The 56824-nt window shown below is 43.4% G+C and carries 58 protein-coding genes, 2 tRNA genes and 1 pseudogene (1 of these 61 cut by a window edge); 28 read left to right on the top strand and 33 right to left on the bottom strand.

Going from position 1 to position 56824, the window contains the following annotated elements:
• The 3 genes in view from purL to RLN88_RS07545 are tightly spaced (at most 53 nt apart) and all read right to left on the bottom strand, a layout consistent with a single transcriptional unit that may run on beyond the window.
• Positions 1-2556, bottom strand: the 5' portion of a protein-coding gene (purL, locus tag RLN88_RS07555; protein WP_350220783.1) for a phosphoribosylformylglycinamidine synthase. The gene continues 1116 nt to the left of window position 1, outside the view; only the first 2556 of its 3672 coding nucleotides appear in the window; the start codon lies at positions 2554-2556; its stop codon lies off the left edge, out of view.
• A gap of 53 nt (positions 2557-2609) precedes the next feature.
• Positions 2610-3146 (bottom strand): TlpA family protein disulfide reductase, encoded by a 537-nt coding sequence (locus tag RLN88_RS07550; RefSeq protein ID WP_350220782.1) that lies wholly within the window; start codon positions 3144-3146, stop codon positions 2610-2612.
• Positions 3143-3943 carry an alpha/beta fold hydrolase gene (locus tag RLN88_RS07545; protein WP_350220781.1) on the bottom strand — a complete coding sequence of 267 codons (801 nt, stop codon included), beginning with the start codon at positions 3941-3943 and terminating at the stop codon, positions 3143-3145. Before RLN88_RS07545 ends, RLN88_RS07550 begins: the two co-directional genes overlap by 4 nt.
• 144 nt (positions 3944-4087) lie before the next feature.
• Here RLN88_RS07545 and RLN88_RS07540 point away from each other — a divergent pair, with 144 nt between their 5' ends.
• From RLN88_RS07540 to RLN88_RS07515, 6 genes are all read left to right on the top strand, one after another.
• Positions 4088-4720 carry a TetR/AcrR family transcriptional regulator gene (locus tag RLN88_RS07540; protein WP_350220780.1) on the top strand — a complete coding sequence of 211 codons (633 nt, stop codon included), beginning with the start codon at positions 4088-4090 and terminating at the stop codon, positions 4718-4720.
• Positions 4721-4728: 8 nt separating this feature from the next.
• Positions 4729-6072 (top strand): TolC family protein, encoded by a 1344-nt coding sequence (locus RLN88_RS07535; RefSeq protein WP_350220779.1) that lies wholly within the window; start codon positions 4729-4731, stop codon positions 6070-6072.
• Positions 6073-6076: 4 nt separating this feature from the next.
• The gene (locus RLN88_RS07530) at positions 6077-7225 is read left to right on the top strand and encodes an efflux RND transporter periplasmic adaptor subunit (protein WP_350220778.1); all 1149 of its coding nucleotides are present in this window, start codon (positions 6077-6079) and stop codon (positions 7223-7225) included.
• 18 nt (positions 7226-7243) lie between these two features.
• Positions 7244-10651: an efflux RND transporter permease subunit gene (locus RLN88_RS07525; protein ID WP_350220777.1), complete on the top strand. Its 3408-nt coding sequence runs from the start codon at positions 7244-7246 to the stop codon at positions 10649-10651.
• A gap of 41 nt (positions 10652-10692) precedes the next feature.
• Positions 10693-11925, top strand: a complete 1233-nt coding sequence (locus tag RLN88_RS07520; RefSeq protein WP_350220776.1) for a metallophosphoesterase — start codon at positions 10693-10695, stop codon at positions 11923-11925.
• Between the two features lie 156 nt (positions 11926-12081).
• On the top strand, positions 12082-13401 hold the full coding sequence (locus RLN88_RS07515) for a YhjD/YihY/BrkB family envelope integrity protein (protein WP_350220775.1): 1320 nt from the start codon (positions 12082-12084) through the stop codon (positions 13399-13401).
• Here RLN88_RS07515 and RLN88_RS07510 read toward each other — a convergent pair.
• Genes RLN88_RS07510 through RLN88_RS07495 form a run of 4 tightly spaced genes read right to left on the bottom strand, consistent with a single transcriptional unit; the run spans position 13396 to position 15403 of the window.
• Positions 13396-13821 carry a thioesterase gene (locus RLN88_RS07510; RefSeq protein ID WP_350220774.1) on the bottom strand — a complete coding sequence of 142 codons (426 nt, stop codon included), beginning with the start codon at positions 13819-13821 and terminating at the stop codon, positions 13396-13398. The two genes, RLN88_RS07515 and RLN88_RS07510, sit on opposite strands and share 6 nt — an antisense overlap.
• Before the next feature lie 59 nt (positions 13822-13880).
• Complete coding sequence (locus RLN88_RS07505; protein ID WP_350220773.1) at positions 13881-14399, bottom strand: hypothetical protein; 519 nt, start codon at positions 14397-14399, stop codon at positions 13881-13883.
• Between the two features lie 14 nt (positions 14400-14413).
• A complete protein-coding gene (locus RLN88_RS07500; protein WP_350220772.1) occupies positions 14414-14803 on the bottom strand; it encodes a DUF1987 domain-containing protein in 390 nt (129 codons plus the stop codon).
• 36 nt (positions 14804-14839) lie between these two features.
• Positions 14840-15403: a SiaB family protein kinase gene (locus RLN88_RS07495; protein WP_350220771.1), complete on the bottom strand. Its 564-nt coding sequence runs from the start codon at positions 15401-15403 to the stop codon at positions 14840-14842.
• A 410-nt stretch (positions 15404-15813) separates the two neighbouring features.
• Between RLN88_RS07495 and RLN88_RS07490 the strand changes: the two genes are divergently transcribed.
• The 3 genes from RLN88_RS07490 to RLN88_RS07480 are packed head-to-tail and all read left to right on the top strand — an operon-like array spanning position 15814 to position 19243.
• Positions 15814-17715, top strand: a complete 1902-nt coding sequence (locus RLN88_RS07490; RefSeq protein ID WP_350220770.1) for a sensor histidine kinase — start codon at positions 15814-15816, stop codon at positions 17713-17715.
• A gap of 33 nt (positions 17716-17748) precedes the next feature.
• Positions 17749-18996 carry a response regulator gene (locus tag RLN88_RS07485; protein WP_350220769.1) on the top strand — a complete coding sequence of 416 codons (1248 nt, stop codon included), beginning with the start codon at positions 17749-17751 and terminating at the stop codon, positions 18994-18996.
• 7 nt (positions 18997-19003) lie between these two features.
• The gene (locus RLN88_RS07480) at positions 19004-19243 is read left to right on the top strand and encodes a hypothetical protein (RefSeq protein ID WP_350220768.1); all 240 of its coding nucleotides are present in this window, start codon (positions 19004-19006) and stop codon (positions 19241-19243) included.
• A 34-nt stretch (positions 19244-19277) separates the two neighbouring features.
• On the opposite strand, the gene RLN88_RS07475 is transcribed toward RLN88_RS07480, so the two are convergent.
• Positions 19278-21212 carry a SpoIIE family protein phosphatase gene (locus RLN88_RS07475; RefSeq protein WP_350220767.1) on the bottom strand — a complete coding sequence of 645 codons (1935 nt, stop codon included), beginning with the start codon at positions 21210-21212 and terminating at the stop codon, positions 19278-19280.
• Between the two features lie 143 nt (positions 21213-21355).
• Between RLN88_RS07475 and RLN88_RS07470 the strand changes: the two genes are divergently transcribed.
• A complete protein-coding gene (locus tag RLN88_RS07470) occupies positions 21356-21802 on the top strand; it encodes a DUF302 domain-containing protein (RefSeq protein WP_350220766.1) in 447 nt (148 codons plus the stop codon).
• On the opposite strand, the gene RLN88_RS07465 is transcribed toward RLN88_RS07470, so the two are convergent.
• A complete protein-coding gene (locus RLN88_RS07465) occupies positions 21786-22268 on the bottom strand; it encodes a DUF2911 domain-containing protein (RefSeq protein ID WP_350220765.1) in 483 nt (160 codons plus the stop codon). The two genes, RLN88_RS07470 and RLN88_RS07465, sit on opposite strands and share 17 nt — an antisense overlap.
• A 168-nt stretch (positions 22269-22436) precedes the next feature.
• Between RLN88_RS07465 and RLN88_RS07460 the strand changes: the two genes are divergently transcribed.
• Positions 22437-22694: a hypothetical protein gene (locus RLN88_RS07460; protein WP_350220764.1), complete on the top strand. Its 258-nt coding sequence runs from the start codon at positions 22437-22439 to the stop codon at positions 22692-22694.
• Here the strand turns inward: RLN88_RS07460 and RLN88_RS07455 are convergent.
• Positions 22691-23056, bottom strand: coding sequence for a DUF3127 domain-containing protein (locus RLN88_RS07455; protein ID WP_350220763.1), 366 nt, complete (start codon positions 23054-23056; stop codon positions 22691-22693). The genes RLN88_RS07460 and RLN88_RS07455 overlap by 4 nt on opposite strands.
• Positions 23057-23191: 135 nt before the next feature.
• On the opposite strand from RLN88_RS07455, the gene RLN88_RS07450 reads away from it, so the two are divergent.
• The 6 genes from RLN88_RS07450 (at position 23192) to RLN88_RS07425 (ending at position 26975) form a co-directional block, all read left to right on the top strand.
• The gene (locus RLN88_RS07450) at positions 23192-23326 is read left to right on the top strand and encodes a hypothetical protein (RefSeq protein ID WP_350220762.1); all 135 of its coding nucleotides are present in this window, start codon (positions 23192-23194) and stop codon (positions 23324-23326) included.
• Complete coding sequence (locus tag RLN88_RS07445; protein ID WP_350220761.1) at positions 23319-23792, top strand: DUF2452 domain-containing protein; 474 nt, start codon at positions 23319-23321, stop codon at positions 23790-23792. Before RLN88_RS07450 ends, RLN88_RS07445 begins: the two co-directional genes overlap by 8 nt.
• A gap of 217 nt (positions 23793-24009) precedes the next feature.
• On the top strand, positions 24010-24696 hold the full coding sequence (locus RLN88_RS07440) for a hypothetical protein (protein WP_350220760.1): 687 nt from the start codon (positions 24010-24012) through the stop codon (positions 24694-24696).
• Between the two features lie 66 nt (positions 24697-24762).
• Complete coding sequence (locus RLN88_RS07435) at positions 24763-25587, top strand: SprB repeat-containing protein (RefSeq protein WP_350220759.1); 825 nt, start codon at positions 24763-24765, stop codon at positions 25585-25587.
• 25 nt (positions 25588-25612) lie between these two features.
• Positions 25613-26134, top strand: a complete 522-nt coding sequence (locus tag RLN88_RS07430) for a YceI family protein (protein ID WP_350220758.1) — start codon at positions 25613-25615, stop codon at positions 26132-26134.
• Positions 26121-26975 (top strand): DUF5777 family beta-barrel protein, encoded by an 855-nt coding sequence (locus RLN88_RS07425; protein WP_350220757.1) that lies wholly within the window; start codon positions 26121-26123, stop codon positions 26973-26975. The genes RLN88_RS07430 and RLN88_RS07425 overlap by 14 nt, the downstream gene beginning before the upstream one ends.
• Here the strand turns inward: RLN88_RS07425 and RLN88_RS07420 are convergent.
• On the bottom strand, positions 26972-29362 hold the full coding sequence (locus RLN88_RS07420) for a TonB-dependent receptor (protein ID WP_350220756.1): 2391 nt from the start codon (positions 29360-29362) through the stop codon (positions 26972-26974). The two genes, RLN88_RS07425 and RLN88_RS07420, sit on opposite strands and share 4 nt — an antisense overlap.
• Before the next feature lie 59 nt (positions 29363-29421).
• On the opposite strand from RLN88_RS07420, the gene RLN88_RS07415 reads away from it, so the two are divergent.
• Positions 29422-30411: a YheT family hydrolase gene (locus RLN88_RS07415; RefSeq protein ID WP_350220755.1), complete on the top strand. Its 990-nt coding sequence runs from the start codon at positions 29422-29424 to the stop codon at positions 30409-30411.
• Here RLN88_RS07415 and msrB read toward each other — a convergent pair.
• A complete protein-coding gene (gene msrB, locus RLN88_RS07410; RefSeq protein ID WP_350220754.1) occupies positions 30374-30862 on the bottom strand; it encodes a peptide-methionine (R)-S-oxide reductase MsrB in 489 nt (162 codons plus the stop codon). The two genes, RLN88_RS07415 and msrB, sit on opposite strands and share 38 nt — an antisense overlap.
• 69 nt (positions 30863-30931) lie before the next feature.
• A complete protein-coding gene (locus tag RLN88_RS07405; RefSeq protein ID WP_350220753.1) occupies positions 30932-31450 on the bottom strand; it encodes a DinB family protein in 519 nt (172 codons plus the stop codon).
• Positions 31451-32134: 684 nt separating this feature from the next.
• Here RLN88_RS07405 and RLN88_RS07400 point away from each other — a divergent pair.
• Together RLN88_RS07400 and yidD are read left to right on the top strand one after the other, a co-directional pair.
• On the top strand, positions 32135-33112 hold the full coding sequence (locus RLN88_RS07400) for an IS110 family RNA-guided transposase (RefSeq protein WP_350220752.1): 978 nt from the start codon (positions 32135-32137) through the stop codon (positions 33110-33112).
• A 59-nt stretch (positions 33113-33171) separates the two neighbouring features.
• A pseudogene (yidD, locus tag RLN88_RS07395) lies at positions 33172-33252 on the top strand (membrane protein insertion efficiency factor YidD); the annotation flags it as partial.
• A gap of 43 nt (positions 33253-33295) precedes the next feature.
• Here yidD and RLN88_RS07390 read toward each other — a convergent pair.
• Positions 33296-34693, bottom strand: coding sequence for a fibrobacter succinogenes major paralogous domain-containing protein (locus RLN88_RS07390; protein ID WP_350220751.1), 1398 nt, complete (start codon positions 34691-34693; stop codon positions 33296-33298).
• 241 nt (positions 34694-34934) lie between these two features.
• Between RLN88_RS07390 and RLN88_RS07385 the strand changes: the two genes are divergently transcribed.
• Complete coding sequence (locus RLN88_RS07385; protein ID WP_350220750.1) at positions 34935-35540, top strand: DinB family protein; 606 nt, start codon at positions 34935-34937, stop codon at positions 35538-35540.
• Positions 35541-35854: 314 nt separating this feature from the next.
• Here the strand turns inward: RLN88_RS07385 and RLN88_RS07380 are convergent, their stop codons facing one another.
• A complete protein-coding gene (locus RLN88_RS07380) occupies positions 35855-36337 on the bottom strand; it encodes a deoxycytidylate deaminase (RefSeq protein ID WP_350220749.1) in 483 nt (160 codons plus the stop codon).
• A gap of 104 nt (positions 36338-36441) precedes the next feature.
• On the opposite strand from RLN88_RS07380, the gene RLN88_RS07375 reads away from it, so the two are divergent.
• The gene (locus tag RLN88_RS07375; RefSeq protein WP_350220748.1) at positions 36442-37560 is read left to right on the top strand and encodes an amidohydrolase family protein; all 1119 of its coding nucleotides are present in this window, start codon (positions 36442-36444) and stop codon (positions 37558-37560) included.
• Between the two features lie 95 nt (positions 37561-37655).
• On the opposite strand, the gene RLN88_RS07370 is transcribed toward RLN88_RS07375, so the two are convergent.
• The 4 genes from RLN88_RS07370 to abc-f all read right to left on the bottom strand — a co-directional run bounded on the left by RLN88_RS07370 (position 37656) and on the right by abc-f (position 41985).
• Positions 37656-38627, bottom strand: a complete 972-nt coding sequence (locus RLN88_RS07370; RefSeq protein WP_350220747.1) for a YitT family protein — start codon at positions 38625-38627, stop codon at positions 37656-37658.
• Between the two features lie 31 nt (positions 38628-38658).
• Positions 38659-39474: a M48 family metallopeptidase gene (locus RLN88_RS07365; RefSeq protein ID WP_350220746.1), complete on the bottom strand. Its 816-nt coding sequence runs from the start codon at positions 39472-39474 to the stop codon at positions 38659-38661.
• Positions 39475-39623: 149 nt separating this feature from the next.
• On the bottom strand, positions 39624-40082 hold the full coding sequence (locus tag RLN88_RS07360; RefSeq protein WP_350220745.1) for a hypothetical protein: 459 nt from the start codon (positions 40080-40082) through the stop codon (positions 39624-39626).
• 28 nt (positions 40083-40110) lie between these two features.
• Positions 40111-41985 (bottom strand): ribosomal protection-like ABC-F family protein, encoded by a 1875-nt coding sequence (gene abc-f / locus RLN88_RS07355; RefSeq protein ID WP_350220744.1) that lies wholly within the window; start codon positions 41983-41985, stop codon positions 40111-40113.
• 77 nt (positions 41986-42062) lie between these two features.
• On the opposite strand from abc-f, the gene RLN88_RS07350 reads away from it, so the two are divergent.
• Positions 42063-43250, top strand: a complete 1188-nt coding sequence (locus tag RLN88_RS07350; protein ID WP_350220743.1) for a PQQ-dependent sugar dehydrogenase — start codon at positions 42063-42065, stop codon at positions 43248-43250.
• Here RLN88_RS07350 and RLN88_RS07345 read toward each other — a convergent pair whose 3' ends face one another.
• From RLN88_RS07345 to RLN88_RS07300, 10 genes are all read right to left on the bottom strand, one after another.
• Positions 43251-43721, bottom strand: a complete 471-nt coding sequence (locus tag RLN88_RS07345) for a hypothetical protein (RefSeq protein WP_350220742.1) — start codon at positions 43719-43721, stop codon at positions 43251-43253. It lies immediately after the preceding gene.
• 10 nt (positions 43722-43731) lie between these two features.
• Positions 43732-44160 (bottom strand): hypothetical protein, encoded by a 429-nt coding sequence (locus tag RLN88_RS07340; RefSeq protein WP_350220741.1) that lies wholly within the window; start codon positions 44158-44160, stop codon positions 43732-43734.
• A gap of 36 nt (positions 44161-44196) precedes the next feature.
• A complete protein-coding gene (locus RLN88_RS07335) occupies positions 44197-44517 on the bottom strand; it encodes a potassium channel family protein (RefSeq protein WP_350220740.1) in 321 nt (106 codons plus the stop codon).
• Between the two features lie 14 nt (positions 44518-44531).
• Positions 44532-45836 (bottom strand): toxin-antitoxin system YwqK family antitoxin, encoded by a 1305-nt coding sequence (locus RLN88_RS07330; protein WP_350220739.1) that lies wholly within the window; start codon positions 45834-45836, stop codon positions 44532-44534.
• Positions 45821-46117: a type II toxin-antitoxin system RelE/ParE family toxin gene (locus RLN88_RS07325; RefSeq protein ID WP_350220738.1), complete on the bottom strand. Its 297-nt coding sequence runs from the start codon at positions 46115-46117 to the stop codon at positions 45821-45823. Before RLN88_RS07325 ends, RLN88_RS07330 begins: the two co-directional genes overlap by 16 nt.
• Complete coding sequence (locus RLN88_RS07320; RefSeq protein WP_350220737.1) at positions 46117-46317, bottom strand: hypothetical protein; 201 nt, start codon at positions 46315-46317, stop codon at positions 46117-46119. The genes RLN88_RS07325 and RLN88_RS07320 overlap by 1 nt, the downstream gene beginning before the upstream one ends.
• Before the next feature lie 76 nt (positions 46318-46393).
• Positions 46394-47572: an acetyl-CoA C-acyltransferase gene (locus RLN88_RS07315; protein WP_350220736.1), complete on the bottom strand. Its 1179-nt coding sequence runs from the start codon at positions 47570-47572 to the stop codon at positions 46394-46396.
• A gap of 196 nt (positions 47573-47768) precedes the next feature.
• Complete coding sequence (locus RLN88_RS07310; protein WP_350220735.1) at positions 47769-48578, bottom strand: hypothetical protein; 810 nt, start codon at positions 48576-48578, stop codon at positions 47769-47771.
• Positions 48575-49543, bottom strand: a complete 969-nt coding sequence (locus RLN88_RS07305) for a vWA domain-containing protein (RefSeq protein WP_350220734.1) — start codon at positions 49541-49543, stop codon at positions 48575-48577. Before RLN88_RS07305 ends, RLN88_RS07310 begins: the two co-directional genes overlap by 4 nt.
• Before the next feature lie 78 nt (positions 49544-49621).
• Positions 49622-50359, bottom strand: a complete 738-nt coding sequence (locus RLN88_RS07300) for a toxin-antitoxin system YwqK family antitoxin (RefSeq protein ID WP_350220733.1) — start codon at positions 50357-50359, stop codon at positions 49622-49624.
• A 168-nt stretch (positions 50360-50527) separates the two neighbouring features.
• On the opposite strand from RLN88_RS07300, the gene RLN88_RS07295 reads away from it, so the two are divergent.
• The 3 genes from RLN88_RS07295 (at position 50528) to RLN88_RS07285 (ending at position 51566) form a co-directional block, all read left to right on the top strand.
• A tRNA-Ser gene (locus tag RLN88_RS07295) sits at positions 50528-50614 on the top strand.
• Between the two features lie 6 nt (positions 50615-50620).
• Positions 50621-50694 (top strand) — tRNA-Arg (locus RLN88_RS07290).
• A gap of 308 nt (positions 50695-51002) precedes the next feature.
• Complete coding sequence (locus tag RLN88_RS07285) at positions 51003-51566, top strand: EF-hand domain-containing protein (RefSeq protein WP_350220732.1); 564 nt, start codon at positions 51003-51005, stop codon at positions 51564-51566.
• An 83-nt stretch (positions 51567-51649) separates the two neighbouring features.
• On the opposite strand, the gene RLN88_RS07280 is transcribed toward RLN88_RS07285, so the two are convergent.
• A complete protein-coding gene (locus RLN88_RS07280; RefSeq protein WP_350220731.1) occupies positions 51650-51805 on the bottom strand; it encodes a hypothetical protein in 156 nt (51 codons plus the stop codon).
• A 163-nt stretch (positions 51806-51968) separates the two neighbouring features.
• A complete protein-coding gene (locus RLN88_RS07275) occupies positions 51969-53258 on the bottom strand; it encodes an amidohydrolase (protein WP_350220730.1) in 1290 nt (429 codons plus the stop codon).
• A gap of 120 nt (positions 53259-53378) precedes the next feature.
• On the opposite strand from RLN88_RS07275, the gene RLN88_RS07270 reads away from it, so the two are divergent.
• Both RLN88_RS07270 and RLN88_RS07265 read left to right on the top strand, forming a co-directional pair.
• Positions 53379-55526, top strand: a complete 2148-nt coding sequence (locus RLN88_RS07270; RefSeq protein WP_350220729.1) for a TonB-dependent receptor — start codon at positions 53379-53381, stop codon at positions 55524-55526.
• Positions 55527-55545: 19 nt separating this feature from the next.
• Positions 55546-56187 carry a hypothetical protein gene (locus RLN88_RS07265; RefSeq protein ID WP_350220728.1) on the top strand — a complete coding sequence of 214 codons (642 nt, stop codon included), beginning with the start codon at positions 55546-55548 and terminating at the stop codon, positions 56185-56187.
• A gap of 101 nt (positions 56188-56288) precedes the next feature.
• Here the strand turns inward: RLN88_RS07265 and RLN88_RS07260 are convergent, their stop codons facing one another.
• Positions 56289-56474 carry a hypothetical protein gene (locus RLN88_RS07260; protein ID WP_350220727.1) on the bottom strand — a complete coding sequence of 62 codons (186 nt, stop codon included), beginning with the start codon at positions 56472-56474 and terminating at the stop codon, positions 56289-56291.
• Positions 56475-56528: 54 nt separating this feature from the next.
• On the bottom strand, positions 56529-56824 hold a 296-nt coding region (locus tag RLN88_RS07255), incomplete at its 5' end, for an alpha/beta hydrolase (RefSeq protein WP_502880101.1).

The following is a 56824-nucleotide window of genomic DNA, read 5'->3' as shown; positions in this document are numbered from 1 at the left end:
TTCTGAAAGATCCACATCCAGTCCTCCATGCACATTGCTGAAGTTCATTTCGAGCAGTGTGGTGATCAAACCTCCGGCAGAAACATCATGCCCTGCGATGACCTGTTGATCATTAATAAGTTCTTGAACCACCTGAAAAGCGTTCTTTACAACTTCCGCATTCGCTTCCGGTGTTTTCGTTCCGATTTTTGCCTGGGTTTGTGCAAATGATGATCCCCCCAGTTCAAAATCCCCACCGGAGAAGTCGAGGTAGATGATTTTGGAGTCGGTTCGGGTGGTATCGATCACAGGACTCACCGTTTTGTTGATGTCGGAAACTTCAGCCACGGAACTGATGATGACCGTGCCGGGTGCATATACCTTTTCTCCGTCAGGATACTTCTGAGTCATCGACATGGAGTCTTTTCCGGTCGGCACATTGATCCCTAGTTCGCATGCAAAATCACTGATTGCTTTTACACCTTCATAAAGGCGTGCATTCTCGCCTTCATTTTTAGCGGGCCACATCCAGTTGGCACTAAGAGATACACCTTCCAAACCATGAGTCAATGGAGCCCATACGAGATTGGCTAAAGCTTCGGCAATGGAAAGACGTGACCCTGCACCAGCATTGATAAGGCCGGGAATCGGTGAGTGTCCCAGAGAAGTGGCAATCCCTTTGTTCGATTTGAAATCAAGTGCCATCACCGCTACATTATTGAGTGGCAACTGTAGCTCACCGCATACTTGCTGAGTAGCTACCCTTCCGGTTACACATCTGTCCACTTTATTGGTGAGCCAGTCTTTGCAGGCGACCGCTTCCAGTTTCAGGACAGCCTCCAAATACTCTTCGATTTTGTCTTCCGAGTAGCCGACTTCCTCAAAGTTTGATTGCTGTGACTTATCCTCAAGTATTGTTTTTGGGGAGGATCCGAATAAGTGATGAAGTTTCAGGTCGAAAGGAGAAGGTTCTCCATTATTCTCAAATTTCAATTCGTTGTTGTCACCGGCTTCACCCACTTCATAATAAGGAGCCCGCTCTCTTTCAGAAACACGCTTCAGATATTCGGCATCCTTTTCCGAGATTACCAATCCCATTCGCTCCTGGGATTCGTTACCTAAAATCTCTTTGGCGGAAAGCGTCTCATCACCAATCGGTAACTTCTTTAGGTGAATGGTGCCACCAGTTTCTTCTACCAGTTCTGAGAGGCAATTCAAATGTCCGCCTGCGCCATGATCATGTATGGATGTAATGGTATTATCGTCCAGTTCCACCATTGCACGAACTGCATTGGCTACCCGCTTTTGCATCTCTGGGTTGGAGCGCTGCACTGCATTGAGTTCGAGTGATTGATCAAATGCTCCGGTATCTACGGAAGAAACCGCACCACCGCCCATTCCTATCCGGTAATTGTCTCCTCCCATGACCACAATCTTTTCACCGGCTTTTACATGCTTTTTCTGAGCTTCTTTTTTCTTGCCATAGCCGATTCCTCCTGCCTGCATGATCACTTTGTCATAGCCATATTTCTTACCGCCTTCCTCATGCTCGAATGTGAGCACACTGCCGCAAATAAGCGGCTGGCCAAACTTGTTGCCATAGTCGCTGGCGCCATTAGATGCTTTGGTCAGTATTTCCTGAGGGGTTTGATACAGCCACTTTCTGGCTGGCTTTTCCCAAGTACGCCCATCTTCCAGGCGGGAGTAGGAGGTCATGTACACCGCTGTTCCGGCAAGCGGGATGCTGCCCTGACCACCAGCCATCCGATCCCTGATCTCACCACCCGATCCGGTGGCTGCTCCGTTGAAAGGCTCAACTGTAGTGGGGAAGTTGTGTGTCTCAGCTTTTAGTGAAATCACCGATTCAAATTCTTTGGTATCGAACCAGTCGGGCTTATCCTGAGAGGCTGGAGCAAATTGCTCTACTTTAGGCCCTTGGATGAAAGCTACATTGTCTTTGTAAGCGGACACCAGGTAGTTTGGGTTTTCTTTGGAAGTTTTCTTGATCCATTGGAACAGCGAAAGTTCTTGCTCTTTTCCATCGATGACGAATGTTCCATTGAAAATCTTGTGTCTGCAATGTTCAGAGTTGATCTGAGAAAAGCCGAATACTTCAGAGTCAGTAAGTGGTCTTCCGATTTCTTTCGAAACTCCTTCCAGGTATTCGATTTCTTCCTGACTGAGTGCAAGTCCTTCTTGCTGATTATAAGCAGCAATATCTTGAATATGCTCGATTGGTTCGGGCTTTCGATCCAATGTAAAAATGGATTGATCCAGACCCTCGTAAATCTGCTGAAGCATTGGATCGAAGGCTCCTGCCGATGATTCAGAGATGTACGTTTCTATACGAAAAATAGTGCTAATTCCTGCATTATGGGCAATATCGGTGGCATTGGTGCTCCATGGAGAAATCATTTCCTTTCTAGGTCCAATGTATTTCCCCGAAATACTGTCCGAGTCCAAAGGCCTTGCTCCTGAAAAAAGCCACTCCAGCTTATTGATTTCTTCTTGGGAGAGGGGATTGGAGACGCCTACAGCAATGATTGCGTCTTGAGAATTTTGGAAGAATTGGATCATGGATGGAACCTCGTTTTGAAGTCTGCAAAATTAACCCTTTAGCCAGTTATCCTTTACTTGGAATCCAACAATTTCCGAACAGATTTTCGAAGTGTGCTTACGGTGGCAGAAGAGTAACCGATCACCACTTTCTCAATGATGCCGTCAGCGTTTATTACGAAGTGAGTGGGATACGATCGCACATTCAATTCCAAGCAGAAGTCTTTTTCATCAGGTACAATTTCATAGCTGAAATCTCTTTTGCTCAAGAACTTATCGACCATTTCTACGTCATCGAAAGTAGGGGCTATAAATAGGACTTCCTCATCCTTAAATTCCTCCACCATTTCATTCATTTCCGGCATCTCCATGATACATGGTCTGCATCTGGTAAACCAGAAGTTGACGAGGAGGATTTTTCCTTTGGTGTTCTCACTGGTCACCACATCTCCATTGATAGTTGTTAGGCTGAAATCAGGAAATGGTTCTCCTTTCATGCGTTTCACCTCCTTGCGTGCATCGGCAACTTCTCGTATTTGCTCCTTTGTAGGCTCTTGGGAAAAGGAAGGATTTAGCTGAAGAATGGCAAGGGCTAGGAAGAAGTGTTTCATCTGTTATCGGGATTATACATGATCAATTTAGCAACCTCTGGCTTAATGAGCTGGTGGTGTTTTAACGGGAGAATATCTATTTTGAAATCTCCAACTTTGTCAATAATGGGCAAAATCTTTGCCGGTTTGATAATGTGGTCGTTACTTCCAAGGATGATTCGTTTCTTGAAATCATGTTTTTTGAAAGCAGCAATGAGCTCCTTTTGTGTGTATCCCAGGGATTTGAAATGATTCCATGAAATGTAGACACGTTTTCGGTTGTGCTCTTCACCCAGCTCTTTCCTCACAAAATCGCCCAGGTATGGACTTGTGATTTTGTATTTGTCATTGAATGCCAGGAGTGTATCCAGCCTATCCGGTCGGAGCATGAAATACTTGAAGAGCCAACGGATGGCCGGGTGAGTAGCCAGCTTAAACCAGATGGTAAGAAATATGCCGTCTGGAGCGATGAGTATGAGTTGGTTGGTGTTTTCGGGCAAGAGGAGTGAGGAGGCAATGGCAAACCTGCCGCCAAGACTATATCCCAACAGGGAGAACTTTTCAATTTTTTCCTGATTGAGAAAGGCTTCCAAATATTCCTTCCATTCCAGCTTCGATAGTTTACCATAGGCCCGGTCACTATCACCGTGGTAAAAAATGTCAAAAGCGTAGATGGTATATTCGTCGGTAAGCTTACTAGCCCAATCCTGAAATATTTTTTTATCCTGCCCAAACCCATGAAAGGCAATTAAAATTTTATCTCCTCCTTCATATTTGGAATAAAACAGATGTCCTTTTTCTAGCACTACTTTCGTCATTTGGCAGGAAAAATAGATGGTAAAAGCCTCGCACTAAAATTTTTTACAGAAATCCGAACTTATTCTCATTTAGTTCGTTCATTTGCACGTTGGAAACTTTTGGAGCTTTCAAAGTTTCCTAAGTTTTAAGAATGTAAACGCAATGTGAAGAAATTGGAAGCGAAAGAAAAGATATTGAGTAGTGCGGAGGAATTGTTTATCCAGTATGGTATACGCAGTGTGACCATGGATGATGTGGCCAGAGAGGCATCCATGTCCAAGAAGACCTTATATCAGTATTTTGATAACAAGGATGGATTGGTGTCAGAGGTCGCCCTTAATCACTTCGAGAAGGAGACAAAGGAATTTGAGGATATTTTCAAAGAGGCAAAGGATGCGATCCATGAGATCATCATGGTATCCCAATGCCTCAGGAATCATGTCTTTCGGATGAACCCTTCCTTGCTGTATGACATGCAGAAGTATCACGGAAAGGCCTGGGATCAATACCTTGAATTTAAGCAATCCACGATCCGAGGGCATATAGAACGGAATATTGAACGTGGGAAGAAGGAAGGTTTTTTTAGGGAAGAGATAGATGCCAGGGTGCTTTCCATCTTGCGGGTTGAGGGTGTCCAGTTGTTATTCAACGGCAAAATATTCCCTAGGGAGGAATTTGATTTTCCTTCCGTACAGCTTCAAATACTCGATCACTTTATTCATGGCCTGCTCACCGATAAAGGCCGGAAAAAATATGAGGAATACATGAATTTAGAAACTACGAATCACACACTCTAATACTATTTATGAGAGGACTATTATTACTAATACTCACGATGAGCACTTTGATGAAAGTGCAGGCTCAGGAAAAGATCAGTCTTTCCCTGGATGATTGTATCAGCTATGCATTGGAAAACAATGAGCAGTTGAAGATTAAGCAAATGGACAAGGAGATCGCCGATGCAGAGGTTAGAAAAACCGTATCGATGGGTCTTCCTCAGGCCAATGTGAATGGAGGATTGAATTACAATTTTGAACCTCAAAAGAGTCTCATTGATATCAGCACATTTGATCCAACAGTACCAGCCGGTACAGAACAGGAGGTTTCCTTTGTTCAGAATTATGATGGAAACATCGGGCTTGGGGTAGACCAACTCATTTTTGATGGGTCCTACTTTGTGGGATTGCAGGCTGCTAAAACGTATCGAGAGCTTTCGACCAAGGAGCACATAAAGACGCAGATCGACATTGTGGAAGCTGTAAGTAAGGCATATTATAATGCGTTGATTGCAGAAGAGCAATTGGAGCTTTTGGAAAAGAACATTGGAAGACTGGATACACTACTCAATGAAACCCGAGAGATGTATGAAGCAGGTTTTGCGGAGAAGGTAGATGTAGACAGGATCCGAGTGAACTACAACAACCTGAAAGTAGAATTGAGTAGATCTAGACAGCTAAAGGATGTGAGTCGCAAGCTGTTGAAATTTCAAATGGGAATGGATCTCAGTCAGCCAGTTGAGCTACTTGAAAGTCTGGAGGAAGTAGATGTAACTATTCCTGCTGTCCCGGATCAAAACTTTGATTATGGTCAGCGTATTGAGTTTTCCCAACTTCAGACAAATAGAAGCCTCGCCTATCTGGATATGAAGAACAACAAGGTGCAGTACCTACCAAAGCTCTACGCAAGGTTTGGCTATGGATGGAATACCGCAGCTTCAAGTGGTGGTGACCTGTTTGTTTCCAGAAGATGGCTAGACAATGGAGTGCTCGGGGTGACAGCCTCCATTCCCATATTCGATGGCTTTTTGAAAAGCAATAAAATTCAGCAAAACAAACTTCAGGTAAAGCAGATTGAAAATCAGATGTCATATGTGAAGAAGAGCATTGATCTGGAAATAGAACAATCTCAGATTAGTCTCAATAGCCAACTTGAGACACTTGAAGTACAAAAGCAAAATGTGGATTTGGCCAAGGAGGTCTATGATATCACCAAGGTGAAGTATCAGGAGGGTGTCGGATCCAACCTTGAGGTAATTGATGCAGATGCTTCTTTGAAGGAGGCACAAACGAACTACCTCAATGCACTTTATGAAGCAATAACATCACAAATAGAACTTAAAAAAGCACTTGGAACTCTATACAAAAACTAAGCTCATGCAAAAGATCAACATAATCATACTTACTATTATTTCTACCCTGGTGGTTGCCTGTGGTGGAGCTGGTGATCAGGACCTGGCAGCAAAAAAAACAAAGCTACAGGAGCTACAAAGCCAATCGATTGAGCTAAACGCTCAGATATCTCAACTGGAATCGGAGATAAAGGCAGAAGATCCTGATTTTATGAACAATAAGAAGTCTGCAATTCTGGTAGGCACTAAAACACTTGAAAAGGAGAGTTTTGAACATGAAGTGGAGATCAGGGGATCGGTGGCTTCCAAAAAGAATGTACTACTATCTGCCGAGGCAATGGGTAAGATTGAGGGAATTCATGTGAAAGAAGGCCAGAGTGTTTCTCAGGGTCAGGTGCTTGTTTCGCTGGATGCGGATGTGGTAAGGAACAACATCAAGCAGGTGAAAGCTCAACTGGACCTTGCCAATGAAGTGTTTGAACGACAGGAAAGATTGTGGGAGAAGAACATTGGGACGGAAGTCCAGTACTTGCAGGCGAAGGCAAACAAGGAAACACTTGAAAGCCAGCTAGGCGTTTTGAATTCTCAACTTAACATGATGATTGTGAGAGCACCGTTCAGTGGGGTGGTGGACAATATTCCAGCCAGACTTGGGGAAGTGGCTTCTCCTGGTATGCCATTGGTTAGATTGGTCAGCCCGAATGATACATATATTTCCGCAGATGCTTCGGAATCGTTTCTGGGTAAGTTTTCCAGAAATCAGGAAGTGGAGGTTTACTTCCCATCTCAGAATAAGCGAGTCGCTTCCAAAATCAAATCCGTTGGCCAGACCATCAAGGCGGAGAATAGAACCTTCGAATTGGAGGTTGAGCTTCCAAAATTAAATTTCCCTGCACAGCCAAATCAGGTGGTGGTACTTAATCTGGTAGACTATCGAAATGATCAGTCACTAGTGGTGCCAACCAAAGTGATCCAAAGCGACAACAAAGGAAACTACGTGTATGTCCTCACCAACAAGGATGGAAAGCAGGTAGCTACCAAGGCGCATGTGGAGTTGGGTGCATCGTTTGACTTGAAAACTGAGATAGTATCTGGTCTAAGCGAGGGGCAAACATTGGTGACCCAAGGGTACAGGGATTTATCCGAAGGAGTTGAGGTATCAGTAGCTAAGTAATCTCCTAATTCAAGCAATATGTCAGAAGAATTGAAAGATATAAAAACGGAAAAGGAGTTTGGACTAACCACACTTTCGCTCCGAAACAGAACTACGGTATATGTGTTAACAGCCATTGTGATTTTCGCTGGGTTGTTTTCATACATCAGTTTGCCAAAGGAAAGTTTCCCTGAGATCAGACAGCCTGTTGTCTATGTAGGTACGCCATATCCTGGAAACTCTCCGGTGGACATGGAAAACCTGATCACTCGCCCGATAGAGAATGAACTCAATTCGATTTCGGAGGCAGACGTGATCAAGTCCACATCTGTACAGGATTATTCTACCATCATCGTAGAGTTCACCCCTGAGACAGATGTAGAGGATGCATTGTCAAAAGTGAAGGATGCAGTGGATCGGGCTAAGCCTGAGCTTCCATCAGACCTGGAGCAGGATCCGAATGTGTTTGATATGAATTTCTCGGAGTTCCCTATTCTGAACATCAACCTGTCAGGTGATTACAGCATGAGGGAGCTTAATGAATATGCAGAGTACCTGGAAGATGAGATCGAGAAGATATCTGAGATTTCTAAGATTGAGATTCGAGGTATTGATGAGCGGGAGGTAAGGGTAAGTGTAGATCCATATCAGATGGAAGCTCGGGAGGTAAACTTTGAGGATATTGAACAAGCCATCAGAAGTGAGAATATCACCCTATCAGGAGGTACTTACAAGGAAGGTGAAATTCGGCGTACCATCAGGGTAGAAGGGGAGTTTGAGGAGCCAAAAGAGATACTCGATGTGGTGGTTAAAGCCGAAAAGGGCAACATAGTTTACTTGCGTGATATTGCGGAGGTTTCCTTCGATTATGTGGAGAAGAAAAGCTATGCTCGATTGTACACCAATCCTGTAGTGATGGTGGACGTAATCAAACGGAGTGGTGAAAACTTGTTGATTGCGACCGAGAAGATCAACGCCATACTTGCAAAAGCGCAGGAGGAGGTATTTCCAGCCGATCTAATCGTTACAAAAACAAACGATCAGTCTCAGCAGACCAGAGACATGGTGGATAGTTTGGAAAACAACATCATCTCAGGGGTCATCCTTGTAGTAATGGTGCTTTTGTTTTTCCTGGGCCCAAGAAACGCACTATTCGTTGGGGTTGCCATCCCACTCTCCATGTTCATCTCATTTATGATTTTAGGGATGCTGGGAATCACCATCAATATGATGGTACTTTTCTCCCTGATCATGGCACTGGGTATGCTCGTGGACAATGGTATTGTGGTGGTGGAAAACGTCTATCGTTTGCAAGAGGAGGGAATGTCTTCTTTTGAAGCAACTAAGAATGGAGTAGGGGAAGTAGCCCTTCCGATCATCGCTTCTACAGCTACCACACTTGCGGCATTCCTACCACTGGCTTTCTGGCCGGGTATCATGGGTGAGTTCATGAAATATTTGCCGATCACTTTGATGATCACACTAGGTTCATCCTTATTTGTGGCCTTGGTGATCAACCCGGTTTTGATCAAGTCTTTCATGAAGGTGGATACTGGCGAGGTGAAGAAAAGGCGTATTCTGATTTTCGCATTGATTGCAATAGCATTAGGTATTCTGCTGGCACTTGCCAATGCGACAGTCTTAAGTAACCTGGCCATTATCACGGGTGGAATCACATTGCTAAACATCTATGTTTTAACGCCATTGTCAAAGAGATTCAGAAACTTCCTTCCAAAAATTGAAGGTGTTTATAAAAGCACTTTGAGGTTTGCTCTAGCTGGATGGAAGCCTTATATGTTCTTCTGGGGAACTGCGGTTTTGATGGTGCTCTCTCTGATGATTTTTGGGGCAGCACTCATGTCCCCATCCAAACCAAACCTGGAATACTTCCCTAAGACAGACCCACTTTATGTGAATGTCTTCATTGAATATCCGGTAGGAACTGACATAGAGACCACCAATGACTTCACTCAGATGATCGAGAAGAAAGTGATCGACTTGGTGAAACCATACGACGAGATTGTAGAGTCCGTGATTGCCAATGTGGGCCAGGGTACCTCCGACCCGAACGATCCTTCAGCATTTGGCGAGCAGGACACTCCCAACAAGGCTCGGATTACGGTAAACTTCAAAGAGTACAAAAATAGAAATGGTGTAGACACTAAGGAGATTCTCACGGAAATAAGGGAATCACTTGGAGGATACCCTGGAGTGGCTGTTACCGTGGATCAAAATGCAGATGGTCCACCAACAGGTAAGCCGATCAGTATCGAGGTGTCTGGTAAGGAATTTACTACACTTATCCAGATCACTGAGGACATGAAGAAGCTGATCAATGAATCCGGTATTCAGGGAATTGAGAAGCTCAAAACCGATCTGCAGACAGGCAAGCCAGAGCTTGTTGTTAATATCGACCGGGACAAAGCAAGGAGATTTGGTCTGTCTACTTCATCGATTGCAAGCGAAGTGAGAACCGCCTTATTTGGAAAGGAAGTATCTAAATATAAAGAGGGCGAGGATGATTATGAGATTCAGTTGAGGTTGAAAGATGAGTATCGCTATGACATAGATGCGTTGATGAACAAGAGCATCGTGTTTAGGGATCAGACTTCCGGTAAAATGCAAAGTGTTCCAATTTCGGCTGTAGCCACTGCCGAGCTTTCTTCCACCTATGGATCGATTAAGAGAATGGATTTAAGGAGACAAGTAATTATTAGCTCGAATGTGGAATCCGGCTACAACCCGACCCAGATCAACAATGAGATCAAGTCATTACTGGCAGATTATGATATGCCTGCAGGCTATGAATTTAAGTTTGGGGGTGAGCAGGAGAAGCAGGCAGAAGAATTTGCCTTCCTGAGTACAGCACTTATGATTGCTGTGTTCACCATCTTCCTGATCATTGTGTCACAGTTCAACAAAGTGACCACACCCTTCATCATTATGATGTCGGTGGTGTTCAGTACCATTGGGGTGTTCCTTGGGTTAGTGGTATTCCAGATGAATTTTGTGGTAATTATGACCATGATTGGAATCATTTCCCTCGCAGGAATTGTGGTGAACAATGCGATCGTATTGATTGACTTTATAGAGCTGAGCAGAAACAGAATGCGGGCAGAAATGCAGGTGGATAAACTACCTATGGACAAAGTAATCGAAGCGATCATCAATGCTGGGGTTACCAGGTTGCGGCCGGTGATCCTCACTGCTGTAACAACCATCCTTGGTCTCATTCCATTGGCTGTGGGCATCAACATTGATTTCATCAAATTCATGAGTACCTATGATGCGGACTTCTTCCTGGGTGGAGACAATGTGGCTTTCTGGGGGCCTATGTCCTGGACGATCATTTTCGGGCTAACCTTTGCGACGTTCCTTACGTTAGTGCTGGTGCCAGTTATGTATTTATTCTTTGCTAGAATTAATCGTCGGTTAGGTTTAAGTTAATAGTAATTCCCCCCGCTTGTTAGTGGGGGGATTTTTTTCGTATGAGTCGCATTTATTTCCTGATTTTTCTTGTTTCTATTTATCTGGTTTTAGACTTCTACGTCTTTGTAGCAGTCCGGTCACTTGTGGAAGGAATGGCACCCGTTTGGAGACGAACCATACTTATCGGTTATTGGGCGGTCAGTATTTTTTCTCTGGTGGGAGTGCTGCTGTATCGTCAGCTTGACCCCAAGCAGTTTCAAAACCTTCGATTGTATATCACCACCTTTTTCTTTGTCATGTTCATGGGGAAGGTCTTTGCAACGGTCTTTCTGCTACTGGAGGATGTGAGGAGAGGAGTTACCTGGCTGGTCAATCTTTTTCCATTTGTAGAGGATAAGTTTTCCACTTCCCGGTCAGATTTTATGAAGAAATCAGCGCTTGTGGCCGGAGCTATTCCGGTGGCAACCATGAGCTTTGGGGTGATTTCCGGGGCGTATGATTACAGAGTGAGAAATCGAACGGTTTATTCCCCCAACTTACCCAAAGCATTTGATGGCATTCGGGTGGCGCAAATTTCTGACATCCATACCGGTAGCTTTTTTAACAAAACCGCAGTGGAAGGGGGAGTGGATATGCTCAATGCCCAAAAGCCTGATATAGCTTTCTTTACTGGCGACCTGGTGAACAATAGAAGCAGTGAAGCAAAGGACTATCTGGACATTTTCAAGAAAGTAAGTGCCCCGCTGGGGGTTTTTTCTGTGATGGGAAATCATGATTATGGAGACTACACAGACTGGTCATCGAAGGAAGCCAAGCAAAAGGACATCAGGAATCTGCATGAGATGCATAAGTATATGGGATATGACCTCTTGCTCAATGAAAACAGAAAAATCAAAGTGGATGGGGAGGAAATCGCCATACTGGGATGTGAAAACTGGGGCGCTGGCAGGTTTTCCAAATATGGAGATATGAAGAAGACCATTGCTGGAGCAGAGGAAAACCCATATAAACTTTTATTGTCGCACGATCCCAGCCACTGGGATGCGCAGATCAGACAGGAATATTCAGATATTGACCTAGTGCTTTCAGGACATACGCATGGATTTCAGTTCGGAATCGAAATCGGTGATTTCCGATGGAGCCCCGTGCAGTATCGATACAAACAATGGGCAGACCTTTATCAGGAAGGAAATCAATCATTGTACGTCAATCGTGGCTATGGTTTTATTGGCTATCCCGGCCGTATTGGGATTCTGCCAGAAATTACCATTTTAGAACTTAAGCGATCCTAATAGGGGATATGTCACCAAAGGTGTTATAGGTGTATATTCTTCATGTCATTAGGATGATAGGTGATTTTTTACAGGTGATTAGGTGAAAAGGGGGCGCTAGCCCCTTTTTCTTTGGCTAAGGGTTTTATTTTTATCTTTCCCTCAAAATCACTGTTGATGTCAAAAAAGCTAAATCAAGTCCAGCAATTCATAGAAGTTGATCTCTGGAGATTAAAACTCAAGGCACTCCCCAAGCGAAGGAGATACCTGTACGCCTTTATCAGGGTGTCAGTCATTTCTATCAAGGAGTTTATCCATGATAAGTGTTCGGAAAAAGCCTCTGCACTTACGTACTTCTCCATGCTTTCGCTGGTACCCGTGATTGCGATGCTTTTTGCTATAGCCAAGGCATTTGGCATTCGTGCATTGATGGAGCAGGAGCTGGCCAAGTACTTTAGCGGGCAGGAGGCAGTGTTGGAGAATGTGCTCCCATTTGCGGAAAAGATGTTGAGCGGAACGAGCGGCGGAATTGTCACAGGGATTTCTATTGTGTTCCTCATTTTTACGGTCATTCGCTTGCTGATGAATATTGAAGCCGCCTTCAATGATATGTGGGATATCAAAAAAAACAGAAGGTGGGAACGCAAGATATCTGATTATGTGGCTGTGATTTTGCTGGGGCCAGTTCTTTTAATTGTAGCTAGTAGTGCTACGATTTTTGTAAAGGATACCATTCAGGGATTCATGGCTGATCTGGCATTGTTTGACGGCTTGAAATCCGGAATCCTGTTCCTGTTGAAGCTTTTGCCGTATTCAATCCTTTGGTTCTTGCTTTTTGGCATTTACCTGATTTTTCCGAATACCAGAGTAAAACCTATTCCAGCCTTAATTGCAGGCATTGTGGCAGGCACACTCTATCAGCTTAACCAGCAGGCGTTCATCTCGTTGCAATTTGCTTTTGCACGGTATGATGCGATTTATGGTAGTATTGCCTTCCTTCCTTTGTTCCTCATCTGGCTTCAGATCAGCTGGCTCATCGTGCTCTTTGGGGCGGAGGTATGCTATGGAGCCCAATTCGTGAATCAGTGGGAAATGAAAAGTGAAAAGCTCAAGCTAAGCCTGAGTCATCGCCGCAAGCTGATGCTTTTGCTTCTATACAGGGTGGTAAAAAAATTTGAAAATGATGAGGGCCCATTATCTCTTAATGAGCTCGCTGAGTCGGTAAATATTCCCCGTAAGTATGTGGTGGACATATGTTATGAATTGGAGAAATCCGGGTTGATGATTCGGGTAGAATCTGATGATATAGCGTATCAGCCAAGATTTGATATTCACAAAATGGACATTCATACCATCCTCACGAAATATGAAACAGAAGGGATGAGTGATTTTGACCCTAAAAAATCAAAACCTTTTCAGAATATCGAAAACACCTTGGAAGAAATCGAATCCAGGTGGAAGTCCAGTGATAGCAATGTTTTGCTGAAAGATTTATGATGATCGTTGCTTAAACGACCAGGTAAATTCGAATTCTGAAACAATGGTTCCATCTTTCATCTTACCGATGGTCTTGAAGGTAGCTGCTACAGACTCACCTGTCTGGATACACTTTTCTACTGCCTCAAAAGCTTTGGCACCATCTTCACAAGTGAAGTACACCCTGTCAGTCGCTTTCTTTGAGAAAGTTGCTTTAAGGTCCACGATGATGAAAGCGATGGAGGGTTTCTTTCCTGTCACAGCCAGCAGACAAGGTGTGGCTGTGGAAAGCTCGGCAGCCATGCTTTGCACTGCAAAGTAGGTCGACTTGAAAGGATTTTTGGTGAGATATTTAAATGGGACTGATGTAGTGCATTTCCCAGAGTCCAGTTCTCTCACCCTAAGTCCTGCAATCCAGCCCATTGGGAGGCTTTTCATCATGTAAAGGGGAAACTTAAAGCCGCTTGTAACTTGCTTTGCAAGGTGCTGCTGTTTAGGATTTAGCTCCATCCTGTCTCTTCTTTTTTCTCCTGGGTCAGGATCTTCTTTTTCTCCTGATTTAGGAAGAATTTTTCAAGCCCGCCCTCCAGAAATTTGATGATGAAGAAGAGCACCGCCAAAATTCCATATCCAACCCAGGGGGTGTCTACAACTTCCTCGATTTTTGGTTCGATAAATATCTGTTCCAGAATGAAAAGAACCAGAGCAACCGAAAGCATTATTGTGGATGCTTTTCTGCCTACCCTTGCTACTACAAGCTGATCAATGGTTTTTCCCAGCTCAATATTTTTGTCTTTGATTTCTTCGTTTTGCTCACGAATCTGGAGGTTGGCATTGTCAAGTTTTTTCTGAAGACGGTCAGATACCCGGGTAATTACTTTGGCCTGGGCTACCAGTTCTTCATATTCGTCGGAAAAGGCATCAAGATCTTCTTTATAGATTGCGTGTGTCTCGATCTTTGCTCGAAATTTCCTGAGACTGTCAATCTCATCATAGTAAAGCTCCTGATTTTTGTCCATCTAACTATCCGTGATCACAAATCATCTTCCTCAATTTCAAAGAAGTTAAAGTCCAAATCCAGGAGGTCGCTGTAGTCTTCCCCAGCTTCCATCATGTCGTCATCACCTTCTTCGTAGTACCAATTAATCGTGATCTTTTTGCCACTGTCTTCAATTCTACTCAATCGCTTGAAAACATCAAAGAGACACTTTGAGGAGCTTGTATTAAAATATTCAAATGCAATGTTGGCGGTAAGTTCCGGCCCGCCCGAAACGGTGTATTCATCCAGATTGTCAAGCACACGCTGGTAAAATTGAATGGAGTTCTCCGGGCTGGATCTCCCTTTCATTTCCAGTAAACCTTCATCTGGATCAAAATTGATCAGTGGAGTTGTTCGTGTTGGTTCGATGAATACTTTTTCCATAAATCTCTCTACGGTTAATCTTTTTAGTCTTAGGTACTAGTCTTCTAATCTTGGCAATCTTATCTGAAACGTAAAATAACTCACCTTATCGGTCACCGGCTGAAACTTGTATCTCAACTTCTGTCCTCCGGTTTTCCTTGCAATATCGATAAATCCCAAACCACCTGTCCCCTTGTCAGAAAACTCCTGCTCGGCCAATACCTTTTTATATAAGGCTCTTAGTTCATCTGCGTCTACCGCGTTGATGTCATCAAGCCTTTTTTGAATCTCTTTTGTCTTATCTGAAGGAATGTAATTGCCAGTCTGAAGGCTGTAAAACCTTTTTCGTGCGGCAATCATGATCAATGCGGAGTTGGAATCATAGCTACTGATCTTTAGGTCATCTGCATTGATTTCATCCAGGTGATAATACAGATTTTGGATACACTCGGTGGCTACATTATAAAACTTCTTTTTTACCTTCCTATTTTCTTCGAGCTCCTCCAGTCTTTCTTCCAATGTTCCAATCATGGCAGTCACCAGGTCGAAGGTCAGCTCTCCCTTGAACATCAGGATAATGTTTTGGTCATAAATATTTTTATAGCTCCTCAGATAATCCATAAATAGGGGTAATTTTCTTTGGGCTGGAAAAGTAAGAACTTATGACTAATTAAACCAAATGTTCAATCATCTAAAACTTCTTAGTGATTATCAATCGATTAAGGTAACCAATATTCCAGCACACATATTATTCCAATCGTAAAATTATGATCTTTGTAAGACTTAAGGGATTAAAACTGAATAAAAGGCAAATTATGCTTTTCTTTATTACTTTAGTAAAGGTGACGAATGCCGAATTGAGTATAGGTATTTTAGTTAGTCCTTCATTGAGGAAAATCGGTATAAAAATGTGATATTTCCAATAATTGGATTTTTGCTATAGTTTTGAGGGACTTGCCAATAGGATTTTTTTAATTCGTCCGGCTAATAGAGATTAACTAGTTAAGAGTTTAACCAACTATGTTTAAGGTATGTTAAAGAAGGATTTATACGCCAATGTCTATATCCTGACAGCATTGGTCTTGATAGGGGCTGTAGCTTACTACGTCTTTGTCCTCCAAAAAGAGATTACCAACTCCTTTAATCAAGACCCGAAGATTGTTCAGATTTCTGCTGAGCAATCGGCTTTGGGACAGCAAATTGTGAAGGCTGCTTTAGGTATGGGTTACTCAGACACCCAGAAGAACTTCGACTTCTTTAAGAATGAATTGAGGAGGGTATATCCTCAATGGCAGAAGAGACACATGGCCTTGAAAAATGGTGATGTTGAATTGGGAATAACCCAACCCTCCCAGTCAGATGAGTATGATGCTATGCAGAATGACCTCAATTTTCTCTATTTTGATATGAATACAAACGCATCCAATATTCTGGATGTGAATTTTACTGAAAACAAGACGGACGTTCAGTATTTATCACTTCGAAGATCAATTGAGGCGCTTGTCAATACGGTAAGGAGATATAATGACGCCACCACAGACATTACGGACTATTTTGTTGATAATGCCCAAAACAGAGGCGCTAGTATAGGTCTGGCAGAATATGTAGGCTTTTCTATATTCGTTGGTATATTCCTCGTTCAGGGTTTCTTCATTTTCAGACCGTTGGTTAAGCTTGCTAGTGACAACTACTTATCGGCGAACAAAGCCTTTATTAAGGTGAAGAAATCTGAGCAGCAACTCAAGATCAACTTTCAGAAGCAGAAGCTTATTAACAAGAAGCTTTATCAATCCAGAAAAGAGCTTGAAGAGAAAAACCTCAAATTGGAGGAATCAGAAGCTAAGTTGCTCAAGTCTTCTGAGGAGCAGATTAAAATTAACGAGCGATTGATATCCGCACAGGATGAGTTGAACCTGGCCTATAAGAAGCTTCAGAATTCTGAAGTTGAGATTCGTGAACTGGCAGATAAGCAGCTTCAGGATAATGAAAAGCTGTTCCTTGCAGAGAAGAAACTGCAAGCCACCCTTGAGAAAGAGCAGAAGTCCAAGGAAGAGCTGGCCAATGCGCTCAATTCATTGAAGAGTGCACAGTCTCAGCTGGTACACTCAGAAAAGATGGCATCACTTGGGCAGCTTACTGCGGGTATTGCACATGAGATCAACAACCCTATCAACTTCATCTCCAGTGGTATGGTATCCCTAAAAATGTCCATCGAGGCGATGAGAGAGATATCTGAAGAGTACACCAGACTGGATGATGGGGACGATCCGAAGGAGGTATTGGAGTCTGTGAAAGAGCTCAAGGAGGAGCACGAGTACGATGAGATTGTGGATGAGCTAGACGACCTGATCAACGACATAAACTATGGGGTGCAACGAACCATCGAGATTGTGAAAGGTCTGAGGGTATTCTCCAGACTGGATGAAGAAGAAGCGAAGAACGCCAATATCAATGAAAACATTGATGCCACCCTTACACTCCTTAGAAACAAAACCAAAGGTAAGATTGAAATTACCAAGCACTATGACGAGAGTATGCACGATATCGAGTGCTACCCTGGTCAGCTTAACCAGGTATTCATGAATATCCTGAACAATGCAGTTCAGGCAATGCCGGAAGAGAAGAAGGATGCGGAAATAACCATCTATACGGAGGAAGCAAGCGACGGTGTGATGATCAGGATCAAGGATAATGGAGTAGGTATACCGGACGAAATCAAAGACAGAATATGGGAGCCATTCTTCACTACCAAGGAAGTGGGCGTGGGTACCGGTCTTGGAATGTCAATTACTTATGGTATCATTGAAAAGCATGGTGGTAAGATTGAATTATCAAGTGAGGTAGGGAAAGGAACCGAATTTGTGATCACATTGCCAAAGAAGATTACCCCAATCAAGAAGAAAGAAGGCAAAGAAGTAGCGGAGAGCAATTAATCATTAACAACATTTATTTAAGCAAAGGGTAGGATGGAAGAGATACATGACCAGCAGCAACTAGATAGACCGACAAATAAGAAGAAATTTTCACTTCTTTATGTAGATGATGAAGCAACAAACTTGCGGGTTTTCAAAGCAAACTTCAGGAAGTTTTTCAATGTGTATACATCTACAAATCCAATTGAAGCAATAGATATCCTGAATCAGGAAGATATCCAGGTGATTGTGACAGACCAGCGGATGCCTGAAATGACAGGCACCCAATTTCTGGAAAAAATCTTGCCTGATCACCCGGATGTCATCAAGATCATCCTTACAGGATTTACAGATATTGAAGCCATCAAAGACGGCATCAATCGTTGCGGTATTTTCAAGTACATCACCAAGCCTTGGAATTTTGATGAGATGAAAGGGGTGCTTGAGCGAGCAGTGGATACTTACCAGCAGGCTGCAGAGAGTGAGGAGCACATGAAGGAGCTTGAGGATAGTAATGTAGAGCTTGAGAATAGAGTGAGGGAAAGGACTCAGGAGCTTAATAAAATCAACAAGAGACTTATTGATAGTATCAGATATGCAGGGCTGCTGCAGCAGTCTATGCTTCCTAATGATCGCTATCTAAGCCGACAGTTTAAAGATCACTTTGTGATTTTTGAAACCAAGTATCTGTTTAGCGAAGAGTTTGTATGGACTACCCGATTGAATTTTCGGTCGGAGGATTACACTGTAGTTGCGCTGATCGAGTTTGATGGGAAAGGGATAGTAGGTTCTTTGAAAACACTTATTGCAGATTCTGTACTTAATTATCTGACACACGATCGCAAGATTTTCCACTCAGGGGAGATTATCAATGAGCTTAAGTATGAATTGGATGCTGCCGGCTCGGATGAGCTTCAGTGTGACCTGAAGGTTTCAGTGGCAGTCTTTGATCACAACGCCGGCACACTTCAGTTCAGCGGTATCAATCAGGATATGGTCGTATTTAATGGTCAGAAGTCCACGCTTCTGAAAGGAGACGAAGGAGATCATTTTGAGGATGCCATTGCTGATAAAATTGATATCGAGGCGGACGCATCTTATTACATGTATTCAAATGGATACTATAATCAGGAAAATGAGGATGGGGTGAAGTTTTCTTATGAGAAGTTTGAGGAAATGCTCAAGTCAGTTCAGGGCAAACCAATGGGTGAGCAGCGGGATTTTTTAATGAGTAATCTGCAAACATGGAAAGCAGGATCAAGTCTAAATGATGATATTTCAATCATAGGTTTTAAACTCTAAGTTTGGGATGGCGATAAAGGCGAGTAGTTTCAAAAATTGGTGTACGGAAAATATAAGTCCACAATCCTGGACGAGGATTTGCCTGAAGCGGGTAGATGATATTCGCAGCAAAGGCTATACCCTCAAGGAAATGGAGGATCTCAATCCGGATATCGAAATGGATGACGAGCTGATGGAGTCTTTAAATTCTGCCCTGTCCGAACTTTACGAAATGACCGTGAATGAGAGTTTATTGGCCGCTACCTGATGACCCATCGATAGAAATCTCCTAAGAATTTTTCCTACTTTATCTCGAATCCAAGCACACAAACGTCATCCGTCTGGCTGGTATTTTTAGACCACTCGCTGAACGTTTTTTCCAGTATTTTTTGCTGCTCGGCAATGGGCTTGCTCGAAGTTTCTTCGATTAATTTGTTGAAGTTCTTGGACATAAACTTCTTATCATATTCACCACCAAACTGATCCTGGTAGCCATCAGTGGATAGGAAGATTCGATCCTTCACATCCAGCTGGATTACTTCCTTGGTCAACTGTGCATGCACCTCCTGCTCATCCCCCTCAATGCCCCCAACCATCTGCCTTGGACTCTTGAGTATAGTGAGTTCTTCACTTCCATGCTTCATCAACCGGAGGGGTATACCAGCTCCCGCAAATTCCATTTTCAGCGTATCCAGATCTATGACGCATATCCCGATTTCCATCCCATCCCGATTTACTTCATCAGTTTCCCGCTGAAGCTCAAACTTGATTACTTTATCGAGCCTGGAAATGATTTTTTTGGGATCCAGATAGTTTTGATAGTAGACAATGTTTGTTAATTGATTACTACCCATAATGGACATGATAGCCCCTGGAACACCGTGACCAGTGCAGTCTCCACAAGCAATGATCATAAACTCATTATTCCCTCTTCTCACCTTCTCAAACCAATAGAAGTCACCCCCAATAATATCCTTTGGCTTGTAGGTTACGAACGATTCAGGAAATACACCTCTCAATGTGCTAATTGGTGGCAGGGTGGAGCGCTGAATACGCTCAGCATAGCTGATACTGTCCCGTATCTGAGAAGACACAGATACAAGCTGGTTCTTTTGCATTTCGATCTGAGTCTTCTGATCAATCAGCTGCTTATTCGTTTGTCTTTGCTCTTCTATCTGGCCAATTAAGCTCTGTGACGTACTGGCCATTTGTTTGGCAAGTTTTCCTATCTCATCTCTTGATCCTGTAGGAAGCTCCACATCCAGATTACCTTTACTCAGCTCTTCTGCTGCATGACTTAGCTTTATAATCGGTTTGACGAATATATTCGCTGCAATAAGTGCAAGTATTATAGTTAGAATTAATACCGGAAGCACGGCCCAAAGGATTTGTGACCTAATCTGCTTTAGAGGAACATAAGCCCTTGCTTTTGGTATGCTCAGAATGAGCGTCCAATCATTTCCCGAGAAGGACTGGTAGCCAGTTTCCTGTGTTACAAAAAATAATTCATCCTGCGTCTCAAGAAAATTTACTCCTGGCTCATTCAATGAGGAGATGAGGTCATACTTCTCATATTGAGTGGTCAGAATATTAGTCGGGTCGGTATTGGAGTAAAGGACTGTACCATTGCTATCGATTAGGTTAATGTCCAGGTTTCTTAGGGTATCCGTGCTCAGAGAGTATTCACCCACAATTTTAAAAAGCTCATCAACCAATATCCTGCCTACAAGTACACCTATCGGTGAATCATCCTGAAAATCGGTTACTTTAGAAGCAAAGTGCATTACTACCCTACCTACGGATTCAGATTTAGAAACATCTACCGCTGCATCAGATTCTGAATCCAGGCTTGTCCAGTACAATGAATTGGAGTGCTGTTTGCCAAGGGATATTCGCTTGCTATCGGCGATCCTTACCCGATTGGTATCAAAGTATGAAAATGAATAATACAGTTCATTTAGGTTTTCAAGCTCCTGCAGTCTTTGAATCAAAACTTCAGGGTCAGAATTTTCAATTCGGAAATACGGGTTCTTTGCCGCTAGTTTCACGTCATTGAGCCTGGAAAACATAAAGCGGCCAATATCAGCACTTATCCCTTTAGACTGCTGGGTCATGCTGGCTACAATTTCTTCCTTGAGCGTTTGCTCTACTTTTTGGTCAGCAAAGAAAGAAAGTACACCGGCAGTGAATAAAACAAGAAAGAGACAGAGAATGGTGAGTTTGGCGTATATGTTCATAGATTGGATTATCCGTTAACTCAGTAAAATTAAATCTTTTAGTACTGCTAAACTATCAGATATGTTTGATAAGTCAATAATGGATATTGTCCATTTCTTAATGGAAGGATATTATCTTCGCATCCATAAAACTAATACCGCCGATGAAGTTTTTTATATCAGCCATCCTCATGGCAGCATCTTTATATTGTGATGCCCAAAACCTAACCATTTATAGAAGTCCTAAATCTGTTGATGAAACCGTAGATCGTATCATTGAGATTATCAAAGAGAAAAAGCTCGTTTATTTTGAAACGGTAAATCATGATAAGGTGGCCAGGGAATACGGTGTGGAAATCCCACCAACCCGAATGATCCTTTTTGAAGACCCTAACCTTATGATAGAATTGGTCTCATGCAGGCAAACTACTGCTCTTGACCTTCCAATGAAAATATTGGTTTGGGAAGAAAATGAAGACGTCTATATTGGATTCTTTGATCCTAAAGTGATGAAAAAGCGATTTATGCTGCATGAGTGTGATGATATCATCACGAGTATGTCCAGACTGAAAATCAGAGTGGTAAATGAAGCACTCAAGGAGACGGAGTAAGTGAGATGGCCCACCTGACTTTATCCCATCTAAACTTCAGCGAGTCGTCTGCAAAGTAGAACAAGAGCCTTTCCTGAGATTGATCAGAGTATCTGGGCCTCACATTTATTCTAAGAGCATCCAGAGAATCTTTGTAATGATAGGAACCCCACTGTTTCCACTCCCGATTGAGGATAATCGTCCATTCATGCTGAGCAGGAATGGTGAAAATGGAATAACTCCCACTATCCAGTAGGAGGGAATCTATCATCATGTCTCCGGCTAGAGAAATGAAGGTGGCGTTATTTGCCCCGGTTCGCCACAGTTCGCCATAAGGCACCAAAAAGTCTGCGCCCTCGCCAAAAATTTTTCGATCCTTCACTCCCGGGCTGCTAAATTCAATATAAGCATCCACACCCTGGATGCTGGTGCTATCAGATCGCAGCGGGGAAGGCTTGTTCTGCGAGGACGGTGAGCAGCCTAGCATAATAAAGCTACCAAGGGAAAGAGCACATCCCCTGACTAATATTGAACGAAAAAATGTCCGAATTTGAAATACTCGATTCATGCGGATAGACGATAACGTACTGAAAAATAGTAGGTTACAGATTTGGGTATATTATTTGCCGATTGAAGATAAAAAACTATTCATAATATGGGAATCATAGGCATTGAAATACCGCAATTAAATGAAGAGCAGGATATCGAAGTGGAAGTTAGAGTCAATGGGATCAAGAAACAATATCACTATAGGGTCGAAATCTTTCATTGGGACGATTGTCCGTATCCAACAGAAGACAGGGTTGAATGTATTCGCCAGCTGATAAACGGGTATGATGATAAGTGGGATCTGGCTCACATTGGCCTACCAACCGACGACTACATTCCAATCACTTTCAGAAAGAGGCGTTAGAAGGGTAGATCGTCATCCTGAGAGAAATCTTCCTTCGCCCAATCCTGAGAAGGTGGAGGAGGGGTTTCCGTCATTCCGCCATTGGATTTTGCATCTATTCTCCATGCCTGCAGGCTGTTGAAATATTTCACCTCGCCAGAAGGGTCAGTCCACTTTCTTCCTTTCAGGTTGAAATTGACAGTTACAGAATCTCCTAAATTGATGCTGTCCAATTGTTCGCAATTGCTCTGAATAAGCTCGAATTTGATGTATTCCGGGTATTGTGGATTTTCAGCATATTCCAGCACAAACTCTCTCTTTTTAAAGGTTTCCTTAATATTTTGTGTGTCGTACTTCTCTACGATCTTGCCTTCTACAATCATGTGGATTAACTCATTTTACAGAATTCAAAAAAAAATCGAAGTTAGGAATCAATTTGATCAATGATGCCAATTTTTGGAATAAACCCTTCTCAAGGGTAAAACTATTGTTCAATTTTGGTGCTTCAATTCGCAAGTATGACAAAGTCTAAAAAATATTTCCTGATTGGGGCGATCATTTTTGTCATAATCCTGATAATCATCGCAATTGACATCAATAACAGGACTGTAGCCCCATGGGAAAGAGATAAAGCTGGACAGGCAGATGAGTAAGAATAAGGTTGATATTTCCAAAATTGATCTGGAGAAGGAAAGGGAAAAAATCACGGATCTCCCGGGTTTAATTGAATATGCGCATCATGCTGGAAGCGCCATCATCAAGCCAGAGGATAAGGGCAGAATTAAGGGAACCGCTGTGGCAGCCATGCATGATCAGACAGACCGGCAGTTTCGGCAATTGTATGAACAGATGCAGACGCTGATAGAGCAGGCCAAATATTTGAAAAGCAGGGTGGAAGTTTCCGAGCGGATTTATCAGGCGAGTGTTCCGTTCCAGCCGGTCATCGGAAAAGTTTATTTTCTCTATAAAAAGAAGGATAATTCTGATCTACTCTCGATGGTGAGTCCTGAAGAATGGGGCAAAAATTTTCCATACGAATCATTTGAAGCAGAGGTGCGGCTGATGTCTGATCACACCTGGGAGATTGTAAAAACACACAATCAGGAATACAATTATTAAACCTGAATAACCGTAATTTTCGTAAGTTATTCAGAGTCGGCCTTAATAAAGGTATAGACTTTTAATGTTGTTACATTTAATATACTTTTATCTGTCAGTTGTCCTGGATATGAAAAGCTTAGCTCTTATATTATTATTATTAGCCCCATTAATTTTCCTTGTTAGGTGCTCAAGCAATAATGAAGAAGATCTGACGGTAGATTGTAGCCAGTCGGGTTTGAAATTGGAGATAACCGATCACACTAAACCGGACTGTGATGTTGAGGGAAGTATTACGGTCTCTGGCTCAGGTGGGACAAAACCATATTCATACAGCATTGATGGCGTTAATTTCCAATCGTCCACCGTATTTGATGGTTTGGCAGCAAGCACGTATACCATTACCATTAAAGATGCGGATGAGTGCAAAAAGCAAGCTTCCTTCAATCTTCAGGCAGGCCCCAATGGAATAACGGTAAATATTAGCTCTAAAACCGCATCTGATTGCCTCCAGGCCACAGGTTCGCTTGTAGTTTCTGCTTCGGGTGGTGATAATAATTTCACCTATTCCCTTGATGGGGAAAGTAACCAGCAGAGTAGCACGTTTAAAATGATCGGCACTGGAAACCATTCTATCAGAGTTACGGACGGGACAGGATGCACCGCTTCGATCAGTACCTATCTGGAGTCTAATGTAAGTTTGACTGATGATATTTTCCCAATTATAGATACAAACTGTGCAATCTCCGGCTGTCATAATGGGACGCAGTTTCCTAATCTTACTACCAGTTCAGGCATAAGACAGCACGCATCACAAATAAAGTCAGAAACACAGGCGGGGACTATGCCGAGGGATGGATTTCTGTCTCAGAATGAAATTGATTTAATAGCCTGCTGGGTAGATGATGGTGCCAAAGACAATTGAGGGTATGAACTTTTAATGTTGTAACATTTAATGTAACTTTAGTTATCACTCTAAATTACGTTGACTATGAAAAGTTTAGTTCTTTCCACTCTTATTGCCTCATTTGTACTTTTTGCTAGCTGCTCAAGCAATAGTGAGGAAGACGATCCTGGAATTGATTGCAGTCAATCAAACTTGGATGTAGAAATTACAAATAGCACGAAACCCGATTGTGATATTGAAGGAAGCATTAGTGTCTCGGGTTCAGGAGGAACAGAGCCTTACACATATAGCATAGATGGGATCAATTTCCAATCATCAGCTACGTTTAATGGCCTAGCTGCAAGCACATATTCTCTTACTATCAAAGATGCGGATGAGTGCACAAGAAATACTTCCTTTAATCTTCAGTCTGGACCCAACGGAATAACTTTAAGCGTTGCTTCTAAAACAGCTTCTAGCTGTTTTGGAGATACTGGTACAATTGAGATATCTGCTTCTGGAGGGGATGGAACATTTTCATATTCGCTCGATGGAGGAAGTGATCAGGAAAATGGTTCTTTTAGTTCCGTTGGTTCTGGCGAACATAGCATAAAGGTCATAGATGGGACTGGCTGTTCAGCTACTATAAGTGTTTCAATAAGTGCAGATGTAAGTCTTGTTGGGGATATAATGCCAATTCTTCAGGCTAATTGCCTACAAACTTCCAGTGGAGGTGGTGGATGTCATAATGGTGATAATGGTGCATCAAGAAACTGGACTAATAAAAACAATGTATTGGCCAAAGCGAGTGAAATTAAGTCTAGAACTCAAAGTGGTAGTATGCCTCAGGCTGGATCCGGTCAAAGCCTAACCGATGAGGAAATTGATCTCATTGCTTGCTGGGTAGATGATGGTGCTAAAGACAATTGAGGGTATGTTGAAAAGGATTCTTTTTTTGATTTTTTTACTTGCTTGCCTGGCTGGTTTTTCACAGCGATTTAAAGCAGGTGAAACCTATATCAAATTTTATTCTGACGCACCTATTGAGGATATCGAAGCTGAACATATATCGGTCTCCAGCCTTCTCGATATTGAAACCAGAGCATTGGTGATTGTGATCCCTATTAAGTCTTTCGTCTTTAAGAAGAAGCTCATGCAGGAGCATTTCAATGAAAACTATTTGGAGTCCGACAAGTATCCTAACGCCACTTTTAAAGGGAAAATTGAGGACTGGGATGGGAGCCATGGGGAGACGGATGCCACAGCTATAGGAACGCTGGAGATTCATGGTGTTATACGTGAGATTCGCATTAAAGGGGTAATTGAATATGTCGATGAGAAGATTAAACTCTCCACTGTGTTCCCGATCAAGCTCGAAGACTATAAGATTAAAATACCTAAAGCGGTTTTCTACAACATTGCAGAAGAAGTGGAAGTGACAGCCAAACTTGAATACTTGCCTTATGAAAAGAATTAGCATTATCATTCTCTTTTTCACATCATTGAGTGTGGGAGCACAAGATGAGTTGCTTGAAATTTTGGAGTCAGAAGAAGCGAAGGAAGCAGGGTATGTCTCCGCTACTTTCAAAAGCACCCGGGTGATTAACGGGCATTCGGTGGAGACCAGATCCAATGCGGTGCTTGAGTTCATAATTAGTCACCGCTTTGGCACTATCAACTCTGGGTACGATGAATTTTATGGACTGGATATTTCCAGGATACGACTGGGACTGGAGTATGGGCTGACTGACAATCTTAACATCGGAATTGGCAGGTCTTCTTTTGATAAGGTGGTAGATGCATTCCTGAAGTACCGTTTTCTCAGGCAATCAGGTAGCTTTCCATTTACTGCGACAGCCTTCACGAGTTTTGCACGAAAAACAATAGAGCAAGATGGGCTGGAAGGTGCAGATCGAAACGCCCATACCGGTCAAATTCTGATCGCGCGAAAGTTTAATTCAAACTTCAGTGTTCAAATAGCACCCACTTTGATCCAACGAAATCTTGTTCCCTCAAATGAAGATGCCAATCTACTAGTTGCGATAGGGCTGGGGGCACGCTACAAAGTTTCGAACCGAATAGCCATCGTTTCTGAATACTATCCACAGCTATCAGACAAATCCGATGTATTTAAGGATTCCTTTGCTGTGGGAGTGGATATTGAAACTGGAGGTCACGTTTTTCAGCTTCATTTCACCAATGCGATTCAAATGAACGAGCGCGGCTTCATAGGAGAGACGACCGACGATTTTTGGAATGGAGACATTCATTATGGGTTTAACATCACCAGAGTCTTCGATTTGAGACCGAACAATTAGATGTTCGCTCGAACTGCCAGAATAATATTTCTGCCTGGAGCGCTAATTCCCGATGAGTAGGGACGATAGTGTTTATCAAGAATATTCTCCACGCCTGCATTCAGTATTATTTGCTCGCTTACCTGATAGCTCGACTTTAGGTTCAACGTATACCAACCTGGTGATCCTGTACTTGTGTATAGGTATGGCTTTCGGTCAATCTCGGCAGACGGAATTTCATCTCTGTCTCTATCCGTGTTGTATTCAATGTAAAACTCCGATCTCAGCTTTCTTTTCTGATAGGTCAGGGAGGCCTTTCCAAAAATTGGTGTTGTGTCCCGAAGAGGTTGGTCGTTGGTGATGTCCTTTCCTCCTGTGTAGCTTATGCTCTTTGATACAGCCCAATTATCAGCTATTTCAGCAGTGTAGCTCAAACTACCACCATATATTTCAGCATTACCGGTATTTACTTTGGAAAACACCTCCAGGTCTTCACCATCAATATTTGCTGTGCTGCTTCCATTCAAAGTAAATGGTCCATCCACGATTGCATCAAAAAGCCTGCTATGGAAGACGACTGCTTTGAATAGTGAACGCTCGGTTTTTCTTTGGTATGCCAATTCATAACTCAATGAATACTCTGGCTTCAGGTCAGGGTTTGGCACAATCAGGCTATTCCCAACTTCGAATACTTTTCCTATGTCATCAATATTTGGTGACCTAAAACCCGTGGATACATTGAAGCTTATCTTATTAATCTCATTGAGGTTTATTGCCAGGCCTAATGAACCGTTTAAGGCAGAATTAGTCAAATCCAGATCAGACGCACTACTTGACAGTGCCTGGGCATCCGTGGTGTTTGCTTTCAGGTTGATGCTGTTGAACCTAAGTCCGCTGTTGAAGGTTACCTGGTTAGTCAATTCATGGACATAACTACCGTAGAACGCAATGGAAGTATATTCACTACCACCGTCAGGATATCTGGTGCCAGTGCTGGTTATTTCCCCTGTTTCTATATTTCTTCTAAAAGCTTCTGATTCTATATTGTTGAAATAGAAGTCAAACCCATAGTAGAGGTTAGATTGACTGTATTCCTTGTCAAAATCAACGGCTGCCGAGTACATATCTACATGCTCAGTTCTCGTTCTCAACCGGTCATCTCCAAAGGCCCTGTCGTTTCTGCTTTCCTCAAATTTCTGGTATGCCAGCGTAATACGCGCTTGATCATAAAAGGCATTGCTCTTGTAGAAGTTCAACTTTAAGTTGTGCATCTGCCATTTCTGCGGGCCGTAAAACCATTCTGCTGCAGCTAAAGAATCAGAGTTGGGTTCAATTGTTTCGGTCAGGTTATCATAGCGAGGAATATCGGAGGTTGTGCTATAATAAAAACCGTAGTTCAAATCCATATTAGACCCAATGCGCACTTTGATTTTATTTATGGTATTGAAAAGGTCATATCCTGAAAATTTCTGAACATTGATGTTGTTGGTCCGTACCAGCTGATCTTCGCCATTGATTCGTTGCGCAATAAAGTTTCGTTCAAATTCACCTTCATACCCGCCTGATCGATTGCCGCCGGCTCTCAAATCATCAAAAGCCGTGAATGAAGACGAGTGAAAGAACGTGTACTTTTTTTCAGCAAATGAGAAGTCAAAATGGCCGGTTCGTTCATTCGCTGCGGTGCTATATCGGACCATTCCATTTGCTGAAATATCCGCAATGTCATCTCCTGACCACTTCGGATCAATGGTGTGAAAGTCCATCACTCCACCTAAAGCATCGCTCCCATAAATAACAGATCCGGGCCCAAAGATCACCTCTGAGCTTTCCAATGCATTGGGATCGATGTTTATCACATTTTGAAGGTTTCCACTTCTAAATATTGCATTGTTCATCCTGACCCCATCTACCACTAAAAGAACCGAATTTGCTGAAAATCCCCTGATTTTTGGAGAGCCGCCCCCCAACTGGCTTTTCTGCACATACACCTGGCCAGTCCCTGCAAGTAAATCGGCAGAGGTTTGGGGATTCTGAAATTGAATGGTTTTCTTATTTACCGAAAGGATCTGTTGTGATACATTTTCCTCTTCCTGTTCCCATTTATTGGCCGATATTACCACTTCATTAAAAGTCATAATTTTTTCTTTCATCAAAACCTTGAGGTCTTTGCCCAGATAGGCCAGGGATTGCTGGTGAAAGGAAGGATGCTGAAAGAAAACCAATCCTTTGGGAAACTTTGAAAGGTCTGCAATCCCATTTTCATTAGTGTAGGAGATGTCATCTTTATTTTCATGGTAGATGAATACGTCGGTCACGGGTTTCCCCGATGCATCATCGATCACTACGGCCTGTTGAGAAAATGAAGAAATTGAAAGAAGAAGAAGGAAGATATTGAGTCCAAATCTCATTTATGTCGTTATTTTCGGATTTTAGTTGAGTCGTTCCATTAGCAAAAATTGAGCCGTACATGCCAATTGTAAAATCAAAATATCATAGAAGGCCATGGTATTTTTTGAATGGTCACTTCGAGACCATTATTCCATCACTCTTCTTTAAAGTGGATGGCGTAAACTATCAGCGGGAGCGGCTGGAATTGGAAGATGGGGATTTCCTTGATTTGGACTGGGTGCGGGGTGATAATAAGCGATTGATTGTGTTAAGTCACGGATTGGAAGGAAGTGCAGACCGGCATTACATCAAGCGACCTGCCTGGTACTTTTCTCAGAGGGGCTGGGATATCCTGGCATGGAACAATCGAAGCTGCAGTGGCGAGATGAATCGCTTGCCCCGATTCTATCATCACGGAGCTACGGAGGATATTGCCGCGGTAATTGAGCGGGGACTTCAGGAAGCTTATGATGAGGTTGTACTTATCGGTTACTCCATGGGTGGAGGGATGCAGCAGAAATACCTCGGGGAAAGAGACCCTGATCTGCGAATAAAAGGCGCTGTATCATTTTCAGTCCCATGCAATGTGCAGGAGAGTGCCGAGCTGCTAAAAGTTGGTATCAATCGGATTTATGAAAACAAGTTCATTGTAAAGCTAAGAGACAAAATCCTCACGAAATCAGAATTAATTGACCTGCCAGTTGACATTGAGGTGATCCGAAAGGTGAAGAATTTCAAGGAATTGGATGAGAACTTCACCTTGAAGGTTCACCCTGAGTATGAGGATGCTAACGACTTCTATGCCCGCATTACCAGCGATCAGTTCTTGCCCAACATCAAAGTTCCCTTGCTTATTGTCAATGCCCTCAACGACCCGATGCTGGGTGAAAAGTGCTATCCAACTAAGCTCGCAGATTCAAGCAAAAACATCTTTCTGGAAATGCCTAAAATAGGTGGTCATGTCGGTTTCACTCTTCCGAAAGATCAGTGGAGCTATATGGAATATGCTGCGGATTCATTCATCAAAGAGGTCATTCCTTCTTCTCAAACTTCAACGAAACCCCATTGATACAGTACCTCAATCCGGTGGGAGCAGGACCATCCGGGAAGACATGACCCAGGTGACCATCGCAGCGGGCGCACAATACTTCCGTCCGTACCATGCCATAAGAGCGATCATCTTCTTCAGCCACATTCACCTCATTGATGGGCTCGTAGAAGGAAGGCCAGCCTGTACCAGACTTGAATTTGGTCTCTGAAGAAAACAGTGGGAGCGAGCAGGCAGCACAAACGAAGGTGCCTTCATCTTTGACATTTAGCAGCTCGCTGGTAAAAGCTCGTTCGGTTCCTTTCTCTCTAAGTACGTAATATTCCATTTCGGTTAGTTGACTCTTCCACTCAGATTCCGGTTTTTCAATTTTTTCAAATGGAAGCTCTTTGGATTCTTCTTTGCTGCTTTTCTGCTGGGCGCATGCTGCAAAGGACAAGGTGACAATAGAGATAACGATTAGATTTTTCATATTTCGATATACGTTATTCTCGCTACAGGTAGTTTCATGTAAGTATACAAACGTCTTAAGGGTGACTATTTAATGAAGCACCGCCAAATACTCCGTCCATACGCCAACTTCTTCCTTGTATTGCTTAGCCATCACTCTGGAAATTTGTACAATATGGTTCAAGTCGTGAACCGTCCAGGTGGCCAATAAGTTTTTCAAGGTCACCGACCCAAGGGCAGGGTGGGTGCCTTCGAGTTTCAGGTCTTCCTCCGTCAAATTGAATGATTGAAGCTTGGCGATATTCTGTGAACGAAGCACCGCAAACTCATCCAGCAACTGCTGTAGATTTTTTCCTTTACTATTTTCAAACTGAGCAAACCGATCAAAAGGTGTGAAATGAGTGCCGGATTGAGATAGGATGATTTCCGCACGAGGAATCCAGTCTGTGACTTCTCCATGGATCAGGTGGCCTACCACATCGTACGGACTCCAGGTATCCGGGCCTTCATTTGGAGCAGTCCAGTCTTTGGGCAGGCCTTCCAGCAATGCCTTTAGTACCGCAGGAGTTCTTTCCAGAACTTGGATAGATTTTGATAGATCGAATTGCATTGGATAAAGATAATGATCTTATGCTATGGTTTGTGTCTTTACAAACCTATCCTTCTTCGTTTCCTGGGATATGGATCGAGGCAATGTAAGATTCTTTTGAATCAAAAACGACATCTCCCAAGATCAACATGGGTATGGGATCTGTGTTCTCACGTCCAATTTCATTTCCAGAAACACAAGTCTCAGTCTCCTTCAAGAGAACCATCCGCATTATCTACCTTTCAAATATACCTTAAAGCGGGTTGGTGGGGGTGGTGTTTGTTAAGGTCTGTGCCGAAATCTTTATCGTTTGGAACCTCACCGACCCGGCCCCTCCTGTCATTTCGAACGAAGTGAGAAATCTTTACTTTCTCCGGCTGGAGGACTCCCCCTAACCCCGAAACGACGGACCGCCTAGGGGGGAACCTGGTTTTAAATTTCCCCCTTGAGGGTGATTGAGATGGAGGTGCTAAGCCGGAATCTCGATCATTTGGTTTTAGCACAAGCGGATGCTTGCCTTTAGATTAGCTTCAATAGAAATAGTTATACTTTCTAGGTAAACAAAAACAGTAGAGGTGAACTATCACGCGCGCTAAGCTGACGACTTATCTGGCGCATAAGTCCTCTACTGTCTTTTTGATTTGCATTAAATAGAATATTAGGCTTTGAGGCCTATTAAAGGCATTAATGAAATCATTTAAAGTTATGAAAAAGTATGAAACTGTAATTGGTATTGACGTTTCCAAGAGAACGCTGGATTTATGTATAAGCACATCTTCTGGTTCAGAGTCCCTAAGGATCAGGAATGAGAAGTCCGACTTTGAAAAATTAAGTCAATTGGTCAACGAACACACCCTGGTATGTATTGAGCACACTGGAGTTTACGCATTCCCAATTTGTGAATTCTTGGCATCCAGGAAAATAGTATACACACTCATTCCAGCTGCCCAGATAAAGAAATCTCTTGGTATACAGCGAGGGAAGAATGACAAAGCTGATGCTAAAGCCATAGCCAGATACGGGCTTCTCTTCCAGGAGTACTTGACCATAACTACCATCCCGGAAAAGCTCCTTCTGAAACTGAAGCTCATGTATGGTCAGCGTGAACGGTTGGTAAAGGCTAAGAACAGCATTGCCATGCCCGCTAAAGAATGCAATGAATTTATTGACACTCGATTGATGGTCGAAATAAACAAGTCAGCAGATAAAGCGATTTCAGTCTTAAAGGATCAGATCAGAAAGTTAGACAGTAAGATGATCGAACTGATCCAATCAGATAGTGGATTGAATGAAGCATTTGAGTTATGTCAGTCTGTTCCAGGAATAGGGCCTCAAATAGCAATCTATCTAATCATGACGACTAGGTCATTCACCAGTTTCAAAAACGCAAGGCAATATGCTTGCTATTCAGGTGTCGCACCTTTCGAATACTCCTCCGGATCTAGCATAAAAGGGCGGACCCGAATAAGTCATTTAGCCAACAAAAAAGCCAAATCACTTCTGAGTATGGGAGCCATAAATGCAGTCAGACATTACAGAGAGCTAAAAGCTTATTTTGATAGGAAAGTCAGTGAAGGAAAAAACAAAATGGCTGTAATCAATGCTGTAAGAAACAAGTTGATATCAAGAGTATTTGCTACTGTAGAACGAGGTACGCCATTCGTTCAACATGCAAACTACTGATCACAATAAAATACAATTAAGATTCCTTGCTATTATCATAGAATGCGCTAGAATGGGGGTTGAAAGGAGTATGGATGGGGATGAAGCGAATAAGCAGGTGTCATCCGTGGGGTGGGAGTGGCTATGACCCGGTGGAGTGACTTATAATGGAAATAAATTTAAGATGCTTACGGCGTTTATTAATCAATCCTTAATACATCTACACGAAAATCCATTTCGTTTGTTTGATGAATTGGAGCTCATATATCTTATTAATTCGGGATCTTCGGATCTGATGTGTCTACTAATCCCATGGTTAGAATCGAATCCTTCCTCAGAACTCCAGAAAATCGCACGCTCTCCTAAATAGGAAAAGTGCCCATTTGCAAAGTATGCCCAGCCTGCAGGTAAAGCAGAGAATCCTGATTCATTGGTTGCATCACTATTTGGAGAATCCCAATGATCTGTGCCCTTTTCTTTCATTTTCGCACCGGCGATACTTCCTCCACCCAGGTAAGCCGCCAAGGTATTCCACTCCTCATCGCTCGGTATGTGCCATCCTACCGGACAAAGCTTGCCCGTATTTGCAGCATACCAGTTGTAAAGAGGGCCGTATTCTGTTTCTGTGTAATCATACCAAGCATATGCTCCTGCTGTGTTTTCTTCCCATTCACTAATATTTGTTCCTGGATAATCAATAGGACTTCCATCATTATAAAGTGTTGCTTGTAGATTTTCTGCCATCCATTGCTGGGTTCCCAAGTGAATTGTTTTATATGTTTTTCCGTCTCTACTATCAGTCAAATCTTCACCTGGGATACTTATTCGTTCAATTTCTATTGTTAACGGAGTAAAATTGTGATTTTTAAGACTATCCTGAGTGAATGTATTGTTAAATGAATGGTAGCCCTCACTTGTTATTTCCAGCTCATAACTTTCTAACCCATCTTTAATTATAATGGGGTTGCCCGCAATGGCAATTAGATCTGATTCAAATTGATAATTGATTGCTGAAATAGACAATTTTCCATCTAAAAACGATTCTAGGTCGCCCTTCTCCGAGATATTGATCAAGAAACTAAAAACAGGCACCTCAGTAAGGTTAAACCCTACCAATCCAAAATCTTCAGCATCTAATCCATCAGTAGCGATAACTTCAACCAGCAACTCTGTCACTTCATTGCTGTTGACTTGAAATTGAATTGGTAAAGGATCACTCACATTTTGAGCCTGACTAGAACCTTCCATCGGAGCTATGTGAGTTACATTATTTTCAGAATCAATAAGAAAAAACTCAATTAAGTCGTATGATCCACTTGTTAATGAAATCTTCTCACTGATGAACTGACCATTTACTTCATAAAGATCAATGGTTTCCCGATCGTATTCAGTTGGTTCACCTTCAGATGTTTCAATGGTTATTAAGATTGAAACAGCATTTGCTAATGAACTTTCATTAATCCTGCCTGAATTGCCAGATTCTACTGATAAACTAAAACTAATTTTTCCAACTTCTTCAGAAGGTGAATTATCACTTGAGCAGGCAAAAAACAAAAAACAAAGGGCTAAAAGCGTGATGGTGGTTCTTAGAATGAAATGCATTTTAGAAATAGTTGTATTCCGCTAAGATGATTAAAGAATTTCATTAGTCATAAAATTCTTCAGGGTAGTTCTTCGCAATAAGATTAATCACATGATATGTAATACAAAAATTGTTCTTTCCTAACTTTTTGTGGTAGCAAAGTAGAAAGGACAATTACCTTAATTGTGAAAACTTTAACTTATTGTTAAAGTCCATTTTGATGCACTGATTTCGTAGATAAGAAAAGTTAACTTTATACTTATGAAAAAACTATTCACGCTATGGTGCATGGTGCTGCTCGGAGTTGCGGCATTTGCACAGACATCACTCACTAAGGAAGAGCGTAGCAAGGCTATCGATCATCTTAAAGACACTCAGGCCGAACTGCTAAAGACGGTAAAAGGGCTGAGCGACGAGCAATTAAATTTTAAACCGGACGCAGACACATGGTCCATTGCGGAATGTGTGGAGCATATTGCGGTGACAGAGGCAGGTCTTTTCGAGATTGTGAAGGGCACCCTTCAGGCCGAGCCTGACCCATCCAAAAGGGCTGAAGTATCTATGGCTGATGAGGACTTGCTAAATATCATCGAAAGCCGTGAGCGAAAGGTGAAAACCAGGCCTGAGATGGAGCCGGCAAATAAATTCGGTGGTTTTGATGGATCGCTCGAGGCATTCAAGGCGCAGCGTGCGGTCAACATGAAGTTTGTAAAGAGTACGGAGGACGATTTGCGAAACCGCTACTTTGATTTTCCGTTCGGCAAGGCGGATGCCTACCAGGTGATGCTTTTCATCTCCGGGCATAGCAAGCGCCACACCGATCAAATCAAAGAGGTGATAGCCAACGCAGACTTCCCTAAATCGTAAACTGAAAATTATTCTTTAATGCCGTCCCTTGCGGGGGACGGTTTTTTGGTATAAGTCATTCCATCTACTTCTTCAAGATTTACAATCAGAAAACAATTGATCCTCGTTTGCAAGGGCAAAAAACAATACCAAGCTATAAAGTCTCCACCTTACCACAACCTCCTCATTAGGAGGCAAAGCGTTTGATAGTGACTGGCACAAGACCGGGATAGGTTCTTAGCTAGACGATTTTGCCTGATTTATTCCGGCACCTTCAAAAAGGACAGGTTCAAGGAAGATGTGTGCTACCCCTCAAATAGGAAAATAAGTTTAACCTACACCAGTTCCGTCACATTGTCCAGGGTGCCCTCATACTTCTCCACTTCCACACCAAATTTTTGCAGGAAGTCCAACCCTTCATCGGAGGGGATGCCCTTGAATTCAGCGTAAGATTTCAGGTAGATCACCTTGCTGATTTTCATCGTGTAGATGATCCTGGCACAGGCGATGCAGGGGGAGAGGGTCACGTAGAGGGTGGCGCCTTCCACGTCCGTTTTGTTTTTCACGGCATAGAGGATGGCGTTTTGCTCGGCGTGCAGCGCCAGTGAACAGCTTCCTTTGGAGTCCCGGGGGCAGCCTTCCTCCGGCCATTCCAGGTCGCAGTTGTGTGTGCCGGATGGTGGGCCATTGTAGCCAATGGATATGATGCGGGTGTCTTTGGTGAGCACGGCACCCACATGTCGTTTGATACAATGCGAACGCTTGGCCAGGTTCACAGCCAGCTCCATAAAAATATCGTCAAACTCCGGTCGGTCCATACTGCGAAAATAACCAGCCCCAATGGAAATCGAACCAAATAAATAAAACCCTCGTTCGATGCGACAGTAGATTTTTATAATTGCCCTTAATAAAACCCAACAACATGCGCAGCGCACTGACCTTACTTTCCCTTTTTATGGCCGTTTCACTTTTCGCTCAGGAGCCCGAGCCCACCATGAGCTTTGAGGAGTACAATCCTACCTCCACGCTTGTGGTGCCGGAAAATCCCATCAAGCGAGCGAAATTTCCCTTTGTGGATATGCACAGCCACCAGTGGAACCTCACGATAGATCGCATAGCTACCCTCACTAAAGAGATGGATGAGTTGAATATGGGAGCGATGGTCAACCTGAGCGGGCGTGGGTTTGACCGGGAAGCCGGAGATATAGGCACACAGGAGTACCTGGCCGGGATGGTGCGAAGGGTAGAGGGGGAGGCGCCAAACCGGATCATCGTCTTCACGAATGTTTCATTCAAAAATATTGGCGAAAAAGGCTGGACAGAAAATGCCGTGAAGGAGCTGGAAGAAGATGTGAAGGCTGGTGCACGAGGATTGAAAATTTATAAGAGCCTGGGATTAAGCTATGAAGACACGGATGGCAATCGGGTGGCCATCGATGACCCACGCATCGACCCGGTCTGGGCGAAATGCGGTGAGCTGGGAATCCCGGTGCTTATTCATGCTGCTGATCCAAAATCATTTTGGGATCCGATGGATGGAGATAATGAGCGGTGGTTGGAACTGAAACTGCGGCCGGGAAGAAAAAGGGGGGATGATGATCCTGCGCCTTTTGAGCAACTCATCGCTGAGCAGCACAGCGTTTTTAAGAAGCATCCAAACACCACATTTGTAAATGCACACATGGGCTGGATGGCCAATGATCTGGATAAAGCCGGAGCACATTTGGATCAATATCCAAACGTGTATTTTGGAATCGGGGCGGTGATTGCAGAATTCGGCCGTCAGCCAAGGCGGGCGAAGGAGTTCTTCGAAAAATACCAGGACAGGTTAGTCTTTGGGAAGGATGCGTACAATCCGGAGGAGTTTTGGACGTATTTCCGGGTGCTCGAAACCGAAGATGAGTACTTCCCATACTACAAGAAATATCATGCCTTTTGGAGGATGTACGGGCTGGGCTTGTCTGATGAAGTGCTGAAGAAGGTCTATTACAAGAATGCCTGCAAAATCATTCCGGGTTTGGATGAGGGGCAGTTTGAGTGATCAAAGCAGCAAGTCACCCTGAACTTGTTTCAGGGTCAGAAAGCAGATGCTGAAACTAGTGCGGACGGCCAGTCACAGCATGACCTCAGGGTATTTTAATGCTCTTTAAATTGTCGCTTCTTGATCATTCCACCTTTGAGGTCTTTCACACTATTCATCACAATGAATGCCTGAGGGTCGATGGATTTTACTTCATTTTGCATGCGGCCTATTTCTAGTCTTGTAATCACCGAATATAATATCTCTGTTTCAGCCAAATCTTCCCTTTTCCCGAATCCACTTTTACCCTGGTAGATGGTGACACCTCGTCCCATCTTCTCAGTGATCATCAACCTCAATGGTTCACTGCGTTTTGAAATAATAATAACCCCTATATATTCTTCCACACCTTCAATCACGAAATCAACCGTTTTGGAGGCAGAGAGATAGGTAAGGATGGAATAGAGCGCAATCTCCATAGACAGGAGATAAGCTGCCGAGGAGAAAATGATGATGTTGAAAACCAGGATTAAATCACCGATGGTCAGTCCGGTTTTTCTCCCAAGGTAAATGGCCAGTACTTCCGTGCCATCCAGTACACCACCACCTCGCACAGAAAGGCCAATTCCAGCGCCGAGAAAGAAACCACCAAATACTGAAACCAATAGTTTATCAGAAGTGATTATTGGATAGTGGATGTAATTCAATGCCAGTGCCAATCCCAGAATTGCGATGATGCTTTTGATCACGAAAGACTTACCGATCTGGAAGTATCCCAAAACAATGAAAGGGATGTTGATCACCACGATCAAAATAGGTAGGGGGTAGTCCGTCAGCACCCGAGTCAAAAGTGAAATGCCCGTTACCCCGCCATCGATGAAGTCATTGGGAAGGAGAAATCCATGCAGCCCAAATCCCGCAGAAAGGATGCCCAGCGAGAGAAAAATCAATTCTTTGAACCATCTGCTTGCATTATCCTTTACAGCGATGGAATAGCGGGCAATCGTATAATCACTAATGCGCCTGGCCCTGCCACCAATGAGATTTTGTATGGATTTGAGTAAGCGATATACCGGCGTTGACTTCACTCTCTAATTGATAATTATTAATTGTCAATTATCAATTGCTTGCTTTATAATATTCCATCGCTTTGGGCATATTGGCTTTGAGGTCAGCTATACGGGTGTCATGCGAAGGGTGTGTGGAGACGAACTCCGGAGGTGCCTCACCACCGCTGTTAGCCGACATTCGCTCCCAAAATTTAGGTGCTTCTTGTGGATTGTATCCGGCCATGGCCATGAAATACAGTCCAAGTTTGTCTGCCTCGGATTCATGCTTTCTGGAGAAGGCCAAAATACCCAGTGAAGTTGCAGCGCCTGCACCTTGCATTATGAGCTCGGCAGGTATGGATGGTCCACCGCTTCCTCCTGTGAGGATGATACTCACAGCAGACAATCCAAACTGGGCCGCATAGCCTTGGCTGATCCGCTCCCGACCATGATTGGCAATGGCATGGGCGATTTCGTGACCCATTACTACGGCCACACCGAGTTCGTCCTTGCATATTGGCATGATGCCGGTGTAGAAAGCTACCTTGCCGCCGGGCATACACCAGGCATTGACAGTGCTGTCATTTTTGATCAGGTTGAATTCCCATTGGTAATCAGCCAGGTAATTTCCCTGACCCTGATCATTGAAATACTGCTCTACCGCCCGTTGAATCCGTGTCCCCACACGCTTCACCATTCTGGCCTCATCCGTACCGGTCACGATCTTGCTTTCCCGTTTCACCTGCTCGTATTGCTCAAAACTCATCGGAAAGATTTTGTCATTGCTTATGAGGGATAGCTGGGATCGATCACTCATGGGCACGCTGGAGCATTGAATGAGAAAAATGGCGATCAGGATGAATGTGAGGGAAGCAAATTTTCGCATGATAATTTTGAATTTTTATTGAAGTTAAACCATCCAATTAATAGCGTGAAATTGAATGTGATATTTTTATTGATAAGCTATTAACGAATGGTGTGCCAAAGATTATAATAGTATCAGGGCTGGCTTTTTCTGTTACAAGAAAAGGTGATTCAGGCTAGCTTCTCTTTCTCTTCGGGAGAAAGCCCAAGTTCACTTTCCAGAAGATAGGGCGAGGGTAGTTTGGAAAACATAATTGCCAGCACTAACCCAAGGGTGATCAAATGCAGCAGCTGACCATTCACAACCACCACCACCCCTGCGAACAAGGCAGCTCCTTCAAGCAGGGCCAAACGAATAATATGGCCTGTTTGATAAGTAGCAATTTTTTTGCCCAAATCTATACCCTCCACTTTTGCAGGTTTAATGGCTGACTTGAATAGAATGGGATAGATGCCCACGGCGAAAAGGAAATAGCCTGGTGAGAGGTAATCAAGAACTTCAATAGGTTCTCTTGTGTCAGAACCATCCAAGACCAGAAAGGCTGCCACCAGTCCCAAAAAGGCTGGCCCTGCCATTAGTCCCAGATGAATGATCTTGATGGTTTGAAGTTGAGCTTTATGATCTGGCATAGGAAGCAGGGATGAATTTGAAATAAAGTTAAGCCATTTCCTCCCATTTTTCCATGAGCGCATCCAGATCGGCTTTCTTTTGGTTATACTTGATGTTCACCTTTTCGTACTCTTCCGGATTGTCATAAATAGCCGGGTCAGCCAGTTGAGTTTCCAGGAGCTTGATTTGACTTTCAATTGACTCAATTTCCTTCTCCACATTTTTCAATGCTTTGGCAGCCTGTTGCTCCTCAGCGTTGGTTCGCTGCTTGGTATTCTCTTTCTTTTTGGTGGGTTTCACCTCCTTTGCGGAGGTTTCCTGCCCTTTATTGTTCTTGTTCCACCACCATTCAAATTCCTTATAAGTACCAGGGTATTCTTTGATCTCCTGATCCTCAATCCACCATATTTTGTTGGCTACCTGAGTGATAAAATGCCTATCGTGAGATACTAAAAGCAGGGTGCCTTCATACTGCTGCAGCGCCTGTACCAAAATACTCACCGACATCATGTCCAGGTGGTTGGTAGGCTCATCGAGCAGCAGAAAATTTGCTTCTGAAATTAGTGTTTTAGCCAAGGCTACCCTGGATTTTTCTCCACCCGAGAGTACTTTGATTTTCTTGAACACCTCATCATCAGAAAAAAGAAAACAACCCAAAACCCCGCGCAACTCCTGCTCGGTTTTCCCGGTTCCAGCTTGCTTGAGTTCTTCCAATAAGTCATTTTGAACATCAAGTGATTCCAACTGGTGCTGGGCATAAAAGGAGTTGATCACATTATGGCCGGTCTGCATTTTACCCTCGTGCGGTTCCGTACCAGCAACAATCCGGAGAAGCGTAGACTTACCTTTTCCATTGGCACCAATCAACGCAATTTTGTCTCCCCGCTCGATCCCAATAGTTGCATTGTTGAGTATTCTCAAATCTCCATAGGCTTTGGAAATATGCTCCAGTCTTTTCACATGCCTTCCGGATTTCGTTTTGAAATTGAACCGAAAGTTCACCTTCATGTTTTCATCAATCACCTCCTCCACACGATCCATCTTTTCCAGCATCTTCATCTTAGATTGTGCCTGGCTTGCCTTGGTGGCCTTTGCTTTGAATCGTTCGATGAATCGCTCAGCTTCTTTTATTTTTTTCTGCTGATTTTCAAAGGCATTTTGCTGAAGCTCATTGCGCAAGGCTTTTTCCTCCTCATAGAAGTCGTAGTTGCCGGAGTAGACGTTAAGATTGGCCTGTGTCACCTCCACAATTTTATTGACGGTGCGATTGAGAAACTCTCTGTCGTGTGACACGATGATGTAGGCTCCTTCGTAGGACTGCAGATAGTTTTCTATCCATTGGATTGAAGGCAAATCGAGGTGGTTGGTAGGTTCATCCAGCATGAGCAGGCTAGGCTTCTCCAGCAGTAGCTTAGCAAGCATCACCCGCATGCGCCAGCCCCCAGAAAATTCACTCAACGGACGGGAAAGATCGGCAGTTTTAAATCCGATACCTTCCAGGATTTCTTCCGCCCTGGATTGAAGGGTATAGCCTTCTGCAGCTTCAAACCGTTCCTGTAGTTTGGCCAGCTTATCCACCAGCTCATCCCGATAGTTTTCCTCCATTTCTTTGATCACCTTGTCAATCTCCCTTTGGATGGCAAGGGTAGAAGCAAAGGCCTGCATGGCCACCGAGAGTATGGAATCTTGCGTTTGAAACGAAAGCAAATCCTGATTGAGGAAACCAATGGTGGTTTCTTTGCTCATCGAGATCTTTCCCCCGGATGGCTGCACATCCCCCACCATCATCTTCAGTAGGGTGGATTTTCCTGTGCCATTTAATCCGATCAGGCCAATTTTATCCTTAGGGCCAATAAACAGTGATGCCTCATCGTACAAAGCCCGGTCGCCGAGATAGTAAGAAAGATTCGTGATATCAATCATGCGCGCAAAAGTAAAACGGTGTGAACAGGTTCAATAGTTTTTTGGTTGGAATAGTTAATTAGTAACTTAAGTTCTCATTGAAAACAGACAGCTTCATGGATCGTTTCTTCACCCTTCTGCTTTTTCTTATCGTGGTTTCCTGTTCTTCTTCCTCCCCAAATGATAGCTCGGGTTTTGATACTGTAACAGATCCTTCAGAATTGACAAACACGGAAGGCTTGAATCTGGATGATATTGTGCTTCCAGAGGGCTTTAAAATTGATGTGTTTGCCAGGGTGAATAATGCCAGATCGCTGGTACTAACTCCGGGAGGTACGCTATTTATCAGTAATAGAGGAGGAGGCAAAGTATATGCTATCCGCGATACGGATGGTGACTGGAAAGCCGACGAAAAGTATGTGATTGCGAGCGATCTCCGTTCCCCAAACGGAATAGCCTTCAGAGACGGATCGCTTTATGTTGCTGAGATATCCAAGCTTTGGAGGTTTGATAATATCGAGGTAAATCTGGATAACCCGCCAGAGCCCGTGCTGATTTACGATGATTATCCTAAGGATGGCCATCACGGATGGAAATATATAGCCTTTGGGCCGGATGGCAAATTGTATGTGCCCGTGGGTGCCCCATGCAATATTTGTGAAAGCAAGAATAAAATGTATGCGAGCATCACACGGATGAACCCGGATGGATCAGGTAGGGAAGTGTATGTGCATGGAGTGAGAAATACGGTAGGATTTACCTGGCATCCGGAGACAGGAGAGATGTGGTTTACCGACAATGGAAGGGATTGGCTGGGTAATGATGAACCGCCTTGTGAGTTGAACCGGGTGGAGAAAGCTGGTCAGCACTTCGGCTATCCGTATTGTCATGGTGGCTATTTGAAAGACCCTGAATTTGGAAATAAATATCCGTGCAGTGATTTTGTGAAACCTGCACAGAATCTGGGGCCCCATGTAGCACCCCTGGGAGTTAAGTTTTGTACCAGTGAGTCTTTTCCTTCAGTGTATACACACAAGATATTTATTGCGGAGCATGGATCATGGAACCGTGACAGTGGTGTTGGCCATACGGGGCACAAAATCACGATGGTCACTGAGCAGAATGGAGAGGGAGTGGCTTACGAGGATTTCGCTACAGGTTTTCTAAACAAAGAAACCAACACTGCCTGGGCGCGTCCTGTCGATTTGATTTTTGCACCCGATGGGTCAATGTTGGTTTCCGATGACTTGGCCGGAACAGTCTTTAGAATTAGTTATTCTAAATAGCTATTCTTCGTCTTTAGTAAAGGATGCTTGCAAGGTGCACCCCGGAAAGTCATCGTTAGTGTACGTTGCATTTAGGGTATTTCCGGAGACTGAGTAATTAACTGTATAGCATTCTGTATCGTCCGTTTGATCACAATAAACCACTTGAGATGAGGTAAGTGATTTGATCCTGAAAGTAAAAATCCCTCCATTTTCGGATGTAAAGTCAATGATACCAATTAAACCAGACTCAGTAACCTGAATAGCCAGACAGGTCAGTAATTCTCCGCAATCTTTCACTCCATTATCGCTGGCATTGCTGCAACCGGAAGCCGTGGCAAAATCTGCAGACCAGCTTCCAGTGAGTAGGGCCAGTGCATCCGCATCTATATTGCTATCGCCGTTTCCTCCATCATCTCCATCATCACTTCCACAGTGAGTGAAGCTAAAAGCTAAAGACAGCAGCAAGGCGGTGGTAAAAATTCTTTTCATATCGGTTTGTTTATTGTTTTACAAAAGATGCGGCATTTTGACAGCCATCACTAGTAAAGGTAACGGTCAGTCTTGTATTGCTGGTTTTGACATAGGTTGCAGGATCGTTATCATCACAGGATTCTCCATCTTCGCACAAATGAATGGTGGTTTCGGTTACCGTTAGTGTTCCGGTTTCCGTTTCAATTTGCTGCGTGTCAAAATTAGCTTGCTGCAATGTGTAGGTTCCATCTGCGTTGATCTCAATATTGATGCAGAAAGGGTCACAAGTAAGCGTTCCATTATCATCTGCTGAAGGACAGTTGCTAGTAACAATTTGTGTTGATTCCCAAGTCCCGACCAGCTCTGCTAAATAATCAGGGCCATCATCATCGCTTCCGCAGTTTATAAGAAAGAGCGGTGTAATGAGGAGAAGTAGTAAATAGAGTTTCTTTTTCATGTGTAATTGTCTTTTAGTTTCTGAACCTCAGACAATTTACTCACTTTTTTTCTTTCTTTTTTTGATTGTGTCACTATAGTGGAGGTAGAGGGTATTTATAAAAGCCAGAATAATGCCTACACCAATGGTGATATATAGTATGGTGAAGATTTTGCCCCATTCGGTTTGGGGCGCAAAGTCTCCGTAACCTATTGTGGTGAGCGTGATGAAAGAGAAATAAAAGGCATCCAGATAGCTCCATCCTTCCAGTTCGTGATACACCAGCGTACCAATGATCAGAATGGCCATGCCTGTGAGGAGCAGGTCGCGATACTCTTTATCCTGAAGGAATGATTTTATTGTTCGGAAGAGAATCATAATATCAAATTAGCCTATTTTTTATCTAATTGCTCCCCGTGCTTGTAGGTAATTTTTTCGGTCGGGTTTCCCTTTTTGTCATAGTATTGCCACTCTCCATGTCTCCGGTTTCTTACATAGTTTCCGGTATATTCCACCTGACCATTTTTATAATAGGCTGTGTAGGCTCCCTGTAGCTTATCCAATTCATAGTTTGCTTCTGCCTTCACATCGCCATTGGGATAGTACTCTATATAGGTGCCATACTTATTTCCAAACCGGTATTCTGTCTCAGAGATCTTTGTGCCATCCTCATACTGTTCCTGTACGCCATGCAGCTTCCCTTTTTCAAATCGCTGCACCTCCAGGAGCGTACCTTTCTGATCCCAGGCTTTCCATGTACCGTGAGGCAGTTCGTTTTGTAGCTCCTTCTGTGCAATGAGCTGGCCTTTATTTGTGAATTCTTTTATAGTTGCATTCTCACCATTGCCGGAGTAGGTCGATTCCAGCCATACTTCACCGTTTTCATGATAATCAAAACTTCTACCTACCCGATATCCATCCCGATATTTGTATTCGCTTTTGGTGTCGCCATTATCGTAATATACCAGATAATTGCCCTGGAGAGCCCCATTGGAATATGTGCCAATTGCTTTTAGCTGCCCATTTTCGTGATACGTTTTTACTGAACCGCTACGATCTCCTTGTTTATTTACAACCTCCATTTCCAGTTTGCCGGAAGGATAGTACGTCTTGTAGTTCCCATCTAAAAGTCCGTTGTGGTATTCTGCTTCTAGCTGAACCTGGCCATTTTCATAGTATTTTTTTGTGATGCCATTGGGCTTGCCATTCAGGTAATTGACTTCCTCTTTGATGTTTCCATTTTCAAAGTAGGAGTAGACCGGGCCATTGGGTTTACCATTTTCAAAAGTGGTGGCACCTTTCAGCTTGCCTGTCTCGTCATATAGTTTTATTTCCCCAACCAACGTGTCACTTTGGAAGGTAGCCTCCTGGATCAATTTTCCGTCTTCGGTAAAGACCTGTGTCAGTCCCTCTCGAAGGTTGTGCTCATAGGTCGTTTGCCTTTGCAGACTTCCATTAGGATAAAAATTTTTGAAAGCGCCGTGCTTTTTACCAGTTTCAAACGTACCTGTTACAATGACATTCCCACCTAAATCATACATTCGATATTCTCCGTCTATCAGGGAGCTGTCTCCATTCTGGAAAGCATATTCTTCTTTTACATGCCCTGATTCATAGTAGGTTTTGATTGGGGTTTGGCCAAAACATTGACAGTATCCAGCAAGGGTAAAAACTAGAATAGTTATTGTCTTTTCCATTTTTTAGGATTAATTGATGTGTGAAAAACTCCCCGAACTATTACAATACTTTCTCCCTCGTCTAGAGTAAAGTGAATCATAAAAGGAAATATTCTTGTTGGTAGACACCTTACCTCGCTATAACGTTTTTGATAATGTGGATTAATTTTTAATTGCTCAATTGAGCTTTTTATCTCTTCTAAAAAGAGAGTGCCCAGGCCTGGCTTTTGATTGTTGTACCAGTCTATGGCATCTTGAATATCTTCTTTAGCTTCTGACTCAATTTTAATTGAGTATTTCATCAATCGATCCTGAAATCATCTTTGATAGTATCCCACTCCAGAAGTAACCCTGGATTTTTTTTTGAGCTTTCTATTCGACTTAACACAACCTGCTTGTGTTCATCGGGGATATTAATATCCTTTTCCAATCCTAAGTTTTTGATAAGCTCTTTGAAAAAGGGAACTTTTTCATCCGGGATGTCTATTGTAAATCGGGTCATATCTCTATAAAAATACCTTCTTTAAATAAAAAGTCCAACGCAAAAACGCTGGACCTTAAAATAGATTGTTGGAATATTAAACCTTCTCCACAACAATGGCAGAAGCTCCACCACCGCCGTTGCAGATACCTGCACATCCGATCTTTCCCCCTTTTTTGTTCAGGACGTTTATCAGCGTGGCAATGATTCGTGCACCGGAGGTTCCCAGCGGATGACCCATAGCTACAGCTCCACCAAATACATTTAGTTTTTCAGGATCAAGTCCGAGTTTTTCCTGATTGGCAAGCGCCACCGCAGAAAATGCTTCATTGATTTCCCAGAAGTCTACATCACTTTGATTTACTCCGGCATGGGCGAGAGCTTTTGGAATAGCCAATGATGGGGCCGTGGTAAACCAGATTGGCTCCTGCGCCGCATCACCAAATCCCTTGATCTTAGCAATCACTTTGAGTCCAAGCTCATCCGCTTTTTCCTTGCTCACGAGAACAAGTGCTGATGCACCATCATTGATCGTGGATGCATTGGCAGCAGTTACAGTGCCCTCCTTGTCAAATACGGGGCGAAGCGATGGGATTTTATCAAAGTCTACATTTCTGAATTCCTCGTCTTCATTCATCAAAATAGGGTCTCCTTTTCGTTGTGGGATTTCCACCGGCACAATCTCATCTTTGAATTCACCTGCCTCGGTAGCGGCAGCCACTCGCTTGTAGGAATTGATAGCGAAGGTATCCTGGGCTTCCCTACTTATGTTCATTTCTCGCGCTGTGTTGTCAGCGCAGTTACCCATTGGGAATCCGTTATACACTTCCCAGAGTCCGTCGTGCATCAGCCCATCTGTCAGCTGACCGTGACCGTACTTATAGCCAAATCTTCCCTTGGGCATGTAATAGGGCACATTTGTCATGCTCTCCATTCCTCCGGCGACCACCACATCATTAATGCCGAGCATGATGGACTGTGCTCCCAGCATCACAGATTTCATCCCAGATGAGCACACTTTGTTCACCGTAGTGCATGGCACATTGTGGCCGATTCCTGCCCCGATGGCAGCCTGTCTGGCGGGTGCCTGGCCAAGGTTTGCAGATAGCACATTTCCCATGAACACTTCATTTACCTGATCTGCTGAAATACCGGATTTTTTTAGAGCTCCTTTGATGGCAAAAGTGCCTAACTCCGTTGCGGAAAATCCGGAGAGCTTACCTCCAAAGCTGCCAATAGGGGTTCGTACTGCAGATGCGATGTATACTTCTTTCATGTTAATTGTTTTTTTGTGTTTTGGTAACATGGAATTCGCATGAATGTGATCGCCTATTAAAAGATTGATTTCTAATCATGCTCATTTCATTTTAGGAGTGGGTTATTGTTTGTTTTTAAAATCAAAAAAAAGTCCCGATGGTTCAGATCGGGACCGCAAAGATCGTAAAATATGATGGTAAATCGTAAGGAAGTTTTTACCAATCGGGCTTATCACTTGGGGGACGCTTGGTCGGTTTTCTGCGCTGATGCTGCAGGTATTTGATTTCACTTTGGCGCATGGCTTCCAAAAGCTGCCGGGCCTTTTCCTCGCTAATTCCCATTTCTTCAAGCTTTTCTTTGGTCATCTGTTCCTCGGATTTTTCCTGTTGCTGCTCTTCACCTTCTTCCTGCTGGTTTTGTTGCTCTTCTTTTTGCTGCTCCTCTTCAGACTTCTCCTGATTTTCTCCCTGCTGGTTGTCTTTGTTTTCCTGCTCGCCTTCCTGCTTCTGATCTTGCTTTTGCTGCTGGTTCTCGTCTTCTCCGTCTTGGTTTTGCTGATCCTGATTCTGCTGATTCTGGTTTTTTTGCTGTTGTTTTTGCTCTTCCAGAAGCTTTTTCACTACTTCATAATTATATCGGGCCTCCTGATTGGCAGGATCCGCTTTGATAGACGACTTGAGTTGCTGAAGGGCTTCTTCTAACTTCCCTGCATCCTTGCTCATTACACCCAGCTGCTGTAGCGCCACAGACTTCAATTTTGTGTTTCCTGAAGAGGTAAGACTATTGTAGGCAAGCTTGGCACCTGCCGTATCTCCCAGATTGTAGTGTGCATGAGCGATATTCAACTTGATAGCGGGATCATCAACTTCCATGGAATCCCTGAGCAGGGTGAATTTTGAAAGTGCCAACTCATAATCACCAGAAAGGTACGCTTGTTCGGCTTCCTTTTTCAATGAGTTGGCTTTGGCTACCTCTTTTGGGTCTGTAATCACAACGGCCAGCAGTATGGCTAAAAGGATTCTCATAATTTGATCAATTTCACACTAAACAACACATCTAAAACCATGAGGAGGAGAGCTAATCCCAAAAAATAGAAATATCGATTTTGTGTGGCATCTACCTGCTTGGCATCTCTCATTTCACCTTCTACTTTATTGATTGCACTAATCAAACGAGCAACATCGTTTCTTGATTCATTTATTTCGAAATATTCCCCGCCGGCGTTTTCGGCCAGTTTTTCCAGCGAGGAAGAGTTGAGTTGGGAAACTACTTCTTTTCCACTCTTATCTGTTTTGAATCCGTTTCGAGTTGGAATCTTACTTCCCTTTTTTGTGCCAACACCAAGTGTAAACAACGTGATGCCTTCGGATTCCAGTTCGTCCGCAATCTCATCTGTATTGTCACCAAAGTCTTCACCATCACTGATCAGGATTGTGATTTTTGATTTTGATCGGGTCACTACCGTGTCATCTGCAATCAGTTTCTCGGTGGCCATTTCCAACGGTGGGCCAAAGTCGGTCCCGAAATTTGGAACCATGTCTGTATTCAGGGTCTGAATGAAGAGGTTGAGTGCATTGTTATCGTAGGTAAGCGGGCACTGCATGTACGCTTCGCTACTAAACATGATCAAACCGATTCGATCCGAATTGAAAGCTTCCACAATGTTTTTGAGCTCAAACTTGACCTTTTCAAGCCGCGATGGCTGCACATCTACGGCGTTCATAGATTGGCTAAGGTCAATACAGATGAAAATATCTTTCCCTACAGTCTTCACCTCTCTGGAGGTATCTCCAAAACTTGGGCCCAGCAGGGCTGTTATGATGAGCCCAAAGTACGCTTTGCGAAGGATCGTTTTGATCAAAACACGATTGGCCGGCAGTCCCAACCGTCTGGTAGTCATGATCACTCGCATAATGAATGCGACGTAAAGCAGAATAAATACTCCGCTGAGGATAAGCTCAAAAGTACCGATGGAATTCACCCATTTCATAGGCCGGCAAAACTAATTGATCAGGTGAAGGGATGGAATTAGTTTTTTATGGATTAACATTTTTTAATGAGAGTGGTGCTAATAAAGCCTCTTCTTTAAAATGATGGTGTTTCTCTGGCTGCTTTCGCAACTGCAAATGACATCCTGATACTTCAGGTAGCTTGGTGTATACATTTCTATGTTGATGAAGTACTTTCCCTGGCTCATAGTCAACAGACGAATGTTTTCATTGACTGGATCAAAGAATTGACCCTCGATAAGTCGGCCAACATAGAAGGTTGGATCCTTGCATGGGATTGAGGTATCGAGCGTAATTATATTTCCTACTGTTTTGGTAGTGATTTCCGGCATCTTTTTGAGAGCTCCGTCCAGCAGGTACTCTTTGGTGCCAATGCCGATATTTCCATACCCATAGTTCATTTCGGCCTTTAGCTGCCCCGAGGTATAGTAGAGTTTTCTGGAGCCATGGAGCCTATCATTCCGGTATGAGGTAGACGCATAGAGCTTGCCATCCTGGTAATATTTTTCGGAGACACCTTCGCGCTTTCCTTTGACGTAGGGCATGGCAAGCAATACAGTCTCTCCGTCATCATGATACAGGTAAGAAGTGCCATGTTTTACTCCCTGGTCGTAGTTTACGATGGTCTTGAGTCGCTGATCTTTAGTGTATTGGCGCACCTCACCATCTTTCATTTTTTTCGGATTAGGGTTCAGCGTTTCGTTTTCATCGATTAGCTCAGTCAGATTGGTGTAGACTGCACCCATGCTAAAAATAGTGAGGATGACTAGAGCGATTAGAATTTGCGTTTTATTCAAACCGATAAATTTTAAAAGGAAATTACTAAAGAATTAAGTCAACGAAATGGTTTTTTGAAGGTAACTTTTATATTTGCACTCCTTTTTAGAGGGAACCCATAATTAGGTTCATTTTTTGAAGGAGTGGGCTTAAATGTGAGTCCTAAAAATAGCAAAGCTAAATGCCACGGAGAGGTGGGTGAGTGGCTGAAACCACATGTTTGCTAAACATGCGTACGAGAAATCGTACCGGGGGTTCGAATCCCCCTCTCTCCGCTTGCTGGTTGCATAGCTCAACTGGATAGAGCAGCTGCCTTCTAAGCAGCAGGTTCGGGGTTCGAGTCCCTGTGCAATCACATAAACCCTGGCAGAGATGTCGGGGTTTTTTTGTCCTTTTCTTAGGATCAACAAAGTAATTCCCTCTATTTCCAAAATATGTGCTGCGAATGTAGTAATCGGTTTCTTAGCTCAACTGGATAGAGCAAGCTGCTCATTCCATTACGGCTTCTACAGCAGCAGGTTCGGGTCGGACGGACGTTTCCGTTCGAGTCCCTGTGCAATCACATAAACCCCGCAACAGCGGGGTTTTTTGTTGGTCACTTTTCAATCATCTTGCGTATTAAGTTTTATAACTTAACTTTCTGTCAATCAAAATCTGCCGGATATGTTGTCGCCGCTTCAAAAAGAGAAAATTTCCCATTATTTCAGAGTCGTATTGGATCAGGATAGAAATGGCGTGCTGGAGGCCAATGACTTCCGTGAAATAGGGGAGTCACTCTGTGTACTATGGACCTTTAAGCCCAATACCGAGAATTACGATCGGGTGATCAATCGTAGCATTCAAAGCTGGAATATGTTTCAGAAGTACTTTGAGCGGCAAGGGGGAGTGGCCAATGAAGAACACTTCCTGGAATTTTTTGATGACATGCTAAAGCCTGGTAATGAGAAGCTATACAAGAGTTGGGTGGTACACATGATCAGCTCCATTTTCGATTCTTTTGATCTCAATAAGGATGGGGTGATCTCAGTAAATGAATACTCAGATATGTTCATGTGCTACCACATTCCTATAAAGCACTCTGCAAAAGCTTTCGTAAAACTGGATCGTGATGGGGATGACTTTATTACCAAAGAGGAGCTTATGAAAGCAGTGGACGAATTTTTCATGTCCAGTGATGGGAAGTCGCCTGGTAATTGGCTCTTTGGATTTTGGGGAGACAGAGACTAAAAAAACCTCGCTTTCGCGAGGTTCTCACCGCCTAATCATACACTTGTTTGGCCCGTAATCGAACCGCCTAAGTTTCGTTTACCTTACACCAACGGCATTTGATTGATATAGGTCTGGCATTTTTCTTTTGTTCCTATGTACAGGATTTGAAGGTTCTTTTTCACCATCCAGTCACCGGATACATCTCTGGTAAGCTTGATCCGATCTTTCTTCGCAAACAGTCTAAACAAATTACCCATAGCTCAATTTTTTAATTATTATAGTTCAAAGTTCAATTAAAATAGTCCTATTTTTTGTAAGTATCGTACCATAATTATATCTAGTTAATATGACTATAATTTTAATTTATTGCACTATTCCAATTAGATCCTCAAGCTTTTTTTTAATAATCATTAATGAATACTATTTGGACATATAATCAAGCGTAAGGCCCATCATGGCCTTCATGCCTAGCTTCATTCCAGCATCATCCACATAGAAGTCAGGAGTGTGATGCCCTGCTACTTCCTTGGGGTCTCTGTCCGGTGGGCAGCCACCTACGAAGAAGTAAAGGCCGGGAATTTGTTCCTGGAAGAATGAGAAATCCTCAGCACCTGTAATGGGTTTGATGATCTCCACATTCTCTTCTCCGCCAGCTCTTTTCAGTGTTGGAAGCATTTTCTCATAGAGCGATGGCTCATTGTACGTTACCGGATATCCTTCATCTATCCAAACTTTTACTTCCGCATTGTTCGACTCGCCTGTGTTTTGAGCTACTTCCCTGATGCGCTCCAGTATCTCGGTGCGCATGTCTGCATCCAGGGTTCGGATGGTGCCCAGCATATAGAGATCTTCAGGAATGATATTGTATCGTACTCCTCCGTGGATTGCCCCGATGGTGATGACGGCTGGTGCTTCCGTTAGCTTCATGTTTCTGCTAATAATAGATTGGAAGTTATTGATCATTTGCGCAGCAGTCACTACTGGATCAACACCATCCCAGGGTGCAGAACCATGTGCCTGCTTTCCTTTGATGTCTATTCGCATGGAGTTTACTGCGGCCATGATTCCTTCAGGTCTTACCTTCAGTGTGCCAACAGGTGTTTGTGCATTGATATGAAGACCGAAGATGGCCTCTACATCCGGATTTTTCAATACACCTTCTTTTACCATCAGCTTTGCGCCCCCTTCTTCACCTTTAGGTGCCCCTTCTTCAGCTGGTTGGAAAATGAATTTCACTGTCCCTGGCACCTGATCTTTTATCTCCCAAAGCATCTTGGCAACACCCAGCAGGATGCTGATATGGGTATCATGTCCGCAGGCATGCATTACAGGTACCTGCTCGCCATTGTATTCGCCCATTTGTGAAGATGCCCATTCCAGTTCCACTCGTTCTTTCACCGGCAACCCATCTATATCTGCCCGCAGACCCACTACCGGGCCGGGTTTTCCACCTTTAAGTATAGCCACCACACCGGTTTTAGCAACCCCTGTTTGAGGTTCATAACCTATATCTTTCAGAATAGATGCAATGCGCTCGGCAGTCTTAAACTCTCTATTACTGAGCTCAGCATTTTGATGAAACCAGTGTCGCCACTCAATGACATCTCTTTCTGTCTGAGCCACCAGCTTTTCAATTTGTTTATCAAATTTCTGTGCCAATAGGCTTTGGGTCACCACTATGGCTATTAAGGTTATAAAGATTTTTTTCATACTTCAATTCTTTTTTAAACCCAAGATACAACTCATCCTGTTTTTTCTACAGTTCGGTCAGAGTAATTAGAAAAGGGTGCCCATGTCTTAGACTTTTGGCTCATGCTAAAAGCGAAGGTTATGAAAGCACTGCTGTACTCTATTTTTTCTTTACTTTTCTCGAGCCTGTCAGCGCAGGTAACGATATCGGGAAGAGTTATCGAAAAGTCAGGAGAACCTCTATTGGGTGTCAATGTGTATCTCAAGGGAACTTACGATGGAGCGACCTCTGATATTAATGGCAATTTCTCCTTTACTACTTACGAAAATGACAGTTTAGTACTGATCGCATCATTCATTGGCTTTCATGAGTCGATCCAATCCCTTGAACCTAAAAGTCAAAAACTCGAAATTATATTGAGGGAAAAGGTAAGCGAGTTGAATGCTGTAGTGATCACTGCGGGTTCATTCAATGCTTCTGATGAAAATAAGCGTGTGGTTTTAAAACCGCTGGACATTGTAACAACTGCTGGGGCCACAGCAGACATTCCAGGTGCATTGAATACCCTGCCCGGAACGCAAACTGTTGGTGAAACCGGAAGGCTCTTCGTTCGTGGGGGTGATGGAAGGGAGACTAAGACCTTCATAGATGGAATGCTGGTGCATAATGAGTACAGTCCATCAGCACCCAATACCCCTGGCAGAAGTAGATTCTCTCCATTCATGTTTAAAGGGATGAGCTTTTCTACCGGAGGTTATTCCGCAGAGTATGGTCAGGCACTTTCTTCCGCGCTGATCCTCCAATCCAAAGACATAGCTGAAAACGACCGTTCTGATATCTCGCTAATGTCAGTGGGCGCAGATGTATCTACCACCCAATCGTTTGAACGAAGCTCGGTTGCAGCAAAAGTTCAATACACTAATCTGACACCCTATTTTGCCATAGCTCCGCAAAATCTGAAATGGGAAAAAGCACCGGAAGAGGTGAATGGTAATTTGGCTTATCGATTGAAAACCGGGAAGACTGGCTTGCTGAAGTTCTATACCAATCTCAGCACTTCTAATATGGACTTATATGAGGCTGATATTGCCAATCTGGAAGTTCAGCTTCCTGTCAGGGTATCCAATGATTATGTCCATTTCAACACGTCCTATCGGGAGGTGATCAGTGATAGGTGGGGCCTAAGAGGTGGGCTTTCGCTGACCCGAAGCAATGATTTTGCTTCGTTAGATCAAGACAGCAGAGAGCAGGAGCTATTGGGTTTTCATGGTAAAGCAGTGGCTGACTACCAGCACTCAGACAGGGTAGGAGTTCTATTCGGTGGAGAAGTTTTTAGCAGAGGGGTCGATCAGGTTCTAACCAATGAATCAGGACCTTTTGAGCAGAGTTTTGATGAGCGGATTGCCGCAAGCTTTGTGGAAACCGAAACTTTTGCTTCTTCATCTCTGGCTTTTAAAGCCGGGCTGAGACTTGAGCATAACAGCCTCAACGAAAAGGCCACCCTGACACCTCGTTTTTCCGCAGCATACAAAATCGGAACCAACAGTCAGGTGTCCTTGGCCCATGGCCAATTCTACCAGGCACCCCAGAGTCAGATTTTATTAATAGATCCGAAAGTTCGGCATGAGCGGGCAGATCATTACATCGCCAATTATCAGTGGAGCAAGGAAGGGCATAGCTTCCGAATTGAGCTCTATGAAAAACGCTACGATCAGCTGATAAAGTACTCTAGCATCTACGATCCAGCTACCTACTGTTCCGATGGAAATGGCTTTGCACGAGGTATTGACCTTTTCTGGAGAGACAACAAGACCTTCAAAGGCATGGATTACTGGGTGAGTTACTCATATCTGCTCACAGAGCGAAATCATCAGGATTATCCCGGATCTTTTACCCCGGCATTTGCATCTACGCACAACTTTTCACTGGTTACAAAAAAGTTTATTGATGAAATTAAGAGTCAGATTGGCGTCACCTATTCGTTTGCAAGTAGCAGGCCATTCAACGATCTAAATAGCGACACCTACCTCTCTGGGAAGACACCAGCTTATCATGACCTGAGCTTCAATGTCAGCTACTTGTATAGCAGCCAGGTGATCATCCATGCAATGGTCAATAATGTACTAGGGATCAACAATATATATGGATATGAATATGCAAATCATCCGAATGGAGATGGAATCTATGCAAGCAGACCGATCACGCCAGCTGCAAAGCGATTCATATTCCTTGGGGTGTTTATCACACTTTCAAAAAACAAAGGCATTAATCAATTACCAAATCTTTAAATCAAAACAATTATCAATTATGAAAAGGAATTTAATACTTCTGCTAGGCATCTTATGTGCCACTTTCGCCTTCGCCAATGGTCAGTTTGAAAAGGCGATGGGCAAGAATATTCCAGCCATGTTTTCGGCAGGTAGTCCGGAAGAGCTTCAGGGGGTGATCAATCAGCTCGAGAGGATAGGAGAGGCCGAAGGCGACCGGTGGGAACCCCACTACTATGTAGCGTTTGGATACCTGCGAATGAGCGGGATGTATGAGAAAGCTGAAGAAAAGGACAAGTACCTTGATCTTGCACTCGAAGCAGTAGAAAAAGGGGAAGCCATCAGGCCAAGCGATTCGGAACTGGAAGCTATGAGAGGATATATTCACATGATGCGATTGGTGGTGGATCCGGCTACCAGAGGAATGATGTATAGTGGCATGGCATTTTCATCATTCCAAAAAGCGATCAAACTGAATCCAGACAACCCACGAGCTCATTTTCTTCTTGGCAGAATGCAATATGGTACAGCCCAATTTATGGGAGGTGGAAATGCAGAGGCCTGCAATAGTCTGTCTAAAGCCCTTGCACTTTTCGAGGAGAATAAAGAAACGGAAAATCCACTTGCACCAGGGTGGGGTAAGGAGAGTACTCAGGAAGCAATCAAAGAGATCTGTGAGTGATTTTTTGCAACCTAGGGCTTAATGGGAATAACCCCCAGGTTATCATTTACTTCTCTATCCCCTCCAGGTCCAAAAGCAATGCGTACTGAAGTGCGTTGGTTTTATACCTCTTGAATCGGCCTGATGCACCATCGGACTTCCATTTTGGCTTCCGGATCAAGGTGGTTTAGTTTTTCATACACATGCCCATTGGACAGTGATTCGTCATAGATTTTTTTGATGGTTTCTTCGTGTTGTGCGCTACTTAGAATTGGTAGGAGGAAAAGGATTGAGATTAATTTTTTCATGGTTTCAATTTAGGTAAGATGGCCACTGGCTCAAAACGATAGTTGATGAATGGACTAGATTTCATTCAACAACACCGGTTCAACCCTATGCCCCCCTTCGTACCAATGAAGCCTGGGTTCTTTCCCTAGTGCTTCTCTAACCACCTTATTCTGGTTTTCGATCATTTCTTGTTTGAAATAAATGTCTTCTCTGCTAGTGTAGTAGTGGGTTTCTTCTTTTCCTGTCAGGTATTTCCAGTCATCAGGATTGGTATCAGGAGGGAAGGTTCCTGCCCAGATGATCATCTTTTGGAATGGGATTTTGGCATGAGCTGCATACCTGCCCATGGTAGCTGTGCCCTGGGAAAACC

The organism is Ekhidna sp., assembly GCF_040223195.1.
In the GTDB taxonomy this organism is placed as follows: Bacteria; Bacteroidota; Bacteroidia; order Cytophagales; family Cyclobacteriaceae; genus Ekhidna.
Note: the sequence above shows the minus strand (reverse complement) of the source record. Positions and strands in the feature narration are given on the sequence as shown.

Excerpts from the sequence above, each read along its gene's own strand:
- RLN88_RS07550 (WP_350220782.1), bottom strand. The coding sequence starts at position 3,146 with ATGAAACACTTCTTCCTAGCCCTTGCCATTCTTCAGCTAAATCCTTCC.
- RLN88_RS07545 (WP_350220781.1), bottom strand. The coding sequence starts at position 3,943 with ATGACGAAAGTAGTGCTAGAAAAAGGACATCTGTTTTATTCCAAATAT.
- RLN88_RS07535 (WP_350220779.1), top strand. The coding sequence starts at position 4,729 with ATGAGAGGACTATTATTACTAATACTCACGATGAGCACTTTGATGAAA.
- RLN88_RS07530 (WP_350220778.1), top strand. The coding sequence starts at position 6,077 with ATGCAAAAGATCAACATAATCATACTTACTATTATTTCTACCCTGGTG.
- RLN88_RS07525 (WP_350220777.1), top strand. The coding sequence starts at position 7,244 with ATGTCAGAAGAATTGAAAGATATAAAAACGGAAAAGGAGTTTGGACTA.
- RLN88_RS07520 (WP_350220776.1), top strand. The coding sequence starts at position 10,693 with ATGAGTCGCATTTATTTCCTGATTTTTCTTGTTTCTATTTATCTGGTT.
- RLN88_RS07515 (WP_350220775.1), top strand. The coding sequence starts at position 12,082 with ATGTCAAAAAAGCTAAATCAAGTCCAGCAATTCATAGAAGTTGATCTC.
- RLN88_RS07510 (WP_350220774.1), bottom strand. The coding sequence starts at position 13,821 with ATGATGAAAAGCCTCCCAATGGGCTGGATTGCAGGACTTAGGGTGAGA.
- RLN88_RS07505 (WP_350220773.1), bottom strand. The coding sequence starts at position 14,399 with ATGGACAAAAATCAGGAGCTTTACTATGATGAGATTGACAGTCTCAGG.
- RLN88_RS07500 (WP_350220772.1), bottom strand. The coding sequence starts at position 14,803 with ATGGAAAAAGTATTCATCGAACCAACACGAACAACTCCACTGATCAAT.
- RLN88_RS07495 (WP_350220771.1), bottom strand. The coding sequence starts at position 15,403 with ATGGATTATCTGAGGAGCTATAAAAATATTTATGACCAAAACATTATC.
- RLN88_RS07490 (WP_350220770.1), top strand. The coding sequence starts at position 15,814 with ATGTTAAAGAAGGATTTATACGCCAATGTCTATATCCTGACAGCATTG.
- RLN88_RS07485 (WP_350220769.1), top strand. The coding sequence starts at position 17,749 with ATGGAAGAGATACATGACCAGCAGCAACTAGATAGACCGACAAATAAG.
- RLN88_RS07480 (WP_350220768.1), top strand. The coding sequence starts at position 19,004 with ATGGCGATAAAGGCGAGTAGTTTCAAAAATTGGTGTACGGAAAATATA.
- RLN88_RS07475 (WP_350220767.1), bottom strand. The coding sequence starts at position 21,212 with ATGAACATATACGCCAAACTCACCATTCTCTGTCTCTTTCTTGTTTTA.
- RLN88_RS07470 (WP_350220766.1), top strand. The coding sequence starts at position 21,356 with ATGAAGTTTTTTATATCAGCCATCCTCATGGCAGCATCTTTATATTGT.
- RLN88_RS07465 (WP_350220765.1), bottom strand. The coding sequence starts at position 22,268 with ATGCTAGGCTGCTCACCGTCCTCGCAGAACAAGCCTTCCCCGCTGCGA.
- RLN88_RS07460 (WP_350220764.1), top strand. The coding sequence starts at position 22,437 with ATGGGAATCATAGGCATTGAAATACCGCAATTAAATGAAGAGCAGGAT.
- RLN88_RS07455 (WP_350220763.1), bottom strand. The coding sequence starts at position 23,056 with ATGATTGTAGAAGGCAAGATCGTAGAGAAGTACGACACACAAAATATT.
- RLN88_RS07450 (WP_350220762.1), top strand. The coding sequence starts at position 23,192 with ATGACAAAGTCTAAAAAATATTTCCTGATTGGGGCGATCATTTTTGTC.
- RLN88_RS07445 (WP_350220761.1), top strand. The coding sequence starts at position 23,319 with ATGAGTAAGAATAAGGTTGATATTTCCAAAATTGATCTGGAGAAGGAA.
- RLN88_RS07435 (WP_350220759.1), top strand. The coding sequence starts at position 24,763 with ATGAAAAGTTTAGTTCTTTCCACTCTTATTGCCTCATTTGTACTTTTT.
- RLN88_RS07425 (WP_350220757.1), top strand. The coding sequence starts at position 26,121 with ATGAAAAGAATTAGCATTATCATTCTCTTTTTCACATCATTGAGTGTG.
- RLN88_RS07420 (WP_350220756.1), bottom strand. The coding sequence starts at position 29,362 with ATGAGATTTGGACTCAATATCTTCCTTCTTCTTCTTTCAATTTCTTCA.
- RLN88_RS07415 (WP_350220755.1), top strand. The coding sequence starts at position 29,422 with ATGCCAATTGTAAAATCAAAATATCATAGAAGGCCATGGTATTTTTTG.
- msrB (WP_350220754.1), bottom strand. The coding sequence starts at position 30,862 with ATGAAAAATCTAATCGTTATCTCTATTGTCACCTTGTCCTTTGCAGCA.
- RLN88_RS07405 (WP_350220753.1), bottom strand. The coding sequence starts at position 31,450 with ATGCAATTCGATCTATCAAAATCTATCCAAGTTCTGGAAAGAACTCCT.
- RLN88_RS07400 (WP_350220752.1), top strand. The coding sequence starts at position 32,135 with ATGAAAAAGTATGAAACTGTAATTGGTATTGACGTTTCCAAGAGAACG.
- RLN88_RS07390 (WP_350220751.1), bottom strand. The coding sequence starts at position 34,693 with ATGCATTTCATTCTAAGAACCACCATCACGCTTTTAGCCCTTTGTTTT.
- RLN88_RS07385 (WP_350220750.1), top strand. The coding sequence starts at position 34,935 with ATGAAAAAACTATTCACGCTATGGTGCATGGTGCTGCTCGGAGTTGCG.
- RLN88_RS07380 (WP_350220749.1), bottom strand. The coding sequence starts at position 36,337 with ATGGACCGACCGGAGTTTGACGATATTTTTATGGAGCTGGCTGTGAAC.
- RLN88_RS07375 (WP_350220748.1), top strand. The coding sequence starts at position 36,442 with ATGCGCAGCGCACTGACCTTACTTTCCCTTTTTATGGCCGTTTCACTT.
- RLN88_RS07365 (WP_350220746.1), bottom strand. The coding sequence starts at position 39,474 with ATGCGAAAATTTGCTTCCCTCACATTCATCCTGATCGCCATTTTTCTC.
- RLN88_RS07360 (WP_350220745.1), bottom strand. The coding sequence starts at position 40,082 with ATGCCAGATCATAAAGCTCAACTTCAAACCATCAAGATCATTCATCTG.
- abc-f (WP_350220744.1), bottom strand. The coding sequence starts at position 41,985 with ATGATTGATATCACGAATCTTTCTTACTATCTCGGCGACCGGGCTTTG.
- RLN88_RS07345 (WP_350220742.1), bottom strand. The coding sequence starts at position 43,721 with ATGAAAAGAATTTTTACCACCGCCTTGCTGCTGTCTTTAGCTTTTAGC.
- RLN88_RS07340 (WP_350220741.1), bottom strand. The coding sequence starts at position 44,160 with ATGAAAAAGAAACTCTATTTACTACTTCTCCTCATTACACCGCTCTTT.
- RLN88_RS07335 (WP_350220740.1), bottom strand. The coding sequence starts at position 44,517 with ATGATTCTCTTCCGAACAATAAAATCATTCCTTCAGGATAAAGAGTAT.
- RLN88_RS07330 (WP_350220739.1), bottom strand. The coding sequence starts at position 45,836 with ATGGAAAAGACAATAACTATTCTAGTTTTTACCCTTGCTGGATACTGT.
- RLN88_RS07325 (WP_350220738.1), bottom strand. The coding sequence starts at position 46,117 with ATGAAATACTCAATTAAAATTGAGTCAGAAGCTAAAGAAGATATTCAA.
- RLN88_RS07320 (WP_350220737.1), bottom strand. The coding sequence starts at position 46,317 with ATGACCCGATTTACAATAGACATCCCGGATGAAAAAGTTCCCTTTTTC.
- RLN88_RS07315 (WP_350220736.1), bottom strand. The coding sequence starts at position 47,572 with ATGAAAGAAGTATACATCGCATCTGCAGTACGAACCCCTATTGGCAGC.
- RLN88_RS07310 (WP_350220735.1), bottom strand. The coding sequence starts at position 48,578 with ATGAGAATCCTTTTAGCCATACTGCTGGCCGTTGTGATTACAGACCCA.
- RLN88_RS07305 (WP_350220734.1), bottom strand. The coding sequence starts at position 49,543 with ATGAAATGGGTGAATTCCATCGGTACTTTTGAGCTTATCCTCAGCGGA.
- RLN88_RS07285 (WP_350220732.1), top strand. The coding sequence starts at position 51,003 with ATGTTGTCGCCGCTTCAAAAAGAGAAAATTTCCCATTATTTCAGAGTC.
- RLN88_RS07280 (WP_350220731.1), bottom strand. The coding sequence starts at position 51,805 with ATGGGTAATTTGTTTAGACTGTTTGCGAAGAAAGATCGGATCAAGCTT.
- RLN88_RS07275 (WP_350220730.1), bottom strand. The coding sequence starts at position 53,258 with ATGAAAAAAATCTTTATAACCTTAATAGCCATAGTGGTGACCCAAAGC.
- RLN88_RS07270 (WP_350220729.1), top strand. The coding sequence starts at position 53,379 with ATGAAAGCACTGCTGTACTCTATTTTTTCTTTACTTTTCTCGAGCCTG.
- RLN88_RS07265 (WP_350220728.1), top strand. The coding sequence starts at position 55,546 with ATGAAAAGGAATTTAATACTTCTGCTAGGCATCTTATGTGCCACTTTC.
- RLN88_RS07260 (WP_350220727.1), bottom strand. The coding sequence starts at position 56,474 with ATGAAAAAATTAATCTCAATCCTTTTCCTCCTACCAATTCTAAGTAGC.